This window comes from Serratia sp. 22278, from assembly GCF_052045405.1.
In the GTDB taxonomy this organism is placed as follows: domain Bacteria; phylum Pseudomonadota; class Gammaproteobacteria; order Enterobacterales; family Enterobacteriaceae; genus Serratia; species Serratia marcescens.
The window spans coordinates 56,248-111,983 of the sequence record NZ_JBQEOW010000010.1 but is presented as its reverse complement, the minus strand read 5'-3'; the positions used below and the strand labels follow the sequence as shown (position 1 = coordinate 111,983).

The following is a 55,736-nucleotide window of genomic DNA, read 5'->3' as shown; positions in this document are numbered from 1 at the left end:
ACCAGCCCGGAATATCACATGAAGCGCCTGCTGGCGGCGGGCAGCGGCCCGATCTACCAAATGGGGCGCAGCTTCCGCAATGAAGAGGCCGGGCAGCACCATAACCCCGAATTCACCATGCTGGAGTGGTACCGTCCGCACTACGACATGTACCGCCTGATGAATGAGGTGGACGATCTGCTGCAACAGGTGCTGGACTGCGAGAGCGCGGAGACCCTGTCCTATCAGCAAGCGTTCCTGCGCCATCTGGACATCGATCCGCTGTCGGCGGAGAAGGCGCAGCTGCGCGAAGCGGCGGCCAAACTCGATCTGAGCAACATCGCCGATACCGAAGAAGATCGCGATACGCTGCTGCAGCTGCTGTTCACCGTGGGCGTGGAACCGCATATCGGCCGTGAAAAGCCGGCGTTCGTTTACCACTTCCCGGCCAGCCAGGCGGCGTTGGCGGAGATCAGCACCGAAGACCACCGCGTGGCGGAGCGCTTCGAGGTGTATTTCAAGGGCATTGAGCTGGCGAACGGTTTCCGCGAGCTGACCGACGGCCGTGAACAACAGCAGCGCTTCGAGCAGGACAACCGCAAACGCGCGGAGCGCGGTCTGCCGCAGCAACCGATCGACTACAACCTGTTGGCGGCATTGCAGCACGGCATGCCGGAATGTTCCGGCGTAGCGCTGGGCGTGGATCGTCTGGTGATGCTGGCGCTGGGCGCCGAGAGCCTGAGTGACGTGTTGGCCTTCCCGGTCGGGATCGCCTGACGTTTCAGGCGGTGAAAAAAGCAAAAAGGGTCGGCAAATGCCGACCCTTTTTTTATCGCGAGAAGCGCTTACAGCCCCCCGGCGTCGCGCTTGGTGTTCGGCGCCGGCGTAGACGGCGGCGTACGGCCGTTGTTGGTCAACCGCGACAGCGTCTCGGTGCGCACCTGGAACGGCGGGTACGGCAGCGTGATGCCGTGCTCGCGATAGCCCGCCAGGATCAGCTGGTGGATCTCGTGGCGCAGCGGCATGCGGTGGCCCATCTCGGCGGCGTAAATACGCATCTCGAAGATCTGGATGCCCTGTTGCAGATCGACCAGGTAAACCTCCGGCGCCGGATTATCCAGCACCAGCGAACAGCGCTCGGCGGCGTTCATCAGGATCTTGGTCACCTCCTCGCTGTTGGCTTCGCCCGGCGCCGGTACGGTCAGCACCACACGGGTCAGGGTGTCCGACAGCGACCAGTTGACGAACTGTTCGGTGATGAACGCTTTGTTCGGCACGATGATCTCTTTGCGATCCCAGTCCGAAATGGTGGTGGCGCGGGTATTGATCTTGGTGACGGTGCCGGTCAGGTTGCGGATCGTCACGGTGTCGCCGATGCGGATCGGTTTCTCGAACAGGATGATCAGGCCGGAGATGAAGTTGGAGAAGATCTCCTGCATGCCGAAGCCCAACCCCAGACTGAGCGCGGTAACCACCCACTGCAGTTTTGACCATTCGATGCCGATCCAGGCGAAGCTGAGCACCGCGCCGAACAGCAGCAGCAAGTACTTGGTGATGGTGGTGATGGCGTAGCCGGTGCCCGGCGACAGATCCAGGTGCTGCAGCACCGCCAGCTCCAGCAGCGCCGGCAGGTTGCGCACCAGCTGCATGGTGATGATCAGCACCAGAATGGCGATCAGCACCGCGCCGAGAGTGATCGGATGGGCGGTCTCCACACCGTTGACCGTCGAAGTCACGTCCCACAGCGAGATGTTTTCCAGGAAGGCGAACGCGGAGTGGATCTCGGACCACAGCACGATCACCGACACCAGCGCGATCAGCGTCAGGATCGACCGCACCAGCCGCAGCGACTGGGCGCTGATGGTGTCCAGATCGAAGTCCGAATCGTCCGGATCGATGGCGCCTTCGGTGCTGTTTGGGGTGTGCGAGGTCTCGTCTTCGCCGCGGGCGCGCTGGGCCAGGATATCGGCGCGGCGCTGTTTGGCGCGATCGAAGGCGATGCGCCGCCGTTGGATCAGCATCCAGCGGCGGATGATGTGGTAGATGACCAGCAGCAGGAACCAGATCGCCACCGAGGTTTCCAGGCGCGCCAACAGCGCCTGCGCGGTGGTGAGGTAACCGACGGTCGACGCCAGCGCCGCCAGCAGCGGCGCCGACAGCAGCAGCCCCCAGAAGGCGCTGTTGAGCATGTTGTCGCCGGAGCCGTTTTTATCCAGATACAGCGGAATGCCGGCGCGTTTCAGGCTGTGGGTGACCAGCGCCAGCGCCAGACACAGCAGGATAAAGCACAGCCGCCCCAGGGTGTTGGCGAACTCGCGTTCTTTCAGGCTATCGAAGGTGATCAGCGCCATGATCAGCGGCACGATCAGCCAGATCGACATCTTGTAGTAGCGCATGGCGCGCGAAACCTGCTTCGCCGGCCAGCGGAAGTGCACGATGAACAGCCCCTGCGGGTGGGCGAAGGCGGCGCAGATCATGCAGATCCACAGGATCGGCAGCGTGGCGGTCACCCCTTTGCCGATCGCTTCCGCCACCGGGTAGTTCCAGGCGCTCTGCAGGCCGTAACCGAGCGCGGCCCACAGCACCGGCAGCGGCATCGCCACCAGAATCGACCAGAACACGGTGCGCACCGTCAGGAAGAATTCGTCCTGCGTCACCTTGCCGACGCGGCTGCTGGCGCGCTCGAGGAAGGCGTGATAGTGCTTGCGCGAACTGATGCTGAAAATCACCAGCAGCAGGGCGCCGAAGATCGGGATCAGCGTTTCGCGGCTGGTCACCATCATCATGAAGGCGCCGCCGAGCTGCGACAGCGTGTCCAGCGACAGGACGCGGGTCAGATCGTGCGCCACGTTGAGCGGATAAGAGAAGTTGATCGGATTGACGTCCGGCACCCAGAACAGATAGCGGTGGGTGGCGTCGCGGATCTCGTTCAACGCTTCGATCAACTGGGTGTTGGCCACCTTCAGCTTGGTCAGCTCAAGGATTTGGGTGTCGCAACCGGACAACAACGAGTTGAGCAGCTCGCGCTGGGTGCGCAGCTGGGCATCGACGATGCGCTGCTCCTGGTTGGTCAGCGCGCTGCCGTCGTCGCGCTTGAATTCGCGCTGCGACAGTTTTTCCAGCTGGTTTTCAAACTGCAGGCGCTGCACGCGCAGCTGGGCCATGTCGCCGTCCAGCTGTTGCGGCTTGGGCATTTCCGGCAGCGTCGCCACCTGGGCGCGCAGGGTTTCCCCCAGCGCCGACGACGAGCCGAGCCATTGGGCCTGTTCGATGATGGTGCTCAGCGCCTGGCGCACCTGCAGCGTCTGCGCCGCCGCCTGCCGCTGCTGCGACGAAATCAGATCCATGCGCTGCGCCTGGCTGTTCAGCGCGGCGGACAGTTCGCGGTTGATCTGCAGCTGTTGGCTGATGCTTCTTGGCAAATCGCCGTTCTGCTCGGCCAACTGCTCGGTTTTTTCCAGCGCCAGTTCCGCTTCGCGTTGGCGCTGGGCGTTGAGGTTGTTGCGCAGCGCCTGCAGCTGAACGTCTATTTTCTCGTGGCGCTTTTTATAGACCTCGGCGCGCATGCGCGCCAGCTCCTGCCGGTTGTTGGCCGACAGCTGCGCCAGCTCCAGCTCGTCCACTTTGGCTTTGCGCGCCGCCGCTTCGGTCTGCAGCAGGGCCAGGGCGGCCTGCGCGTACGGCGTGGTCGGGTTGGCGGGCTGCGCCTGCAGGCGGCGCTGCACTTCCGTCAGCGCACGGCGAGCGTCGGTCTGCTGCTGCGGCAACTGGCCGAGCGAATCGCTGATTTCCCGCGTGCGATCCTGCTCTTGCTGCAGCAGGCGCGCCTGTTCCAGCAGCAGGCTGCTGGTTTGCAGGATCTGCTGTTCCAGCTCGGCGGCCGGCAGATCGTCGCCGTTCGGCAGGATCTTGTTGCTTTCCAGCACCAACTGACGGCGCAGTTCCTGCGTCATCTTCGGGAAATCGTCGATCACTCTCTGATACTGCTCGGAGCGAGTCTGCGACTCTTTGCGCTCCGTCAGCCAGTTGAGGGCGCTTTGCAGCGCCTCGGTGGTTTCCGCCTGATTCGGCGCGTTTTTGCTGCTTTCCGCCTGCTTCAGCTCCTGTTTGAGCTGGGTCTCGGTCGGCACGGGGGCGGCCAGCGCCGGTTGCCACAGCAGGCAACCGAGCAAAAGCGTGATGATCAGGCGCACGGCGTCGATTCCTTTAGATCGGGGTCTGTGGTGTTTCAGCGGCGGCCGGGATTTCGGCGAAGGCTTCACCCATGCGGGTGACGGTGCCGTTATGCAGCTGCGGCGCGAACTGCACGCTGCCTGCGGTAAACAGGTTGATCACCGTGGAGCCGAGTTTGAAACGGCCCATCTCGGCGCCTTTTTCCAGCGCGATGGCGCCTTCTTCGCCGGCGGCCGGGTAGGTCCAGCGTTTGATGATGCCTTCGCGCGGCGGCGTGACGGTGCCGGCCCAGACGGTTTCGATACTGCCGACGATGGTGGCGCCGACCAGGATTTGCACCATCGGCCCGATGTCTGTGTCGAAGACGCAGATCACGCGCTCGTTGCGTGCGAACAGGTTAGGCACGTTGGCGGCGGTGAGCGGGTTGACCGAGAACAGATCGCCCGGCACATAGATCATTTCGCGCAGTACGCCGGCGCACGGCATGTGTACGCGGTGATAGTCGCGCGGCGCCAGGTAGGTGGTGGCGAACAGGCCGTTGCGGAACGGCTCGGCCAACAGGTAGTTGCCGGCCAGCAGCGCTTCCAGGCTGTAGTGGTGGCCTTTGGCCTGGAAGATTTGGTCCTCGCGGATCGGGCCGAGCTGGCTGATGGCGCCATCGGCGGGCAGCGCCAGCCAGTTGGCGTCGGCGATGATCGGGCGCGCGCCATCGCGCAGCGGGCGCACGAAGAAGTCGTTGAAGGTGGCGTAAGACGCCAGGTCCGGGTTTTGCGCTTCCTGCATGTCCACGCGGTAGTAGCGGGCGAAGGTTTTGACCACCAGTTGGGTCAGCCAGCCGGCACGTTTGTCGGCGCCCCAGCCCGCCAGGCGGGTCAGCGCCAGCTTAGGCAGCCAATATTGCAGTTTAATCTTGATGCTATCCAGCACGTTAACCTCGTGAATCAGGGTAAAGGGCGCGCATTGTAACGAGGGCTCCGCCGTCGTCAATACCCGCCCGTCAGTGTCAGTCTGCGGCGTCCGTGAAGTTCTTGCGAACCTTCACCTGCGCCATGCTTTCCAGAATGCGGTGGTAGTTGTCGAAACGCTCTTGCGCGATATCGCCTTTCTCCATCGCCGCGCGGATAGCGCAGCCGGGATCGGTATCGTGGCGGCAGTCGCGGAATTTGCAACCGCCTAAATAATCACGGAATTCGACAAAGCCGCGGGTAATTTGTTCCGGCTCCAGGTGCCACAGGCCAAACTCGCGCACTCCGGGGGAGTCGATCACGTCGCCGCCGTGCTGGAAGTGGTACAGCCGCGCGGCGGTGGTGGTATGTTGCCCGAGGCCCGAGACGTCGGAAACCTGATTTACCAGAATTTGCTCTTCAGACGGCGGCAGCAGCGCGTTCAGCAGGCTGGATTTGCCGACCCCCGACTGGCCGGCGAAGATGCTGATGCGCCCGGCCAGCGCCTGTTCGAACTCCGCCATGCCTTCCCGCGTTTGGCTGGAGACTTCCAGCATCCGGTAGCCAATCTTGCGATAGATATCCATCATGCCGTCGACCAGCTTGCGCGCTTCGGCGTCCAGCAGGTCAATTTTGTTGAGCACGATCAGCGGCTCGACTTCGAGCGTTTCGCAGGCCACCAGATAGCGGTCGATGATGTTCAGCGACAGCTCGGGCAGGATCGCCGACACGATGACGATCTGATTGATATTAGCGGCGATCGGCTTCACGCCGTCATAGAAGTCCGGGCGCGTCAGCACCGAGGTGCGCTCGTGCACCGCTTCCACGATGCCCTTCACCCCTTCATGGGTGCCCAGGCCGGGGCGCCACACCACGCGATCGCCGGTGACCAGCGAACGCAGCGTGCGGCGGATGTTGCAGCGGTGCTGAGTGCCATCCGGCGCCTCAACGTCGGCGTGCATGCCGAAACGGCTGATGACGACGCCTTCCTGCGGCTCGCCCAGTTGGGAATCATCCGGTTCCGGTTTGTTATCGGCGCGCTTCAAACGGCGCTGATGGTTCGCCTGCACGCGGCGTTGCTGACCTTTGGACAGTTTGTTCTTACTCACTGCGCCTCACTTGAATCGGTTTTATACCTTTACGTATACGCACAGCCGCGGCGGGGAGTTGCCCCCGGCGCAGCCTTGAACCCGTCAGGGTATATGTCGCCCAAGGCGACCAAAAAGACTATGATACACGCTATTTTATATTAAATAACCGTTGTTAGCCGCCGGCTGCGGCGCGTCGCCACCGGCGGCGCCCGTCGTCTTGTCCGCACAGCGTTTTTCTCTCGGCTTTTAGGCAGGAAACATCATGACAGGAAACGAAAATAACCTGATTTGGATCGATTTGGAGATGACCGGGCTGGATCCCGAGCGTGACCGCATTATCGAGATCGCCACGCTGGTCACCGACGCCAACCTGAACATCCTGGCGGAAGGGCCGGTGATCGCCGTGCACCAATCCGACGAGCAGCTGGCCTTGATGGACGAGTGGAACGTGCGCACCCATACCGGCAGCGGGCTGGTGGAGCGGGTGAAAGCCAGCCGCCAGGACGATCGCGCCGCCGAGCTGGAAACCATCGCCTTCCTGCAGCAATGGGTGCCGGCCGGCAAATCGCCGATTTGCGGCAACAGCGTGGGCCAGGATCGCCGTTTCCTGTTCCGCTATATGCCCGAGCTGGAGGCCTACTTCCATTACCGCTATCTGGACGTCAGCACGCTGAAGGAACTGGCGCGCCGTTGGAAGCCGGAAATTCTCGGCGGCTTTAAGAAGCAGGGCACCCATCAGGCGCTGGATGACATCCGTGAATCGGTGGCCGAACTGGCTTATTACCGCGAACATTTCATTCAGCTTTAAGGCGATGGCGGCCCCTGCGGGGAAAAAACGTCGTTTTTAGCCGCTTAATTCGCCAATCTGGCGCTTTAATCGGCAATCAAACAAAAATCGCGTTTTTTTGCTTTCAGGGGCTTGCGGCAAAAAGGATTTCTCGTATAATGCGCACCCCGTACCGATGAAGAATTTCGTAACGTTCCACCATCGATACGCCGGGCGGGAATAGCTCAGTTGGTAGAGCACGACCTTGCCAAGGTCGGGGTCGCGAGTTCGAGTCTCGTTTCCCGCTCCAAATTCAACAATGTCGCGATGCGGCATGATGAATAAATAAAGCAGTATCAAGCAGTACCTATGCGACGCGGGAATAGCTCAGTTGGTAGAGCGCAACCTTGCCAAGGTTGAGGTCGCGAGTTCGAGCCTCGTTTCCCGCTCCAAAAATTCAAAGGTCACGCCAGTGTTTGGTGACCGGATGCCAAAAGCATCTCTATGCGGGAATAGCTCAGTTGGTAGAGCACGACCTTGCCAAGGTCGGGGTCGCGAGTTCGAGTCTCGTTTCCCGCTCCAATTTTCTCTTCGTTTCAAACTCAAGTCCAACGCCTTATCCGGCGCGGATTTTTGTCCCGTTTTACACGCCTGCTAAAAATGTTGTGAACAGAGTTATCCACAGCCTCTGCACATAAACTCGCCTGCCTGAAAAATCAACGTCATACAAATTAAATATTTATCTATTTGATTTATATGCTTATTTATTTATCCCAAAACGTTATGCCGATCACTTGCTCTTTTTGTTGCAGTTGAAAGACAACGTGTTTTTATTTTTATGCACAAATCCACAGAGTGAGTCTTCCGGCGATAAGCCCGCGCGGCGCACGCCGTCAGGCGTCCCTCGGCAAACCTTTTTCCACAGCCCGTATCAGCCGTTTTTTCTGTGCCGTCTGCACCTCGATGCCCTGCGCTTCGCGGCGGGCGAGCTGTTGCGCCAGCGCCCAGTGGATATGTTCGTCCAGCATGCTGTCCTGGCCCAAACGCGTGCGCAGCGCGAGCACGACGCCGTCCTCATAAGGCGCATTGCCCAGCGCCACGGCGATATTGCGCAGCCAGCGCAGGTGGCCGATGCGGCGTATCGCCGAGCCTTCGGTGATGCGCAGGAATTTTTCTTCTGTCCAGTTGAACAGATCGATCAGCTGCGGCGCATGCAGCGCGGCGCGCGGGCTGAAATCGTCTTCGTCGGTGAGCTGCGAAAAGCGATTCCACGGGCAGATCAGCTGGCAGTCGTCGCAGCCGTAGATGCGGTTGCCGAGCAGCGGGCGGAATTCTTCCGGGATCGCGCCTTCCAGCTCGATGGTCAGGTAGGAGATGCAGCGCCGGGCGTCGACGGTATAGGGGGCGACGATGGCGCCGGTCGGGCAAGTGGTGATGCAGGCGACGCAGCGGCCGCACTGTTCTTCCTGCGGCTGATCCACCGGCAGCGGCAGATCGATCAGCAATTCGCCGAGGAAAAACCACGATCCGGCTTCGCGGTTGAGAATTAGTGAGTGTTTACCAACCCATCCGATGCCCGCCTTGGCGGCCAGCGCGCGCTCCATCACCGGCGCAGAATCGACAAAGGGGCGGAAATTCAACTCGCCGCAGTATTCCTGGATCTGATCGCCCAGTTTTTTCAGGCGCTGGCGCAACAGCTTGTGATAGTCACGCCCCAGCGCGTAGCGGCTGACGTAGCCCAACTGCGAATCTTGCAAGGTGCTGGCGAACGCCGCCTTGGCCGGCAGGTAGTTCATGCGTACGCTGATCACTCGCAGCGTGCCCGGCAACAGTTCGTGAGGGCGTGCGCGCAACATGCCGTGGCGCGCCATCCATTCCATCTCGCCGTGGTACTGCTTGTCGAGCCAGGCCTGCAGCTTCGGCTCTTCAAGGCTCAGATCGGTATCGCAGATGCCAACCTGCTGGAATCCTAGCGATTGCCCCCATTGCTTGATATGTTGGGCGAGTTGATGAAGATCGAGGGGGTGCGTCATGACGGGCCACAGTGAAAAAGCATACGCTGACAGTTTACCACACTCTGTCTGGCCTGCGGATTGGATCCGTCGCTCGGAACCCGCGGCGGCGGCCTCGCTCGGTATTTCTCTTTACGATTTGATGCAGCGCGCCGGTCAGGCGGCCTACGCGCTGGCGCGCAACGCGTACCCTTCCCGCGACCACTGGCTGGTGCTGTGTGGCCACGGCAACAACGGTGGCGACGGTTATGTGGTGGCGCGTCTGGCGAAGGCGGCGGGCGTGCAGGTGACGCTGATCGCCTGCGAAGGCGCACGTCCTTTGCCACCGGAAGCCGCAGCGGCTCGCGAGGCCTGGCAAGCAGCAGGCGGCGACATTCTGCCGGCGAACAGCCGCTGGCCGGCGTCTGTTTCGCTCATCATCGACGGCCTGCTGGGCACTGGTCTGGGCAGCGCGCCGCGTGCGCCTTACGACGCGCTGATCGAGGCCGCCAACCGCCATTCGGCGCCGGTGGTGGCGCTCGATATTCCGTCCGGCCTGCTGGCGGAAAGCGGCGCGGCGCCAGGCGCGGTGGTGCGTGCCGCCCACACCGTCACGTTCATCGGCCTCAAACCGGGGTTGCTGACCGGCCAGGCGCGTGACTGGGTCGGGCAACTTCATCAGAATGCGCTAGGCTTATCGGGTTGGTTGGCGAAGCAACCGGAGCAGATTCAGCGGCTTACCGCCGAGGTGTTGCCGCGCTGGCTGCATCCGCGCCGTCCTTGCGCTCATAAGGGCGAGCATGGCCGCCTGCTGTTGGTGGGCGGCGATAGCGGTTTCGGTGGCGCCATTCGCATGGCGGCGGAGGCGGCGCTGCGCAGCGGGGCTGGATTGGTGCGAGTGCTTACTCACATTGATCATGTTACGCCGCTGCTGACGGCCAGGCCGGAGCTGATGGCGCAGGCGCTGGACGAGGCGACGCTGCGGCAGGCGATGCAATGGGCGGATGTGCTGGTGATTGGCCCGGGGCTGGGCCAGGCTGAGTGGGGCAAAAACGCCTTGAGCGTGCTGCAAACCAGCGATAAACCAGCCTTGTGGGACGCCGATGCGCTGAACTTGCTGGCATTAAATCCCGAGAAACGGCAGAATCGCGTGATGACTCCGCATCCTGGAGAGGCGGCGCGGCTGTTGAGCTGCAGCACTGCTGACATCGAGAGTGATCGCTTACTTGCCGTGCGCAAGCTGACGGCGCGCTACGGCGGCGTGGCGGTGCTGAAAGGCGCCGGTACGCTGATCGCCGATGAGCAGGGGCAGATGGCGATCGCCGACGTCGGCAACGCCGGCATGGCCTCCGGCGGCATGGGCGATGTGCTGTCGGGCATCATCGGCGGTTTGCTGGCGCAAAAGCTCCCGCTGTATGATGCCGCCTGTGCGGGCTGCGTCGTGCATGGCGCGGCCGGCGATCGCGTAGCGGAAAGACAAGGAACAAGAGGCATGTTGGCGACCGATTTACTGCCGGACATCCTTCATTTCGTTAATCCTGAGTGGGCAAAATAGACTTTATCGAATGAAAGAACTCGTTTTACCTCTGCCGGACGAGGCAGCGACTGTCGCTTTGGGCACCACTTTGGCCAAGGCCTGCGATCGCGCCAGCGTCATCTATCTCTACGGCGACCTGGGCGCCGGTAAAACCACCTTCAGCCGTGGCTTCCTGCAGGCGTTGGGGCATCAGGGCAACGTCAAAAGCCCGACTTATACGCTGGTAGAGCCCTATGCCTTGCAGCCGTTGGCGGTGTATCACTTCGATCTGTATCGCTTGGCCGATCCGGAAGAGCTTGAATTCATGGGCATTCGCGATTACTTCGCGCAAGACGCCATCTGCCTGGTCGAATGGCCGCAGCAGGGCACCGGCGTGCTGCCGGAGCCGGATCTGGCGCTGCACCTCAGCTATCAGGGCGAGGGGCGAGAGGCGAAGATTGAGGCGATTTCCGCATACGGCAGCCAGTTGTTAGACCGCATTCATGGATCACAGGGATGATGCTGCAATGACGCAGGTGTTGAAAAAATTTGCGGTCATCATGCTGATCGCCGTGCTGGGGCCGCTCGGCGCGTTGAACGCGCTGGCGGCGTCCTCGCTGTCCGATATCAAAGTGTCGAACGCCCAACGCGAAGCGACGGTGTCGGTGAGCTTCAATGGTCCGCCGGACTATGCGTTTTTCCCGCTGCACGGCCCGGAGCGGGTGGTGCTGGACGTTAATCAGAAGGGCAAGGTCGGCGGTCTTCCGCTCAATTTCAGCGGGCAAAACCTGGTGAAAAGCATTCGCTCCAGCGCGCCGAAAGACGCTCAGAGCGTGCGCCTGGTGTTTGATCTGACCCAGCGCGCCAAAACCCGCGTTTCCACTCGCCAGAACGGCGGCGTGCATACCGTGGTGTTCACCATTTCGGCCGAAGGCGGCGCCAATATCGTGGCGCGTAAAGCGCCGGTGCAAACGCCTCCGCCGGTCGCCGTCAGTCAACCGCCGCGTCAGGCGCCGGTCGCGGTGCGTGAAGCGCCGGAGCCGCCGCTGCGCAAAGCGCCGACGGGATCGAATCCCTTTACCCAAAAACAGACCGTGGTCGCAGGCACCGCCACTGAGGTCACGCCGCGCAGCAGCCGCGTTTCCGCCGGTTCCGGCGATCGGGTGGTGGTGGCGATCGACGCCGGCCACGGCGGCCAGGATCCGGGGGCCATCGGCCCGAGCGGGTTGAAAGAAAAGAATGTCACCATCGCCATCGCGCGTCGCCTGCAGGCGATGCTGGACGCCGACCCGCAGTTCAAACCGGTGCTGACGCGTAACGGTGATTATTTCATCTCGGTGATGGGGCGTTCCGACGTTGCGCGTAAACAGGGCGCCAACGTGCTGGTCTCCATCCATGCGGACGCCGCGCCAAACCGCAGCGCCAGCGGCGCTTCCGTTTGGGTGCTGTCCAACCGCCGCGCCAACAGCGAAATGGCCGGTTGGCTCGAACAGCATGAGAAGCAGTCTGAGCTGCTCGGCGGCGCCGGCGATTTGCTGGCCAATAGCCAGGCCGACCCTTATCTGAGCCAGGCGGTGCTGGATCTGCAGTTCGGTCACTCGCAGCGCGTCGGGTACGACGTGGCGGTGAAAGTGCTGCAGCAGCTGCAGAGCGTCGGATCGTTGCATAAACGCCGGCCGGAACACGCCAGCCTGGGCGTGCTGCGTTCGCCGGATATTCCATCGCTGCTGGTGGAAACCGGATTTATCAGTAATAGCACGGAGGAGCGGCTGCTGGGCAGTAGCGCGTATCAGGAGAAGATTGCCAAGGCCATTCATAACGGCCTGCGCAGCTACTTCTTGGCGCATCCGCTGCAAGCCGACCCAAAGGTGGAAAACCGACCGCTGGACGTCGCAGCGGCGGTTAACACCTCAACACCAGACGTGCGTCAGCCGGAGCCTATCGTCAGCCCGGCCGGCGCGAGCCGCAGCGTTAGCGGCAAGACCCAGATCCACGTGGTGAAACGGGCGGAGACGCTGTCCGGCATCGCCGACAGCTACGGCACCACCATGGCGGCGCTGCGGGATCTGAACAAACTGAAGAAAGATGGCGTGTGGGTCGGGCAACGCCTGAAGGTGCCGGCGGGGAAAACCGCCGCTGTCACCGCCGTCGCCAAAGCGAAAACGCCGGCGAAAAGGCCGTCTAAACATAAAGTGGCCCGCGGAGATACGCTGTCCTCCATCGCTTCCCGCTACGGGGTCAGCGTCGGCGATCTGAAACGGGTCAATAATCTGAAGTCGGACGTCGCGCCGCTGGATCGGACGCTGACCATTCCGCAGGCCTAGCGCCACCGCTACAGGAGTCAGCATGCCTATCCAGGTGTTACCGCCACAGCTCGCCAACCAGATCGCCGCCGGAGAGGTGGTTGAGCGCCCCGCGTCGGTCGTCAAAGAGCTGGTGGAAAACAGCCTGGACGCCGGGGCGACGCGCATCGATATCGATATCGAACGCGGCGGCGCCAAGCTGATCCGCATTCGCGACAACGGTTGCGGCATCGGCAAGGACGATCTGGCGCTGGCGCTGGCGCGGCACGCCACCAGTAAAATCAGCACGCTCGACGACCTGGAGGCGATCGTCAGCCTCGGCTTTCGCGGCGAAGCGCTGGCCAGCATCAGTTCGGTGTCCCGTTTGACTCTGACGTCGCGCACCGCCGACCAGAGCGAAGCGTGGCAAGCCTATGCCGAAGGGCGCGAGCAGGCGGTGACGGTCAAACCCGCTGCGCACCCGGTCGGCAGCACGCTGGAAGTGCTGGATCTGTTTTACAACACCCCGGCGCGCCGCAAGTTCATGCGCACCGAGAAAACCGAATTCGGCCATATCGATGAAGTGGTGCGGCGCATCGCGCTGGCGCGCTTCGATGTGGCGATCAACCTCAGCCACAACGGCAAACTGATCCGCCAATACCGGGCGGCGAAGGAAGAAAGCCAGCACGAGCGCCGTTTGGGCAGCATCTGCGGCCCGGCGTTTTTGCAGCATGCGCTGAACATCGACTGGCAGCACGGCGATCTGAGCATCCGCGGTTGGGTGGCGGATCCGGCCGGGGCGCGCCAGCTGGGTGAAATGCAGTATTGTTACGTCAACTGCCGCATGATGCGCGATCGTTTGATCAATCACGCCATTCGTCAGGCCTATCAGGATCAGTTGAAGGACGATCAGCAGCCCGCTTACGTGCTGTATCTGGAGGTCGATCCGCACCAGGTGGACGTCAACGTGCATCCCGCCAAGCACGAGGTGCGTTTCCATCAGGCGCGGCTGGTGCACGATTTTATCTACCAGGCGGTGACCACCGTGCTGCAACAGGCCGGTCAGACACCGTCGCTGCCGCTGGCGGAAATGCCGGCCGAAGCGCCCGCGCCGGTCTGGCAGCAGGAAAACCGCGTCGCCGCCGGCGGTAACCATTTTTCTCAGCCTGCGCCGCGCCGTGAAACGCCGCCACCGGCCGGCACCGCCCGCGAGCGGCCGCCGCAGCCGAGCTGGCAAGCGGCGGGCGGTTATCAGAAACGCGAAGGCGAGCTGTACGGTAAACTGATGCAGCCCGCCGCCGAGCCGCCGGCCGAGGCCGCGCCGGAAGTCTCGATCAAGCCGCCGCTGTTCCCGCCGGCGAAAGCCGCAGCAGAAACGCCGTTGGCGGGCGGCCAGCACAGTTTTGGCCGGGTGTTGATGATCCATCCGCCGTGTTATGCGTTGATTGAACAGCGCCAGCAGCCGGCGTTGCTCAATCTTACGGTGGCCGAGCGCTGGCTGCGTCAGGCGCAGCTCAACCCGCCGACGGAAGGGCTGCGGCCGCAGCCGCTGCTGATCCCAGTCAAGCTGACGTTGGAAAAGAGCGAAGCGGCAGCCATCGCGCGGCATCAGGCGCTGCTGACGATGATGGGGCTGGATCTGCAGGCGGATCACGGCCGTGTGACGCTGCGCGCAGTGCCTTTACCATTACGCCAACAAAATTTACAAAAACTGATACCCGAACTGTTAGGCTATCTGGCCGAACATCAGGAGATGTCGCCCGCGGTGCTGGCCACCTGGCTCGCTCGCCGTCTTGGCAGCGAACATGAACAGTGGAACACCTCGCAAGCGATACAATTGCTGACCGACGTTGAACGACTTTGCCCGCAGCTGGTCAAATCGCCACCGAGCGGACTTTTACAACCCGTTGATTTACAGGCCGCACTGGCGGCCCTCAAGCATGACTGACACTGAAATGACACCACGTCCCCCGGCTATTTTCATCATGGGGCCGACCGCCTCGGGCAAGACCGCGCTGGCGATCGCGCTGCGCGAACGCCTGCCGGTGGAACTGATCAGCGTCGATTCCGCGCTGATTTACCGCGGCATGGATATCGGCACCGCCAAGCCGAGCGCCGAAGAATTGGCGCAGGCGCCGCATCGGCTGATCGATATTCGCGATCCCGCCGAAGCTTACTCGGCCGCGGAGTTCCGCGCCGATGCGCTGAAAGAGATGGCCGACATCACCGCCGCCGGCCGCATTCCGCTGTTGGTGGGCGGCACCATGTTGTATTTCAAGGCATTGCTGGAAGGATTGTCGCCGTTGCCGTCCGCCGATCCCGCGGTGCGCGAGCGCATCGAACGGCAAGCGGCGGAGCAGGGCTGGGAGGCGTTGCACCGTCAGTTACAGGCGATCGATCCGGTCGCGGCATTGAGAATTCATCCGAATGATCCGCAGAGACTGTCCAGAGCACTGGAAGTTTTTTTTATTTCGGGTAAAACTTTAACGGAACTGACTAAAATTTCGGGTGAATCGTTGCCGTATCAAGTTCACCAATTTGCGATAGCGCCGACCAGCCGTGAGTTGATCCATCAACGCATCGAGCTGCGGTACCATCAAATGTTGGCGGCGGGTTTTGAGACGGAAGCGCGTGCACTTTTCGCACGGGGTGATTTGCATACGGACTTGCCCTCCATTCGCTGTGTCGGTTACCGCCAGATGTGGTCATACTTGTCTGGTGAAATTAGTTACGATGAGATGGTTTATCGTGGTATTTGCGCAACACGTCAGTTGGCTAAACGCCAAATGACCTGGTTACGGGGTTGGGAGTCGGTCCATTGGTTGGACAGTGAAAAGCCGGGAGAGGCTTTGGACTCGGTGACACAGGTTGTTAGTGCATAGGTTGGGTGATTGTGTACAATTGCTGAGTATTCAGCGCGCAAATTTTTTACGTCGTTTATTTTAGAGCCGACAGGTTCTTAGTTACAAACAACAAGCAAATAAGGAAAAGATAGAATGGCTAAGGGGCAATCTTTGCAAGATCCGTTCCTGAACGCATTGCGTCGTGAACGTGTTCCGGTTTCTATTTATTTGGTGAATGGTATTAAGCTGCAAGGCCAGATTGAGTCTTTTGACCAGTTTGTCATCCTGTTGAAGAACACGGTTAGCCAGATGGTGTACAAGCACGCTATCTCTACCGTTGTCCCGTCACGTCCGGTTTCGCATCACAGCAACAACCCGAGCGGCGGTTCAAGCAACTATCACCATGGCAACAATCCGTCTGCGCAGCAACAGCCGCAGCAGGAAAGCGATGACGCTGAATAAAGCGCGTTGCAAGTCAACCATGACGGGGAGCATAAGCAGCCGCGGGCTGTTTATGTCCCCCAAACTCACGGTGAGTGTCCGTTTGAGAGGTTGCACGCTTGTTTGACCGTTATGAAGCCGGTGAGCAGGCCGTACTGGTTCATATCTATTTCTCGCAAGACAAAGATACGGAAGACCTCAACGAGTTCGAATCGCTGGTCTCCTCAGCCGGTGTCGAAGCTTTGCAAGTGGTGACTGGTAGCCGCAAAGCCCCGCATCCGAAGTACTTTGTCGGCGAAGGAAAGGCCGAAGAAATTGCAGATGCGGTGAAAGCCAGCGGCGCGTCTGTTGTCCTGTTTGATCATTCCCTTTCCCCGGCGCAGGAAAGAAACCTCGAGCGCCTGTGCGAATGCCGGGTGATCGATCGCACCGGGCTGATTTTAGACATCTTCGCCCAGCGTGCCCGCACCCATGAAGGTAAGCTGCAGGTGGAGCTGGCGCAGTTGCGTCACATCGCCACGCGTCTGGTACGCGGCTGGACGCACCTGGAGCGGCAAAAAGGGGGGATTGGCCTGCGCGGGCCGGGGGAAACCCAGCTTGAGACCGACCGTCGCCTGTTGCGCGATCGCATCAGCTTGATTCTGCGCCGCCTGGAGCGGGTAGAAAAGCAGCGTGAACAAGGCCGACGCGCGCGGACCCGTGCCGATGTGCCGACCGTATCGCTGGTGGGCTACACCAACGCCGGCAAATCCACCCTGTTTAACCGAATAACGTCTGCCGAGGTGTATGCGGCGGACCAGCTATTTGCCACCCTGGATCCTACGTTGCGGCGCATTGACGTGCCGGACGTGGGGGATACCGTGTTGGCGGATACCGTAGGCTTCATCCGGCACCTGCCGCACGATCTGGTGGCCGCCTTCAAGGCGACGCTGCAGGAAACGCGCCAGGCATCTCTGCTGCTGCACGTCATCGATGCCGCAGATCCGCGCGTCGATGAGAACATCGAAGCGGTGAACACCGTGCTGGCGGAGATAGACTCGGATGAAATTCCTACACTGTTAGTGATGAACAAAATAGATATGCTGGACGATTTTGTGCCGCGTATCGACCGCAACGACGAAAACCTGCCGATCCGGGTGTGGCTGTCCGCCGCCAGCGGAGAGGGTATTCCGTTGCTGTATCAGGCGTTGACGGAGCGCTTATCGGGGGAGATCGCGCATTACGAATTGCGCTTACCGCCACGGGCAGGCCGTCTTCGCAGCCGTTTTTACCAGCTTCAGGCGATTGAAAAAGAGTGGAACGAAGAAGACGGCAGCATTGGCGTGGTGGTGCGAATGCCGATCGTCGAATGGCGTCGTCTCTGCAAGCAAGAACAGGACCTGATTGACTTTATCGTATGATCATATCCTGTTACATTTATGCTTCGCGAAAGCCTGAAGTACCCAATCACAGAATATGGAGCTAAAACATGGCGTGGAATCAGCCCGGTAATAACGGACAGGACCGCGACCCGTGGGGGAGCAGCAATAATAATGGCGGCAACTCTGGCGGTAACAACAAAGGCGGTCGTGATCAAGGGCCACCTGATTTGGACGATATCTTCCGCAAACTGAGCAAGAAATTGAGCGGTTTCGGCGGGGGCAAAGGCTCCAACAGCAATAGCGGCGGCACCGGCACCTCTGGCCCGGGCTTCAGCGGCCGCATTATCGGCATCGCGGCGGTCGCCGTGGTGGTGATCTGGGCCGCCAGCGGCTTCTACACCATCAAGGAAGCCGAGCGCGGCGTCGTGACGCGTTTCGGCAAGTTCAGCCATCTGGTGCAGCCGGGCCTGAACTGGAAGCCGACCTTCATCGACGACGTGCGTCCGGTGAACGTGGAATCCGTGCGCGAATTGGCGGCGTCCGGCGTGATGCTGACCTCCGATGAAAACGTGGTGCGCGTGGAAATGAACGTGCAGTACCGCGTGACCAACCCGGAAGCGTACCTGTTCAGCGTCGTCAATGCCGACGACAGCCTGAGCCAGGCGACCGACAGCGCCCTGCGCGGCGTGATCGGCAAGTACTCGATGGATCGCATCCTGACCGAAGGCCGTACCGTGGTGCGTAACGATACGCAGCGCATGCTGGAAGAGACCATCCGTCCTTACAACATGGGCATCACGCTGCTGGACGTCAACTTCCAGGCGGCGCGTCCGCCGGAAGAGGTGAAGGCGTCGTTCGACGATGCGATCGCCGCGCGTGAGAACGAGCAGCAATACATCCGTGAAGCGGAAGCTTACGCCAACGAAGTTCAGCCGCGTGCGAACGGCCAGGCGCAGCGTCTGCTGGAAGACTCCAAGGCTTATAAGGACCGCACCGTCCTGGAAGCTCAGGGTGAGGTGGCGCGCTTTGCCAAGCTGTTGCCGGAATACAAGTCCGCACCGCAGATCACCCGCGAGCGTCTGTATATCGAAACCATGGAAAAAGTGCTGGGCCATACCCGTAAGGTGTTGGTGAGCGATAAAGGCAACAACCTGATGGTGCTGCCGCTGGATCAGATGCTGCGCGGCCAAGGCGCGGCGGCGGAGAGCGGCAACAAGGATACCAGCCTGATTCGCCTCAATCCGAATCCTGCGCCGGCTGCCAACAGCAGCACTCCGCGCACCAGCGGCGGATCGGTTATGGATCAGCGCCGGGCGAATGCGCAGCGTGACGACACCACTCGCGTAGGGAGAGAGTAATCAATGCGTAAGTCTTTTGTAGTTATTGTCCTCGCGGTGCTGGTGGTGCTGTACGCTTCGCTGTTCGTGGTGCAGGAAGGCCAGCGCGGCATCGTGTTGCGCTTCGGCAAGGTTCTGCGCGACGGCGAAAACAAGCCGCTGGTGTATGCGCCGGGTCTGCACCTCAAGATCCCGTTCATTGAGACCGTGAAGAACCTGGATGCGCGCATCCAGACCATGGACAACCAGGCCGATCGCTTCGTGACCAGCGAGAAGAAAGACCTGATCGTCGACTCCTATCTGAAGTGGCGCATCAGCGACTTCAGCCGTTACTACCTGGCGACCGGGGGCGGCGACGTCTCCCAGGCCGAAGTGCTGCTGAAACGCAAGTTCAGCGACCGTCTGCGTTCCGAAATTGGCCGTCTGGACGTGAAAGACATCGTGACCGACTCGCGCGGCAAGCTGATGTCTGACGTGCGTGACGCGCTGAACACCGGCACCGTGGGTGACGGCGAAGAGGTGGCGACCACCGAAGCCGATGACGCTATCGCCTCTGCGGCGGCGCGCGTTGAGCGGGAAACCACCGGCAAACAGCCGCAGGTGAACCCGAACAGCATGGCGGCGTTGGGCATCGAAGTGATCGACGTGCGTATCAAGCAGATCAACCTGCCGGCCGAAGTGTCCGACGCCATCTACCAGCGTATGCGCGCCGAGCGTGAAGCGGTAGCCCGTCGTCTGCGCTCGCAGGGCCAGGAAGAAGCCGAGAAGCTGCGCGCCAGCGCGGATTACGAAGTGACCCGTACCCTGGCGGAAGCCGAGCGTCAGGCGCGTATCACCCGCGGTGAAGGCGATGCCGAAGCGGCCAAGCTGTTCGCCAACGCGTTCAGCCAGGATCCGGATTTCTATGCCTTTATCCGCAGCCTGCGCGCCTATGAAGCCAGCTTCAAGGACAACCAGGACGTGCTGGTACTGAGCCCGGACAGCGATTTCTTCCGCTACATGAAGTCGCCTGATACCCTGCGCAAATAAGCGCGGCAGGCAATCTGATCGAGGGCCCGTATACGCGGGCCCTTTCTTGTTTTTGGGGGATGCATGAACTCAACGATTTGGCTGGCGCTCGGGCTGGTTCTGGTGCTGGAAGGATTGGGGCCGATGCTGTTTCCGCAGGCCTGGCGCAAAATGATTGTGGCGATGTCGCAGCTGCCGGACGCGACGCTGCGGCGATTTGGCGGTGGAATAGTGGTTGCGGGCTGCGTGATCTACTACATGTTGAGCGGCCGCACGGGTCTTTAAAGTCTAGCCCAAAATTTATGCAATCGTATGCTAAAAGTGCTGAAAATCGAAAATTACGGTGGTAGAATCCATTTTTAAGCAATCGGTGATTTTGAAAAATGGGTAAGAACGTCGTCGTACTGGGCACCCAATGGGGTGACGAAGGTAAAGGCAAGGTTGTAGACCTGCTGACTGAACGGGCTCAATATGTTGTGCGCTACCAAGGTGGCCATAACGCTGGCCACACTCTGGTAATCAACGGTGAAAAAACCGTCCTTCATTTAATTCCTTCAGGTATTCTGCGTGAAAACGTCACCAGCATCATCGGCAACGGTGTTGTTCTGGCGCCGGACGCGTTGATGAAAGAAATGGGTGAACTCGAAGCGCGTGGCATCCCGGTACGCGAACGTCTGTTACTCTCTGAAGCTTGCCCGTTGATCCTGCCTTACCACGTTGCGTTGGATAACGCGCGTGAGAAAGCGCGCGGCGCGAAAGCGATCGGCACCACCGGTCGCGGCATCGGCCCGGCTTACGAAGATAAAGTGGCTCGTCGCGGCCTGCGCGTCGGCGACCTGTTCAACAAAGAAACCTTCGCCGTTAAGCTGAAAGAGATCGTCGATTACCACAACTTCCAGCTGGTCAACTACTACAAAGTTGACGCCGTCGATTATCAGGCGACGCTGGACTACGTGCTGTCTATCGCCGACATCCTGACCGCCATGGTGGTTGACGTTTCCGAACTGCTGGACGGCGCGCGCAAGCGTGGCGACCTGATCATGTTCGAGGGCGCTCAGGGTACCCTGCTGGATATCGACCACGGTACTTATCCGTACGTGACCTCTTCCAACACCACCGCCGGCGGCGTGGCTACCGGTTCCGGCATCGGCCCGCGTTATGTGGATTACGTGCTGGGCATCGTGAAAGCCTATTCCACTCGCGTGGGTGCAGGTCCGTTCCCAACTGAACTGTTCGATGAAACCGGCGAATACCTGTGCAAGCAGGGTAACGAGTTCGGTGCCACCACCGGCCGTCGTCGTCGTACCGGTTGGCTGGACGCGGTAGCGGTGCGCCGCGCCGTGCAGATCAACTCCCTGTCCGGCTTCTGCCTGACCAAACTGGACGTCCTGGACGGCCTGAAAGAAGTGAAGATCTGCGTGGGCTACCGCATGCCGGACGGCCGCGAAGTGGACACCACTCCGCTGGCGGCTGAAGGCTGGGAAGGCATTGAGCCTATCTACGAAACCATGCCGGGCTGGAGCGAAACCACCTTTGGCGTGAAAGAGCACAGCAAGCTGCCTCAGGCTGCGCTGAACTACATCAAGCGCATCGAAGAAGTGACCGGCGTACCGGTAGACATCATCTCTACCGGCCCGGATCGCAGCGAAACCATGATCCTGCGCGACCCGTTCGACGCATAATCAGGCTTTGCGGCATTAAACAAACCGGGCGCGTCCCGGTTTGTTTTTATCCTGACTCCCTCCGATTGCGGTTTCACGTCAAAAAATCCTTTCATAAACCCGCCTTAGGGCGCGGGATTCGCTAAATAATTAGCGACGAACTCTCCGGCTGGTTTATTATCCAATGAGTAATCTTTTGAATAGCGCCGAAAAGCGGCGTATCAGACGGGTAAAGTGATACCCAGAGGTAAGATGTGCAGTTAACAAGTTTTACTGATTATGGCCTGCGGGCGTTGATCTACATGGCCTCGTTGCCGCAGGACAAGATGACCAGCATCTCGGAAGTGACTGAGGTTTATGGCGTGTCTCGCAACCATATGGTGAAGATCATCAATCAGTTGAGCCGGGTAGGTTTTGTCACGGCGGTGCGCGGCAAGCATGGCGGCATACGTTTGGGCAAACCGGCCGAGAGCATTCGCCTCGGTGACGTGGTGCGGGCGCTGGAGCCGCTCGCGCTGGTTAACTGCAGCAGTGAGTTTTGCCACATTACCCCTGCCTGCCGCTTGAAGCAGGTGCTCCACCAGGGCGTACAGAATTTCCTTGAAGAGCTGGATAAGCATACGTTGGCCGACATGGTCGAAGACAATCCGCCGCTCTACAAGCTATTGCTTGTCGAATAAAACGACGTTGAGAAGACAAGGCTCAACGTCATCCTGCTGATGACAACGGAGGAACCGCAATGTCACAAGATCCATTCCTGGAACGAGAAGCAGAAAAATACGAATCCCCTATCCCCAGCCGTGAATATATCCTGGCCCATTTGGCGAAAAGAGAAACGCCGGCCAGCCGCGAAGAACTGGGCAACGAATTGGGCCTCAGCGGCGAAGAACAGCTGGAAGCGCTGCGCCGCCGCCTGCGCGCCATGGAGCGCGATGGCCAGTTAGTGTTTACCCGCCGCCAGTGCTACGCGCTGCCGGAACGTTTGGATCTGCTGCGCGGCACGGTGATCGGCCACCGCGACGGCTACGGCTTCCTGCGCGTTGAAGGCAGCAAAGACGATCTGTACCTGTCTGCCGAACAGATGAAAATGGCGATCCACGGTGACGTGGTGCTGGCGCAGGCCTTGGGCGCGGATCGCAAAGGGCGCCGCGAAGCGCGCATCGTGCGCGTGCTGGTGCCGAAAACCAGCCAGATTGTCGGCCGCTTCTTCATGGACGCCGGTACCGGCTTCGTGGTGCCGGACGACAGCCGTCTGAGCTTCGATATTCTGATCCCGGCGGACAGCGTCAGCGGCGCGCGCATGGGCTTTATGGTGGTAGTGGAGCTGACTCAGCGCCCGACCCGCCGCACCAAGGCGGTCGGCAAGATCGTCGAGATCCTCGGCGACAAGATGGGCACCAGCATGGCGGTGGACATCGCGCTGCGCACCCATGAGATCCCGCATACCTGGCCGCCGCAGGTGGAAAAACAGGTAGCCGATCTCAGCGAGCAGGTGCCGGAAGCGGCCAAGAAGGGCCGCGTCGATCTGCGCAAGCTGCCGTTGGTCACCATCGACGGTGAAGACGCGCGCGACTTCGATGACGCCGTGTACTGCGAGAAAAAACGCGGCGGCGGCTGGCGCCTGTGGGTGGCGATCGCCGACGTCAGTTACTACGTGCGCCCGCGCACCGCGCTGGACGATGAAGCGCGCAGCCGCGGCAACTCGGTGTACTTCCCGTCGCAGGTGATCCCGATGCTGCCGGAAGTGCTGTCCAACGGGCTGTGCTCCCTGAACCCGCAGGTCGATCGTCTGTGCATGGTGTGCGAAATGACCATCTCCGCCCAGGGGCGCCTGTCGACGGCCAAGTTCTACGAGGCGGTAATGAGCTCTCACGCCCGCCTGACCTACAACAAGGTGTGGCACATTCTGCAGGGCGATCAGGAGCTGCGCGAGCATTACCATCCGCTGGTCAAGCACCTGGAAGAGCTGCACGCCATGTACAAGGTGCTGGATAAGGCGCGCGCCGAGCGCGGCGGCATCGCGTTCGAAACCGAAGAAGCCAAATTCATCTTCAACGCCGAGCGTCGCATCGAGCGCGTGGAGCCGACGGTGCGCAATGACGCCCACAAGCTGATCGAAGAGTGCATGATCATGGCCAACGTGGCGGCCGCGCGCTTCGTCGAGAAACGCAACGAGCCGGCGCTTTACCGCGTGCACGATCGTCCGAGCGACGACCACATCTCCGCGCTGCGCAGCGTGCTGAGCGAGCTGGGGCTGACGTTGGGCGGCGGCAACAAGCCGCAGCCGAAGGACTATGCGGTGCTGATGGATGAAGTGTCCGAGCGCCCTGACCACGAAATGCTGCAAACCATGTTGCTGCGTTCGATGAAACAGGCGATTTACGATCCGGAAAACCGCGGCCACTTCGGCCTGGCGCTGGCGTCTTATGGCCACTTCACCTCGCCGATCCGCCGTTATCCGGATCTGGCGCTGCACCGCGCGATCAAATATCAGTTGGCCAAAGAACACGGCGAGCAGAAAGAGCGCTGGACGCCGACCGGCGGCTGGCACAGCGAATTCGAAGAGATGCTGCAGCTGGGCGAACACTGCTCGATGACCGAGCGCCGCGCGGACGAAGCGACGCGCAACGTCGCCGACTGGCTGAAGTGCGACTTCATGCAGGATCACGTCGGTGAAGTGTTCAGCGGCATCATCTCCAGCGTGACCGGCTTCGGCTTCTTCGTGCGCCTGAACGATCTGTTCATCGACGGGCTGGTGCACGTATCAACGCTGGATAATGATTACTATCGCTACGATAATATCGGCCAGCGCCTGATCGGAGAATCTTCCGGCACGGTCTATCGCCTGGGGGATACGGTGGAGATCCGCGTGGACGCGGTACACATGGACGAGCGCAAGATCGATTTCGCACTGGTATCCAGCACCCGCAAAGCGCGCGGTGAAGGCAAAACCGAACGCGATCGCGCCAAGAAGGGCGGCCAGCGCACGCTGCGCGACAACGGTAGCGCGGGGCGCGGCAAGCGCCGCGGCGGCAAACCGCCGGCCAACTTCGAGCCGGACAGCGCCTTCCGCAAGCAGGATGACGCCAAGCCCGCGGACAACGTGAAGAAGGCGAAGAAGAAAGCCAAGAAAGCGTCCGACAAAACGCGGAAAATCGCGGCGGCGACCAAAGCCAAGCGCGCAGCCAAGAAGAAAGGTGCCGAGCAGGCCTAACCTGCCGCACATCGTTATCATCGGCCGGTTATCGCCGGCCGCACGAATTTAAAAGAGCATCATGAGCGAAATTATTTACGGCATCCATGCCGTCAAAGCCCTGTTAGAGCGCGACCCGCAACGCTTCCTGGAAGTGTTTATTCTGAAAGGCCGCGAAGATCGCCGTCTGCAACCGCTGATCGCCGAGCTGGAAGCGACCGGCATCGTGATCCAGGTGGCGAACCGTCAATGGCTGGATGACAAGGTTGAAGGCGCGGTGCACCAGGGGATCATCGCCCGGGTGCGCGAAGGGCGCCAGTATCAGGAGAACGATCTGCCGGGCCTGCTGGAAAGCGTGGAGACGCCGTTCCTGCTGGTGCTGGACGGCGTGACCGACCCGCACAACCTCGGCGCCTGCCTGCGCAGCGCCGACGCGGCCGGCGTGCACGCGGTGATCGTGCCCCGTGACCGTTCCGCCCAGTTGAACGCCACCGCCAAGAAAGTGGCCTGCGGCGCCGCCGAAAACGTGCCGTTGATCCGCGTGACCAACCTGGCGCGCACGCTGCGTCTGCTGCAAGAGATGAACGTCTGGGTGGTGGGCACCGCCGGCGAAGCCGATCATACGCTGTATCAAAGCAAAATGACCGGCCCGATGGCGCTGGTGATGGGCGCGGAAGGCGAAGGCATGCGTCGCCTGACCCGCGAACACTGCGACGAACTGATCAGCATCCCGATGGCCGGCACCGTCTCTTCGCTGAACGTGTCGGTCGCCACCGGCATCTGCCTGTTCGAAGCGGTGCGTCAGCGCGGCTGATTCTCCTGACGGGGGCGCTCTGCCCCCGTTAATTCCCTCTCTTGTGATCCCGCCTGCGGCAGAAATCTCTGCGCCGACCATACTTATCCCTGACGCTTTTTTCAGGGAGCACTCTCATGGTCTGGACTACGCACACCGTTTTTAACCAACCCAAGCCGCTGGGCAACAGCAACCTGTTTCTCTCCGATACGCCGCTGCGCGAAGCGTTGCAGCGCGAGCAAGGCGGTTGGGACGCCGAGGTATTGGCTTCGCTGGGCCAGCAGCTCGGCACGCAAGAGTCGCTGGAGCTGGGGCGCCTGGCCAACGCCAACCCGCCGGAGCTGCTGCGCTATGACGCCACCGGCCAGCGGTTGGACGACGTTCGCTTTCACCCTGCCTGGCATATTCTGATGCAGGGGCTGATCGCCAATCGGGTGCACAACCTGCCCTGGCAGGAGGATGCGCGCATCGGTTCCTTCGTGGCGCGCGCCGCGCGCTTTATGCTGCATGCGCAGGTCGAGGCCGGCACGCTGTGCCCGGTGACCATGACCTTCGGCGCCACGCCGCTGTTGCTGCAGGCGTTACCGGCGGAATTCCGTTCCTGGCTGACCCCGTTGCTGTCGGATCGTTATGACGCTCACCTGCTGCCTGGCGGGCAAAAGCGCGGTCTGCTGATCGGCATGGGTATGACAGAGAAGCAGGGCGGCTCCGATGTCTTGAGCAATACCACCACCGCCGCGCCGCTCGGCGCGCGTGGGCCGGGCGAAGCCTACCGGCTGGTGGGGCACAAGTGGTTCTTCTCGGTGCCGCAGAGCGATGCGCACCTGGTACTGGCGCAGGCCGAAGGCGGGCTGTCCTGCTTCTTCCTGCCGCGCATTTTGCCGGACGGCAGCCGCAACGCCATTCGCCTGGAGCGGCTGAAAGACAAACTGGGCAACCGCTCCAACGCCAGCAGCGAGGTGGAGTTTCAGGACGCCGCGGCCTGGCTGCTGGGCGATGAGGGCGACGGCGTGCGGCATATCCTGAAAATGGGCGGCCTGACCCGTTTCGACTGCTCGCTGGGCAGCCACGGCCTGATGCGCCGCGGGCTGTCGGTGGCGCTGTATCATGCGCTGCAGCGGCAGGCATTCGGTAAGCTGTTGATCGAACAACCGCTGATGCGTCAGGTTCTGGCGCGCATGGCGCTGCGGCTGGAAGGGCATACCGCGTTGCTGTTCCGGCTGGCTCGCGCCTGGGAAAGCCGCAGCAATGAGGGCGAGCTGATCTACAGCCGCCTGCTGACCCCGGCGGCCAAATACAGCATCTGCCGCCAGGGCATGCCGTTCATCGCCGAGGCGATGGAGGTGCTGGGCGGCATCGGTTACTGTGAGGAGAGCGAACTGCCGCGCCTGTATCGCGAGATGCCGGTGAACAGCATCTGGGAAGGTTCCGGCAACATCATGTGCCTGGACGTGTTGCGCAGTCTGCATAAACTGCCGGGCGCGCTCGAGATGTTGCAGTTCGAGCTGCAGCCGGTGCGCGGCCAGAATCGGTTGTTCGATCGCGCCTGGCGGCAGTGGCAGCAGCGCGCCCGGCAACCGAGTGAGGAGATGGGGCGGCTGCTCACTCAACAGCTGTTCGACCTGTGCTGCGCCGCACAGCTGCTGCAGCACGCCAGCCCGCAGATCGCCGATGCCTGGTGTCATCTGACGCTGGATCATCGCGGCGAGAGCCTGCTGTCGGCCGAGGTGTGCGAACTGCTGCTGAACCGCGCCATCGGCGGTTAGGGAAAAGGGTGGCGCGCGGCGGCGAAAACCTTTTTAATTCAGCCTCACTCTGACAGGAAAATGCACATGGATATTCTCAGCGCGTTGGCGGCGTTCGCCTCTTACTTCTTCAGCGGTTTCGCCATGATTTTGGTGTTTCTGTTCGTCTATACTCGCATCACCCCGCACGACGAATGGGCGTTGATCAAGGCTGATAATCAATCCGCCGCCTTTGCTTTTATCGGCGCCTGCCTGGGGTATGTGATCCCGCTGGCCAGCGCGGCGATCAACTCGATCAGCCTGCTGGATTACCTGCTGTGGGGCGTAGTGGCGCTGGTGGTGCAACTGCTGCTGTTCGCTGCCGTGAAGATCTACATGCCGCGCATCAGCGAAAAGATCGAAGCGAATCACCTGGCCGCCGGGATTTTCCTGGGGGGCGTCTCCGTTAGCGGCGGCGTGTTGAATGCGGCTTGCATGAGCTACTAAAGGTATAAGATGGCGGAGGCGCGCCAGCCAAGCGGGTGCGCCTGCTCTTCCATCCGCAGGATGCGGTAATAGCTGGCGCCGTGTTGGTCGGCGGTGCGGGCGATGGCCAGTTCTGCTTCCTGCGGCGAGCCGGGCAGATCGCTGAAGGTGATCTCGGCGATTTCACTGAGCGGCGTCACGCGATCGGCGGGCGCCAGCTCGGCGGACTGTGCGCCGGTGCTGAGCAATCCCATGGAAAGCAGGAGGGAGGTGAGTGCGGTGGAGCGTTTCATGGCGTTCCCCTTCGTCAGATCCTGAATCGACACCCGCAACATGCGGCATGCTGTCCCTCAGTGTGCAACACCCTTCTTCAGCCAGTGCAAAGCCAGTGTAAATCTGCTTAAACAATCCCCGCCTTAACGATACAGGAGCGCCTGGGAATACCATTGGCCCGGCACGACGGTTTCGCTGTTCATGATGATCACGTAATAACGGGCGCCGGCGGCGGTGGCCTTGCGCTGGATCTCCGCTTCCACGTCCATCGGGCTGCCGCGCACTACGGCGGTGACGGTGCCGATTTTCACCAGTTTGGCGGTCTGCGCGCGGACGATCTCCTGCGCCTGTGCGGTGGGCGGCGGCGGCGGTTTCGGCGTGGTGGTCATGATGCCGCAGGCGGAAAGCTGTGCGGCCAGCGTCAGGGCGATGAGTGTGCGGACAAATGTCATGGGAACCTCGAAAGAGCCGGTGCGATGGCTTCAGTGTAACGCAATATAAGCTGGAACAGATTGAGCTAACGCTGGCTGGCGCAAGTTTGTCATGATGAATGCCAATAGGTGAGTTGAGGATGAGCGGATGATTGAAATTCATGACGAGCGGGTGGGCGATATTGCGGTGATCCATGCGGTGCCGGCGGGGCAGTATCATCGGCCGCTGCCGACGGTGTTCTTCTGCCATGGTTATACCTCATCGAAAGAGGTGTACGCCTACTTCGCCTATGCGCTGGCGCGCGCCGGTTTTCGGGCGGTGCTGCCGGATGCCGATCGGCACGGCGAGCGGTTCGACGGCGATGAGACGCGGCGCCTGGCGTCGTTCTGGGAGATCCTGCGCAGCAATATCGACGAACTGCCGCAGATCAAGGCGCATTTTGAGCGGCTTGGCCTGATAGCCGACGGACGCATCGGCGTCGCCGGCGCCTCAATGGGCGGCATGACCGCGCTCGGCGCCTTCGCGCGCTTCCCGTGGATCCGGGCGGCCGCCAGCCTGATGGGCTCAGGTTATTACCGTTCGCTGGCGCAAACGCTGTATCCGCCGTTGGACGAAGAGGGCGAGGCACTCTCGCCAGCGGCGTTTGCGGCGCGCACCGCCGTGCTGGCGGAATATGAGCTGGAGGGGCATTTGGAGACGATTGCCGGGCGGCCACTGCTGCTGTGGCACGGCGAGACGGACGACGTGGTGCCGGCGGCTGACAGCCAGCGTTTGGCGGCTGAACTGCGGCGGCAAGGCGCGGACGGTCGTTTGACATCGCTCATCGAATCGGGGGTGAAGCACCGCATCACGCCGCTGGCGCTGTCCGCCACGGCCGACTTTTTCCGCCGCGAACTGTGATGCGCCGACGGGCACGATGCATGGAATTGCGCCGCTCTGTGCGGGCTGTTTCGGGCATTGTTTCATGCATGTCGGAGGAGAATGTCAGCGTGAGTTCTTTCAGGGGCAGCAAGGAGCGGAGAGCATGATAAAGGGTATCAGCAATACGGCCGAGACAGCGCGCGGGCTGGCGGGAACGATGAAAGCGCGCGCCGAGCTTAACTCAGCGGCCTTCAGCGAGATGCTGGGGGCAGCCGACGGCAAGGCGCGGCAAAACAAGGCGCATCCGCTGTCGCGCATCACCGCGCAGACGGTGCAAAACATGACGGCGCTGTTCGCCTCCGCGCCGAAAGCGGCGGCCACGCAAACCGCGAAGGCCGGCTCGCTCTCCTTCGAGCAGCGGGCGACGCTGGAGGAAAGCGCCGAACTGCTGCAGGCACGGACAGACTATCTGCGGATGGCGCTGCAATTGCACAATCCGGGCAAGGCGTTCAGTGCGCCGACGTTGCTCAAACTGTGATGGGTGAGGAAGTGGAGCGCCCGACAGGCGGCGCTCCGGTGCGGACTGAACGGGCTTTCTGATGAAGCCCTGGGATTTCCCTGGCGTGGCGCGTCTCTTTAGCGGTACAGCTCGGCGCTGACGTGCATCGTGCTGTTGTCGCCCGGTTCGTGCAGGGCGATGATGCGATAAGAGCTTGCGCCGCGTTGATCGGCGATTTTACTGACCTGGCTGCTGGCGTCGTCCGGCGAAACCACATTCTGGTTCAGGGTGACGAAGCCGACGCTTTGGCGTTGGTCGGCCTGGTGCGAGGTGATCTCCGTCGCGGCCATCACGTTGGCGGAGAACAGGGCGGCCAGCGCCGTCGCGAGAATAATGCGTTTCATAGTGCCTCTCTTACTTTTTGCCGTTACGGCCTGACAGCGAGTGTCGCTGCGGCAAAAAGTCATTTATCTGCATTGAATAACCTGGGATCTTTTTCGTCGCGCTGTCTGCGGCGGATATGGTTAATTTTAGTCCGTTGCCGGCGATTAAAAAGCGGGGTGTTTTGAAGGCATCTTTCAAAAAAAATGAAATAGATTTGTGACTCAGCGCTGATTTCATTGAAAGATTTTTGAAACTGATGGATCGGCGTACATAGGTTCACTCACGAGCAAATCGTGCTATTTCCCATAGCGCCTCGCATTAACGCGAATAAAACCCACGCAGTCCTTGAGTTTCCCGCCCTGCGTCAGTATGATTACGCGTCATTTTTCAGCCGCACACTAAACACGTTCCTTGCTTCCATGGGCCGCGGTTGACCCTGACAGGAGGCTGAATAATCCGTAAGGAGCAATTCGATGCGTCATTACGAAATCGTTTTTATGGTCCATCCTGACCAAAGCGAACAGGTTCCGGGCATGATCGAGCGTTACAGTGCTACCATCACTAACGCGCAAGGTCAGATTCACCGTCTGGAAGACTGGGGCCGCCGTCAGCTGGCTTATCCGATCAACAAACTGCACAAAGCTCACTACGTTCTGCTGAACGTTGAAGCGCCGCAGGAAGCGATCGATGAGCTGGAAACTAACTTCCGCTTCAACGACGCCGTTATCCGCAGCATGGTTATGCGCGTTAAGCACGCGGTAACTGAAGCATCTCCGATGGTTAAAGCGAAAGACGAACGTCGTGGCGATCGCCGCGAAGACTTCGCTAACGAAACCGCAGATGATGCAGATGCTGGGGATTCTGAAGAGTAATTGCCGCCGTGACGGCTAATCGTCTGGTTTTGTCGGGCACTGTGTGCAAGGCGCCGGTTCGAAAAGTGAGTCCTTCCGGGATACCGCACTGCCAATTTGTGCTAGAGCACCGTTCGCAGCAGATGGAAGCCGGATTCAGCAGACAAGCATGGTGCCGAATGCCCGTGGTTGTCAGTGGACAACAGTCACAAGCACTAACTCAAAGATTAACGGTCGGCAGTCAGATTACCGTGCAAGGCTTTGTAAGCTGCCATCAAGGGCGCAACGGGCTGAGCAAATTGGTTCTGCATGCCGAGCAGATTGAATTGATAGATTCTGGAGACTAGCCAAATGGCACGTTATTTCCGTCGTCGCAAGTTCTGCCGTTTCACCGCGGAAGGCGTTCAAGAGATTGACTATAAAGACATCGCTACGCTGAAAAACTACATCACCGAAAGTGGTAAAATTGTACCGAGCCGTATCACCGGTACTCGTGCAAAATATCAGCGCCAGCTGGCCCGTGCTATCAAGCGCGCGCGCTACCTGTCTTTGTTGCCGTACACTGATCGTCATCAGTAATCGGCCACTGTCCATTAACGACTTTGAGAGGATAAGGTAATGCAAGTTATTCTGCTTGATAAAGTAGCAAACCTGGGCAGCCTGGGTGATCAAGTTAACGTTAAAGCGGGCTACGCTCGTAACTTCCTGGTACCACAGGGCAAAGCTGTTCCTGCTACCAAGAAAAACGTTGAGTTCTTCGAAGCACGCCGTGCTGAACTGGAAGCCAAACTGGCTGACGTTCTGGCTGCTGCTGAAGCTCGCGCAACCAAGATCAACGAACTGGGTTCAGTCACCATCGCTTCCAAATCTGGCGACGAAGGTAAACTGTTCGGCTCTATCGGCACCCGCGACATCGCTGACGCAGTGACTGCGGCAGGCGTTGAAGTTGCCAAGAGCGAAGTTCGTCTGCCGAACGGCGTTCTGCGTACCACTGGCGAGCACGAAGTGCACTTCCAGGTACACAGCGACGTGTTCGCACAGCTGAATGTAGTTGTGGTTGCAGAAGCGTAATTTACGCTGCTGTTAACCCGGTTAAAACGCCAGCCTCGCGCTGGCGTTTTGCTTTTCTGCGCCTGGCAAAACGCGCTACGCTTGAAGACGGGATGAAAAGGAGAGCGTGCGATGGCAACGATTACGCTACAGCGGGTTTACGATTTCAGCGCGCCGGCGCCGGAACATTGTTATCTGATAGACCGGCTATGGCCGCGCGGCATCAGCAAAGAGCGGTTGACGGGCGTGCAGTGGTTGAAACAGGTGGCGCCGGATGACGAGCTGCGCAAGTGGTTCCATCAGCATACCGACCAGTGGGAAGCCTTTGAGACGCGATACCGCCAACAGCTGGCGGCCAACGACGCCTGGCAGCCGCTGGTGGCGCTGTTACGGCAGGGGCAAGCGCTGACGCTGCTGTATGGCAGTAAAGATACCGAGCACAACCAGGGCGTGGTGCTGCGCGAGTTTCTGCTGGCGCAGCTGTAGAGATTAGCGTTCCCGGCGGTAGCTGCCGTCGGCCTGGCGGCGGAACAGCGCCTGGCTATTGTCTGCCGTGGTGACCGACAGCGCGCTAATCACGCCGTTGGCGTCGCGTTCAATGCGCACTTCCTGGCCGGCTTTCATGTTGCTCAGCGGCTTGTCGCCGCCTTCCACCTGCGCCATGGCGAACACTTCATTCACCGGCAGATTGTTGTCGCGAAACAGTTGGGCCAGGGTCTGGCCGGGCTGGATCTGATAACGCTGCCAGTTGCCCGCCGGCGTCGGTTCGTTGGCCGGCGTGGCGGCGCCACCGCCGTTTTGCAGCTCAGCCTGCAGCGGCACGCTGGTTTCCTGCTGAGAGACCGGGAACGGTTGTCTTTCGGGCGAGTAGGGCCACAGCAACGCCAGCAGCAGAATGATGCCGAAGATCAGCACCCAGCGGCGGTGAAAGTAGGGCAGTGGTTCCATCCAATGGAAACCGTCCGGCAGATGCCAGATTTTGGCCAGCAGCGCTTTGACCCGCTGCATCTTGTCGTTGGCCGACGGCGGTTCCGATGGCGACTCCGCGTCTTCCTGCGTGGGTGCGGCGCCCGGTTTCAGGCGCTGGCTGATGTTCAGCCAGGTGCGCAGCAGCGGCTGGTAGATGCGGGTGGTTTTCCTTCTCCTGGGCGCGATTCTGCCCATGGTGACCTCTCTTCGACGGCGTAATAATCAGTGCGGCGCGTTAAACGCGTCGCCTGCCCGATATCCTGCCTTCAGTATAGTCCGCTAACTGATTGAAGTGAAAGGCGGCTGAGCGGCAGAGCCGGGGTTTGCGGCTGCGGGCGTTAACAGAAGGTTATTGTTTCTTTTTCTACGACAAAAGTCATCATTCTCCACACAAGATTTTACCCGGCATTGACGCGCTGTTATGCTGCGCTTTCGACTTTTTACAGACTTAAGGAAAACCCCATGACAACCCCTTCTTTTGACAGCGTTGAAGCGCAAGCAAGTTACGGGATTGGTTTACAGGTAGGCCAGCAGCTGCAAGAGTCCGGGCTGGAAGGTTTGCAACCGGAAGCTTTGCTGGCGGGTTTGCGTGACGCGCTGGAAGGGAATGCCCCGGCGGTTCCGGTAGACGTGGTGCACCGTGCGCTGCGTGAAATCCACGAGCGTGCTGACGCGGTGCGCCGCGAGCGCCAGCAGGCGATGGCGGTTGAAGGCCAGAAATTCCTGGACGACAACGCCAAGCGCGACGACGTGACGCTGACCGAGTCTGGCCTGCAGTTCTCCGTGCTGGAGCAGGGCAACGGCCCAATTCCGTCCCGTCAGGATCGCGTGCGGGTGCACTACACCGGTCGCTTGATCAACGGCGACGTGTTCGACAGCTCGGTTGAGCGCGGCCAGCCGGCGGAATTCCCGGTCAGCGGCGTGATCCCTGGCTGGATCGAAGCGCTGACCCTGATGCCGGTCGGTTCCAAATGGCAGCTGTATATCCCGCACAACCTGGCCTACGGCGAGCGTGGCGCAGGCGCGTCCATTCCGCCGTTCAGCGCGCTGGTGTTCGACGTCGAGCTGCTGGAAATCCTGTAATCCCACCGAGGATTGTTCTGGGCGCCTTCGTGGCGCCCTTATTTTATGCGCCGCGCTGGCGAGCGATGAATGGCCGGGCGCGCCGGCCATAAACCGCGTCACTTACCGCTTAAATCGATGCGATAAACCGCGAAGCCGATGCTGTCGCTGCCTGCGGCGCTCATCGGATATTGGGCGTGCGCTTTGACAAACCTTGTCGCTTTGTCCGAAGGCGAGGTCTCGAAGCGGATATCCAGCGGTTGCTGGCTGCTGAAGTTCGCCAAACGCCAGTTGTTGTCCGCCTGCGGGCGCACCGCGCCATGCCGCTGAGTTTCGGCGCTGATGTAGGCCGCCAGCACCGAGCGGTTTTCATCCGGCGAAGCGAAGGCGATATGTTTGTCGCCGGTGCCGGCAAACTTGCCGCCGTAGGCGCGGTAGTTGTTGGTGGCGACCAGGAAGGTGGCGTTCGGATCGATCGGCTTACCGTTGAAGGTCAGCCGCTTGATACGCTCCGCCTTGTCGTTGATCAGTTGGCATTCGCCGTCGTAGCGCGCCGGTTGACTGACGTCGATCTGGTAGTTGACGCCGTCGATCACGTCGAAGTTATAGGTGCGGAAGCCGTCCCAGTTGATCAAGCCCTGCGGCTTGGCGCTGTTGACGTCGATCTGGTTGAACTGGCCGGCGGAGCACTCCAGCCACTCTTTCACCTCTTTGCCGCTCGCCTTCACCACCACCAACGTATTGGGGTAGAGATAGAGATCGGCGGCGTTGCGGAAGGTGAGCTGGCCTTTTTCCACTTCGACGAAGCTGGCGGGATCGTTCTTGCGGCCGCCGACCTTGAACGGCGCCGCCGCCGACAGCACCGGCAGATCGGCTAGATCCGGATCGCCCTGGATGTAATGTTCGACGTAGGCTTTCTGTGCATTGTTGACGATTTGCACCGTCGGATCGTCCTGCACCAGCGCCAGGTAGCTGTACATGTTGCCGTCGGATTTACCGATCGGCTGGCTGACGAACTCGCGCGTGCCTTTGTGATCGTCCGCCAATACCTTCACCAGCGCGGCATCTTCCGCCGCCAGCGATTTCTTGTTTTCTTTGTCGTAGATCGGCCGCGCTTCCGCGTTGGCGGCGGTCACTTTCCAGCTGCCGCCATCGTTGTTGAGCTGCAGGTCGACCACGCCGAGATGATCGCCCCATTGTCCCGGCATCACCGCCGGCACACCGTTCAGCAGACCTTTGTCGATATCCGCGCCTTTTATGTTGGCAAAGTCCTTGCTCGGGAACACCGCATGAGCGTGGCCGAACATGATGGCGTCGATGCCCGGCACCTGGCTGAGGTAATAGACTGAGTTTTCCGCCATCGCCTTGTAAGGCTCGCTGGACAGCCCGGAATGCGGGATCGCCACCACCAGATCGGCGCCCTCTTTACGCATCTGCGGCACGTAGCGCTTGGCGGTGGCGGTGATGTCGTCCACCGTCACTTTGCCCTGCAGGTTGGCCTTGTCCCACACCAGGATCTGCGGCGGCACGAAGCCGATGTAGCCGATGCGCAGCGTATGCGCCTTGCCGTCGCGGTCTTTCACCGGCGTATCGACGATGATGTACGGCGTGAACAGCGGTTTTTGCGTTTTGGCGTCGATGACGTTGGCGTTGATATACGGGAATTTGGCGCCGGCGATGGCGTTCTTCAGGTAGTCCAGCCCATAGTTGAACTCATGGTTGCCGATGTTGCCGACGACGTAGTCCAGCGTGTTCATCGCCTTATAGACCGGGTGCACGTCGCCCGGTTTCAGCCCCTTGGCCGCCATGTAGTCGCCGAGCGGGCTGCCCTGAATGATGTCGCCGTTGTCCACCAACACCGCGTTGGCGGCCTGCTGGCGCGCCTGTTGGATCAGGCTGGCGGTGCGCACCAGGCCGAACTTGTCGGTCGGCGTGTCCTTGTAGTAATCGAAGTCCATCATATTGCTGTGCAGATCGGTGGTTTCCAGCACGCGCAGATCGACGGTGGCCGCTTGCGCGGAGGCGCACACCAGCAGCGCAAGCGCGGACAGCGTCAGTGGATGCTTCATCATTTGGGGTTCTCTCCATTCCATTATTCGAGTGTTATCGCAGAGGGAAATGTAATTAACATTGCTTGCCACAGCAAACTGTGAAGTGTGGCAGAAAACGGCGGCGGGTAACGCGGGGAAGTTCACAGTTGTGCCCAACAAGAACTGAGGAATTCCCGGGGCTTAGGCGGTTGAGATGGATATTCGGCGTAAAAAAAACTAGTCTGCTAGCAGAGACAGGGGGAAATTTCCCACGGAGATGCGGAGTTGAGGTGCATGATGTTAGAGCGAATTTGCCAACTGTCCCGCGAGGCGGGGGCGGCGATCATGGCGGTGTACGACGGTGAACAACCGCTTGATGTCGCACAGAAAAAAGATGATTCACCGGTGACGGCGGCCGATCTGGCGGCGCATCACATCATCAAGCGCGGCCTGGCGGCGCTGACGCCCGAGGTGCCGCTGCTGTCGGAAGAGGATCCGCCGGCGTGGGAAGAGCGCCGCAGCTGGACGCGTTACTGGCTGGTCGATCCGCTGGACGGCACCAAAGAGTTTTTGCACCGCAACGGCGAGTTCACGGTCAATATCGCCCTGATTGAAGACGGGCAGGCGGTGATGGGGGTGGTGTACGCCCCGGCGATCGACGTGTTGTATCTGGCGGAGCGCGGCAAGGCCTGGAAAGAAGAGAAGGGCGTGCGGCAGGCGATCGGCGTCAGCAACGCGCATCCGCCGCTGGTGGTGGTGAGCCGCTCGCATATCGACGACGAACTGAAAGATTATTTGCAGCAGCTGGGCGAGCACCAGACCGTGTCAGTCGGTTCCTCGCTGAAGTTCTGTCTGGTGGCGGAAGGCAAGGCGCAGCTATATCCGCGCTTCGGGCCGACCAACATTTGGGATACCGCCGCAGGGCATGCGGTGGCGGTGGCCGCCGGGGCGCAAATTCACGATTGGCAGGGTAAGCCATTGCTCTATACCCCGCGTGAATCTTTCCTCAACCCCGGCTTCCGGGTGTCGCTGTTCTGAGTTAGTTCGCCAACAACTGGTGCAGTTTGGACATCACCTGCTGCACCTCTTCCGGCGTCAGCGCGCCGTCTTTGGCGAACTGGATGCGCCCTTGCTTATCCAGCACCACGATGGCGGAGCCTTTCGGCTGCAGATCCCAGGCTTTGCGCACGTTACCGTCGCTGTCGACGATAAACTGCGACCATGGGAACTCCTTCTTGCTGTCTTCAATGCTGCTGCGCACGAACATCGCCGTGCCCATCAGGGCATCGTCGGTGTTGACGATTGTCGTCGTTTGGTAACGATCGTGTGGTAGCTTCGCTTTCTTGATCGCTTCAATCAGTGGGTCGTTCATGTCTTTGGCGGAGCTGCGGCCGGCAATATGTTGTATCACTCGCACTTTTCCACTGAGCTGCGCGCTGTTCCAGTTTTGGTAGCTAAAATTACCGTCAGCGTAATTGAGCTCTCCTTTGTCGCTGACGCCGACCGGCGCCACGCGCTGCTGGAGCTGGAAGTTGTGCGCGGAAGCGAAAAGCGGGGCGAGCAGCAGGGATACCATCAGCATGCGACTTGTTTTCATGCTTTCTCCTTGTAATGGGGGGAATTTGTGCGACAGCACTTCGACAGCCTAAAGCATAGGATGTGATAAGAGGTCTGTCCTGTTAACCGGATCGCAGATTTTCCCTTGGTTCGCTAATCATCAGATTTTGAAGGGATATCCTGAAAACGTTATAAATTATCATATACAATTCTGTCAAAAAGTGTAAATCCAGCGTAGAAATCCGGGCGGAAGTGAACGTTCTGGTCTTTACTGGGTCTACTACATGCAATCAAGTTGCGTTCTGAATTTCGAGGCTGCCACCTTTGGCGGCTCGCTGAGCGCATGGATCAACGGGAGGAGCGTAAAAGAATGAGAATCTTCCAGCGTTATAACCCTTTGAAAGTGGCAAAGTACGTTAAGACCCTGTTTCGCGGAAGGCTGTATATCAAGGACGTGGGCGCATTTGAATTCGACGAGGGGAAAATCCTGCCGCCGAAGATTCGCGACAAGCGCCATTTCAGCGTGATGTCTGAAGTGAACCGTCAGGTGCTGCTGTTGCAGACCGAGATGGGGTGAACACCTCGCTGACAGCGGTAAAAAAATGCGGCCCCGATGGGGCCGCTGATGTTTTTGTCTTACCGCCGTCAGGCCGCAGGCGCGTCGTCCGGCGCTTTCGGCAGCACCGCCGCCGGTTTGTCGCTCAGCCGGGTGACCAGCAGCTGGTCTATCTTGTAGCTGTCGATATCCACCACTTCGAACTTGTAGCCGGCGTATTTGACGAAGTCGGTGCGTTTCGGGATCTTGCGCAGCATATACATCATAAAGCCGCCGATGGTTTCGTAGTTGCCCGCCTGAGGGAACTCATCGATGTCCAGCACGCGCATCACGTCGTCGATCGGCGTGCCGCCTTCAATCAGCCATGAGCTTTCGTCGCGCGCCACGATCTGCTCTTCCTGGCCCTGGCCGACCAGATCGCCCATCAGCGTGGTCATCACGTCGTTAAGCGTGATGATGCCCACCACCAACGCATATTCATTGAGGATCACCGCGAAGTCTTCGCCGGCGGTTTTGAAGCTTTCCAGCGCTTCGGACAGCGTCAGCGTATCCGGCACGATCAGCGCCGAGCGGATCTGCACGCCGCTGCTCAGCACCAGGCTCTGGTTGCCCAGCACGCGGTTCAGCAGGTCTTTGGAATCGACGTACCCCACCACCTGATCGATATGGCCGTCGCACACCAGGAACTTGGAGTGCGGATGGGTCGAGACCTTCTCCTTGATGCTCTCTTCGCTTTCGCGCAGATCGAAGTACACCACGCTTTCGCGCGAGGTCATCGAAGACGGCACGGTGCGCGATTCCAGTTCGAACACGTTTTCAATCAGCTCGTGCTCCTGCTTGCGCAGCACGCCCGCCAGGGCGCCGGCTTCCACCACCGCGTAGATGTCATCGGAGGTGATGTCGTCCTTACGCACCATCGGCAGCTTGAACATGCGGAAGATCAGGTTGGCCATGCCGTTGAAGAACCACACCAGCGGGCGGAAGATCATGATGGAGAAACGCATCGGGTTGATGATCCGGACGGCGACCGTCTCTGGTGCAATCATACCGATGCGCTTCGGGGTCAAATCGGCGAACAGGATAAACAGGCTGGTCACCAGCACGAAAGAGCAGATGAAGCTGACCTGTTCCGCCAATTCGGGCGACAGGAAACGATCGAACAACACCTTGAAGGTGGGAGAGAAAGCCGCGTCGCCCACGATACCGCCGAGGATGGCCACGGCGTTCAGGCCGATCTGCACCACGGTGAAGAAGATGCCAGGGGTTTCTTGCAGCTTGAGCACTCTGGCGGCGTTGACGTTACCTTCGTCAGCCATCAGCTTCAGTTTGATCTTGCGCGAGGCGGCCAGAGAGATTTCCGACAGTGAGAAGAACGCACTCACCGCGATCAGAAAAAGAATCAGTAAAATACTGTTTAACATAATCTATCCATACGTGCCGACGGGATGACGGCGCTCTTGAGGAAGGGTAGTACATAGTAAAAAAAGCAGCGATAACAACCAGAAGGGAAGCTATCGGGCCGCAGAAGCGGCCCGCATAGTATAGCAGTTGCCCCACAGGGGCCGCCAGCGGTTAAAAAAGTGCCGCCGGCCGGCATCAAATCAGCCCTGCGGCGGCAGGCAAACGCCGATGCCGCCCAGCCCGCAGTAGCCTTCCGGGTTCTTGTACAGGTACTGTTGGTGATCGTCTTCCGCGTAATAGAACGGCAGCGCCGGCGCGATCTCGGTGGTGATGACGCGCTTGTCGCCCGCCGCGTCCATCGCCTGCTGGAAGCGTTGCAGGCTGCTTTCCGCCTCGGCCTGCTGCTCAGGGCTCAGCGTATAAATCGCCGAGCGGTACTGCGTGCCGACGTCGCCGCCCTGGCGCATGCCCTGCGCCGGATCGTGATTTTCCCAGAACAGCTGCAGCAGCTGTTTGTAGCTGACGATCTGCGGATCGAACACCACGCGCACCACTTCGGCGTGGCCGGTCTGGCCGCTGCACACTTCGCGGTAGGTCGGGTTCGGCGTATAGCCGCCGCTGTAGCCGGCGGCGGTGCTGTAGACGCCCGGCTGTTGCCAGAACAGACGCTCAACGCCCCAGAAACAGCCCATGGCGAAGATCGCCACGTCCATGCCTGCCGGCACCTGGGTCATCGAGTGCTCGGTGACCACGTTGAGCGTTGCGACAGGCATTGGCGTGGTGCGGCCAGGCAGCGCGCTTGCCTTATCGACGGTTTGTGATTTATCAAAAAATGGCACCACGGTTGACTCCTGTTGTCACAGTAAGAATTGACCCTACATGGCGGTGGTTCGGTTGTATCTCACCGCGTCTTTGCCCACAATAAGCGGCAAGTTGGATTTTGTATAAGCTTAACGCAGTATTTTGAGCGCCAAAAGTGAAGAATTCGCCTGTTGCGCGGCGGTGGCAAAGCGCGGCGGGCGGCGTCCGGAATAAGGTTGAAGAGGGCTGCCGTCATGATAGCGCGGAGTCTGCCCTGGCCCCGGAGCGAACACCATAACAGGACAGTAAAATCAATAAGGAGAACACGTGCCAAAGTACCCGGTCATGTGCTTGATATCTGTGTTGCTTGCGGCACCTGCAGCCTATGCGGCCAACGTGCGGCTGCAGGTGGAGGGGTTAAGCGGAGAGTTGGAAAAAAACGTCCGGGTGCGGCTGTCGTCGATCACGCCTGAAGAGGTTGGCACCGACGGCCGCTTCCGCGCGCGGGTGGATGAGGCGGTGCGCCAGGGGCTGCGCGCGCTCGGCTATTACCAGCCGACCATCGAGTTTACGCTGGACGATCGGCCGGGGATGTCGCGCCCGGTGCTGCACGCCAAGGTCAATCCGGGCGAGCCGGTGCGCATCGCCGGCGCCAACATCGTGCTGGAGGGCGGCGCAAAGACCGATGAGGACTACCTGACGCTGGTAAAGAAGGGGCGGCCGACCATCGGCGAGATCCTCAACCACGGCAAGTATGACAGTTTCAAAGGCTCGCTGACCGGCCTGGCGCTGCGCAAAGGCTACTTCGACGCCGATATGACCAAAAGCCAGCTCGGCGTGGCCGAAGATCTGCACAAGGCGTTTTGGGATATCGATTTCAACAGCGGCGAACGTTACCGCTTCGGCAAGGTGAAATTCACCGGTTCGCAAATTCGCGAAGACTATCTGCAAAATCTGGTGCCCTTTCATCAGGGGGATTACTACAGTTCGGAGGATTTGGCCGAGCTGAATCGCCGTTTGTCCGCCACCAACTGGTTTAACTCGGTGGTGGTGTCCCCTGATTTCAACGATGCCAAAGAGAACAAGATTTTGCCGTTGGACGCGCTGGTGACGCCGCGCACGCGCAACACCGTCGAAACCGGTATCGGTTATTCCACCGACGTCGGCCCGCGGGTGAAAGGCACCTGGAAAAAGCCCTGGCTCAACGATCGCGGGCATAGCCTGGAAACCAGCGCCAGCGTGTCGGCGCCGGAGCAGCAGCTGGATCTGACCTATAAGATCCCGTTGCTGAAGAATCCGCTGGAGCAGTATTACCTGCTGCAGGGCGGGCTCAAGAACGTCGATCTTAACGACACCAAATCCGTGACCTCCAAAGTGGTGGCCTCGCGCAACTGGGATCTCTCCAGCGGCTGGCAGCGGGCGATCAACCTGACCTGGCGCTGGGATAACTTTACCCAGGGCAACGTCAGCAATACCACTATGCTGCTGTACCCCGGCGTCAGCTTCAACCGCACCCGTTCGCGCGGCGGGCTGATGCCGACCTGGGGCGACAGCCAGCGCTATTCCATCGACGTGTCCGACACCTCCTGGGGCTCCGGCGTGGACTTCGCGCTGATGCAGGCGCAGAACGTCTGGATCCGCACTCTGGCCGACAAGCACCGTTTTGTGGCGCGCGGGCAGGTGGGCTGGATCGAAACCAACGACTTCGACAAGGTGCCGCCGGATCTGCGTTTCTTCGCCGGCGGTGACCGCAGCATTCGCGGCTACAAGTACAAAGACATTTCGCCGCGCGGCGACGACGGCAAGCTGACCGGCGCCTCCAAGATGCTGACCGGCTCGCTGGAGTACCAATACAACGTGACCGGCAAATGGTGGGGGGCGATGTTCGTCGATTCCGGTGAAGCGGTGAACGATATCAAGCAGAGCAACTTCAAGACCGGCGCCGGCGTAGGCGTGCGCTGGCAGTCGCCGGTGGGGCCGGTGAAGCTGGATATCGCCGCGCCCGTGGGGGACAAGGACACCCACGGGATGCAGTTCTACATCGGTTTGGGGCCTGAACTATGAGCCTGATTAAAAAGATTTGCCTTGGATTTCTGGTCGTCCTGCTGTTGCTGATCGGCGGCCTGGCCTTCCTGGTGGGGACCACCACCGGTTTGCATATGGTCATCAACGGCGCGGCGCGCTGGGTGCCGGGGCTGGAGATCGCCGGCGTCAGCGGCGGCTGGCGCGATCTGACGCTGAAGGGCGTGAAGTATCAGATGCCGGGCGTGACGGTCAACGCCGGGCAATTCCATCTGTCCCTCGATCTCTCCTGCTTTAAACGCAGCTCGCTGTGCGTTAACGCCTTGACCGCTCAGGACGTGGACGTGGCGGTGAACACCAAAGAGATGGCGCCCTCCGCGCCGGTGGAGGAGAGCAGTGAGCCGACCACCAATCTCAGTACGCCTTATCCGATCACCCTGCGCCTGCTGGCGCTGAACAACGTCAAGGTCACCGTCGACGACACCGCCATTTCTCTGGCCGAGTTCCGCACCGGCGCGCAGTGGCAAGAGCGCGCGCTGACGCTGATGCCGACCAAGATCGGCTCGTTGCTGATCGCCTTGCCGAAAACGCCGCAAAATCCGTTGCCGGAAGCGGTGCAACCGGCGGTCGAGGTGGCGAAAAAGGTCGGTGAGCAGGTTACCGACGCGGCGAAACCGGCGCCGCAGCCGGAGGAGAAGCCGCTCGGCGAAACGCTGAAGGAACTGTTCGCCAAACCGCTGTTGCCGGATCTGCCGGACATCCGCCTGCCGCTGGATATCACCGTGAAAGAGATCAGCGGCGAACAGCTGCGCTTGACCGGCGATACCGACGTGCTGATCACGAGCCTGTTGCTGCAGGCCAGCACGCAGGATCAGCATATCCAGCTGGACAATTTCGACGTGAAGTCGCCGCAGGGCACGCTGTCGGTGCAGGGGCAGGCGACCCTGACCGGCGACTGGCCGGTGGCGCTGACCGCCAACAGCGCGTTGAACATTGACCCGCTGAAGGGCGAGAAGGTGAAACTGAACATCGGCGGCGGGTTGCGCGACGAGCTGAAGGTCGCGCTGAACCTGTCCGGCCCGGTCGGCGCCCAGCTCGATGTGCAAACTCGGCTGGCCGAAGCCGGCCTGCCGCTGGCGCTGACGCTGCAGAGCAAACAGCTGAAATGGCCGCTGAGCGGCGTGGCGCAGTACCAGGTCAACGATTTCCGCCTGCGCTTTAACGGCAAGGCGACCGATTACGCGCTGTCGACGCGCGCCAATCTGAAAGGCCAGGATCTGCCGCCGGCGGTGCTGACGCTGGACGGCAAGGGCAACGTCGAGCAGTTCAAGCTGGAGCGCCTGCGGCTGGCGGCGCTGCAGGGCAATACCGATCTCACCGCGCTGGTGGACTGGAGCAAGGCCATCAGCTGGACCTCGCAATTGACGCTGAGCGGCATCAATACCGCCAAGCAGTGGCCGGAATGGCCGGCGAAGCTGGATGGCAAGATCACCACGCGCGGCAGCCTGCACGGCGGCAGCTGGCAGCTGCAGGTGCCGGTGCTGCAGCTGGACGGCAATGTGAAGCAGAATAAGGTCACGGCGCGCGGCACGCTGAGCGGCAATGCCGCCGGGCAGTGGAAAATCCCCGGCATCGATCTGACGCTGGGGCGCAACCAGCTGAACGTCAAAGGGCAGCTGGACGAGAAGAGCTGGAACCTGGACGCCAACATCGACGCGCCGCGTCTGGACGGCGCGCTGCCGGGCCTCGGCGGCACCGCCAAAGGGCTGTTGAAACTGCGCGGCAATCTGCAGGCGCCGCAGCTGCTGGCGGATTTGACCGCTTCCGGCTTGCAGTGGCAGGCGCTGCGCATCAACCGCGTGAAGATCGACGGCGACGTGCGCTCGACGGATCAGATTCAGGGGCAGTTGGCGGTACGTGTCGAGCAGCTGAAGCAGGACGCGCTGGAGGTCAGCCTGCTGACCCTCGACGCCAAGGGCAGCGAGAAGCAGCACCAACTGCAGTTGAAGATCGACGGCAAACCGGTCTCCGGCCAGCTGGCGCTGCAGGGCAGCTTCGATCGTCAGCAGCAGCGCTGGCGCGGCAATTTGAACAATACCCGCTTCGATACGCCGGTAGGGGAGTGGCGCCTGACGCGCGCCATCGCGCTGGACTACCTGAACGCCGAGCAGAAAATCAGCGTCGGGCCGCACTGTTGGCAGAACCCGAACGCCGAGCTGTGCGTGCCAAAGACCATTGAAGCCGGCCAGAGCGGCCAGGCCAGCGTGGTGCTCAACCGGTTCGATCTGGCGATGATCAAGCCGTTCCTTGGCCCGGAAACCGCCCTGAGCGGCGTGTTCACCGGCCGGGCCGACGTCAGCTGGAAGCCGGGCGGCGCGCTGCCGGAGGCGAAAGTCACGCTCGCCGGCAACGGCGTCAAAGTGGTGCAGCAGGTGCAGGGCAATGCGCTGCCGATCGCCTTCGATACGCTGACCCTCAACGCCGGCCTGAACAACGGCCGCGCGCAGGCCGACTGGCGGATCAAACTGACCAACAACGGCCAGTTCGACGGCAATATCCAGGTGGCGGATCCGCAGGTGCGGCGCACCATCAGCGGCAATGTCAATATCACCAACATTTCGCTGGCGCTGATCAACCCGGCGCTGATGAAGGGCGAAAGCGCGGCGGGCATGCTGAACGCCAACCTGCGTCTGGGCGGCAGCGCGCAGAAGCCGCTGGTGTTCGGGCGTCTGGCGTTGGATCGGGCGAAGGTGCAGGGGCACTGGATGCCGTTCGATATGACCGACGCGCGGCTGGCGGTGAATTTCAACGGCATGACCTCGACGCTGGAAGGGCTGCTCAGCACCACGCGCGGCCAGCTGAATCTGGCGGGCGATGCCGACTGGCGTGACATCAACGCCTGGCGCGCGCGCATTGCCGCCAAGGGTGACAAGCTGCGGGTGACGGTGCCGCCGATGATCCGCATCGACGTCTCGCCGGATCTGGTGTTCGAAGCCACGCCGCAGCTGTTCTCGCTCAACGGCAAGGTCGACATTCCCTGGGCGCGCATCACGGTGCAGGAGCTGCCGGAAAGCGCGGTGGGCGTCTCTTCCGACGAAGTCATGCTGGACGATCAGCTGAAGCCGATTCAACCGAAGACCGCCTCGATCCCGATCAACAGCAACCTGATGATCCACGTCGGCAACGACGTGCGGCTGGACGCCTTTGGCCTGAAAGCCCGCTTGAAGGGCGATTTGAAAGTGGTACAGGACAAGAAAGGGCTGGGCCTCAACGGCCAGATTGACATCCCTTCCGGTCGCTTCCATGCTTATGGTCAGGATTTGATCGTGCGTAAAGGGCAACTGATGTTCTCCGGCCCGCCGGATCAGCCGCTGCTCAATATCGAAGCGATCCGCAACCCGGAATCCACCGAGGACGACGTGACCGCCGGCGTGCGCGTGACCGGCCTGGCGGATGCGCCGAAGCTGGAAGTGTTCTCCGATCCGGCCAAATCGCAACAGGAAGCCCTGTCTTATCTGCTGCGCGGCCAGGGCTTGAACAGCTCCGGCGCCGACGGCAACGCCATGACGTCGATGTTAATCGGCATGGGGGTTGCACAAAGTGGTCAACTTGTGGGTAAAATCGGCGAGGCATTCGGCGTGAGTAATTTGGCTCTGGACACCCAAGGGGTTGGCGACAATTCCCAGGTTGTCGTGAGCGGCTATGTCCTCCCAGGCTTACAAGTAAAATATGGGGTGGGCATTTTCGACTCGCTGGCCACGCTGACGTTGCGTTATCGCCTGATGCCTAAGTTGTATCTTGAAGCGGTGTCTGGTCTCGACCAGGCATTAGATTTGCTCTATCAGTTTGAGTTTTAGCGATGCGAATAATTGTCTACGGCAGTTTACGGCGCAAACAGGGAAACAGCCATTGGATGACCAACGCCCAATGGCTCGGCGAGCACGAGCTCGAAGGCTATCAGATTTATAATCTGGGCCATTACCCGGCGGCGATCCCTGGAGAGGGCACGATACATTGCGAAGTGTATCGTATTAACTCATCGATTCTGGCAGAGCTGGACGAACTGAAAAGCAACACCAAGGACTATAAGCGCGAGCTGATTCAGACGCCTTATGGGAGTGCGTGGATCTACCTGTATAAACACAGCGTGGACGGTTACCCGCGAATTACCAGCGGTGACTGGCTGAAACGCCTCGAAGATCAGTAATAAAAAAACACCGCTCAATGAGCGGTGTTTTTTCATCGGACGGCGGCGAAAATTACTTCTTGGCAGCGCGTTCGAAGGAGGCGATGATTTCCGCTTTAGCCGCAGCAGCGTCTGCCCAGCCTTCCACTTTCACCCATTTGCCTTTTTCCAGATCTTTGTAGTGCTCGAAGAAGTGAGCGATCTGGGCTTTCAGCAGTTCCGGCAGGTCGTTCACGTCTTTCACGTGATCGTACTCTTTGGTCAGCTTGCTGTGCGGTACCGCAACCAGCTTGGCGTCTTCACCGGCTTCGTCGGTCATCTTCAGCACGCCAACCGGACGGCAGCGGATCACGGAGCCCGGCTGCAGCGGGTATGGGGTTGGAACCAGCACGTCAACCGGATCACCGTCCAGAGACAGAGTGTGGTTGATGTAGCCGTAGTTGCACGGGTAGAACATCGCGGTGGACATGAAACGGTCAACGAACAGCGCGCCGGTTTCTTTGTCGATTTCGTATTTGATTGGATCGGCGTTGGCCGGGATTTCGATTACTACGTAGATGTCTTCCGGCAGGTCTTTGCCAGCAGGGACCAGATTCAAGCTCATGTCGGTTTCCTTTAATCATCAAACCAGAAATGGAGTGGCGGCTATTATAGCGGACTCTTTTGCGATTTCCTGCCCTTTTCATCGTCGAAAACCCCGCGTGCCGGCGCAGGGATAATTTCCAGATAAATCCCGCCACGGCATGAAGTTTTGTCTCCGCCTGCCGATAACTTCAACAAACAATAATGAGCCAGCAAAGCTGGCTCCGCGTTTTGCCACCCCTACTACGTCTGATCTCACTATTCTGAAGCCGGGAAGAACTCATGCTAAAAAAGATTACTGTGAAGGCTGGGCTGATCGCCCTGCTGAGCCTGATGACCATGCTGCTGATCATGGTCAGCGTTATTGGCGTCAACGCGATTAACGAAGGATCGCGCTCGATCCATACCTTAAACCAGATCCTCGGCGAAGAGCTGGGCTCGCTGGCCAACAGCTCCAACCTGACGCTGCGCGCTCGCACCGCCGCCTCGCTGGCGGTGCGCCAACGGGAGATCGGCCAGATCGATGTCGCTGACGCCACCGTGGGCCGCATTTACGGCTACCTCGAGCAGTCGAACAAGGAAATGGCGCGCTTTGTCGGCGTCGGCACCGTGACCGAGCGCGGCCGTGAACTCTCCAATCGTCTGCAAAACAGCTATCGCGCCTACCTCGAGCAGGGCGTGAAGCCGATGGCCGCCGCCATCAAGGCCGGTAAAATCGATGAGTATTACCATATTCAGGAGACCCGCATCTCTGCGTTGAGCATCGCGTTTGAAAAGGATCTCAGCGATTTCCGCAGCTTCGCCATGAAGCTCGGCGAAAAGCAGGTGTATGACGCGGAAAACAACGCCAGCACCAAGATCTCGCTGATCGTGGTGGCGGGCCTGCTCAGCGTGCTGCTGGCGGTGCTGGCCTGGTTCGCGCTGCGCGTGATCATTTTGCGCCCGTTGGACGAGTCCATCGCGCAGTTGGAACACATCGCCGGCGGCGATCTGACCCATGAGATCCGTGGTGAGGGCGATACCGAGATGGGCCGCCTGGTGCGGGCGATGCAGCGCATGCAGCAGGCGTTGGCCAGTTCGGTCAGTAAAGTGCGTGACGCCAGCAGCCAGATCGACACCGGTTCGCGCGAACTGGCGGCCGGCAACCTGCATCTGGCGCAGCGTACCGAAGAGTCGGCCGCGTCGCTGGAAGAGACCGCCGCCAGCATGGAACAGCTGACTTCGACGGTGAAAATGAACGCCGAGAACTGCGAGCAGGCCAATCAGCTGGCGCTGAGCGTGTCCGATATCGCCAACCAGGGCAGCGACGTGGTCAGTCAGGTCATGAGCAAGATGCAGGCGATCACCGACAGCTCGCGCCGCATCGCCGACATCATCAGCGTGATGGACGGCATCGCCTTCCAGACCAATATCCTGGCGCTGAACGCAGCGGTGGAAGCGGCGCGCGCCGGCGAACAGGGCCGCGGTTTCGCGGTGGTGGCCGGCGAAGTGCGCAATCTGGCGCAGCGCAGCGCCCAGTCGGCGAAAGAGATCAAAGGGTTGATCGAAGCGTCGCAGAACCGGGTGCAGGAAGGCGAGCAGATGGTGGAGTCGGCGGCGCAGACCATGAGCGGTATCACCGGTGAAGTGGGCCGGGTGACGGCGTTGATGCGTGAGATCTCGGCGGCGACGCGCGAACAAAGCAGCGGTATCGAACAGGTGAACCTGGCGGTGGCGCAGATGGATCAGGTGGCGCAACAGAATGCGGCGCTGGTGGAGGAGTCTGCGGCGGCGACGCGCTCGCTGGAAGATCAGGCTCAGCTGCTGGCGCAGAGCATGGCGGCGTTCAAGCTGTAAGGCGATAAGGGTTCGGCGTGGCGCCGAACCCTTGCCAGAAACGCGTTACTCGTCCGGGTTTTCGGCGATGAAGCGTTCTGCGTCTTCTACCATCGACTTGGTGCCGACGAAGAATGGCGCGCGCTGGTGCAGTTTCACCGGCGTGATGTCCAGAATGCGATTTTTGCCGTCGCTGGCCTTGCCGCCGGCCTGTTCGGCCAGGAACGCCATCGGGTTGCATTCGTACAGCAGGCGCAGCTTGCCTTGCGGGTGGCTGGCGGTGCTTGGGTAGATGTAGATGCCGCCTTTCAGCAGGTTGCGGTGGAAGTCCGCCACCAGAGAACCGATGTAGCGCGAGGTGTAAGGGCGCTGCGTCGCTTCATCCTGCTCCTGGCAGTATTTGATGTATTTCTTCACGCCGAGAGGGAACTTGATGTAGTTGCCTTCGTTGATGGAATACATGTTGCCGCTCGCCGGGAAGCGCACTTTCTCGTGAGAGAGACAGAACACGCCCAGAGACGGATCGTACGTGAAGGCGTGGACGCCGTAACCGGTGGTGTACACCAGCATGGTGGACGAGCCGTAAACCACGTAACCCGCTGCGACCTGGGCGCTGCCCGGCTGCAGGAAGTCTTCTTCGGTCACCGGCGTGCCGACCGGCGTGATGCGACGATAGATAGAGAAAATCGTACCGACCGAGACGTTGACATCGATGTTGGACGAACCGTCCAACGGATCCATCAATACGACATACTTGGCATTTTCAGCTCGCTCGCCGTCGAATATCACGATTTCATCTTCTTCTTCGGAAGCGATACCCGCAACTTCACCACGCGCTTTCAACGCCGCTTTCAGTTTTTCGTTCGCGTACAGGTCCAGTTTCATCTGAACTTCGCCCTGTACGTTGGACACCCCGCTGGTCCCCAGAATATCAACCAGGCCGGCCTTGTTGATGTCGCGGTGGATGATTTTGGCGCCCAGTTTAATGGCAGAAAGTAACGCAGTCAGCTCGCCGGTGGCGTGCGAGAAGTCGTGCTGTTTCTCGACGATAAATTCGCCTAACGTTTTCATGACACAATCCCTGAATCTACGGATGGATAGCGGCCTGTTAACAAACCGCCAACGTTTTCGCGAGCAGTGTAGCCCAAAGATGCGCGCCATTCATAGGCAAATCCATTTCTTCTGGACGATTCTGAGCGTTAGAATATGCCGACATTCGATGCACTCACATGAGAAACCTATGCGCATTCACATTCTTGGGATCTGTGGCACCTTTATGGGCGGGCTAGCGATGCTGGCGCGCTCACTGGGGCATGACGTCACCGGTTCGGACGCCAACGTCTATCCGCCGATGAGCACGCTGCTGGAGAACCAGGGGATCGATCTGATTCAGGGTTATGATCCCGCCCAGCTGGATCCGGCGCCGGATCTGGTGATCATCGGCAACGCCATGACGCGCGGTAACCCGTGCGTGGAGGCGGTGCTGGAGCGCGGTATCCCTTACGTTTCCGGCCCGCAGTGGCTGCACGATGCCGTGTTGCGCGATCGCTGGGTACTGGCGGTCGCCGGCACCCACGGCAAAACCACCACCGCCGGCATGGCGACCTGGATCCTCGAAGCCTGCGGCTACCAGCCCGGCTTCGTCATCGGCGGCGTGCCGGGCAACTTCGACGTCTCGGCCCGCCTCGGCGGCAGCCCGTTCTTCGTGATCGAGGCCGACGAGTATGACTGCGCGTTCTTCGACAAACGCTCCAAGTTCGTGCACTACAGCCCGCGCACGCTGATCATGAACAACCTGGAGTTCGACCACGCCGATATCTTCGACGATCTGAAAGCCATCCAGAAACAGTTCCACCACCTGGTGCGCCTGGTGCCGGGCAAAGGCAAGATCATCCTGCCGGACAACGACAGCCACCTGAAGCAGGTGATGGCGATGGGCTGCTGGAGCGAACAGGAGCTGGTGGGCGAAGAGGGCGCCTGGCGCGCGCAGAAGCTGACGCCGGACGCCAGCCATTACGCGGTGTTCCTCGACGGCGAGCAGGTCGGCGAAGTGAACTGGGCGCTGGTGGGCGAGCACAACATGCATAACGGCCTGATGGCCATCGCCGCGACCCGTCACGTCGGCGTGCAGCCGGCGGACGCCTGCCGCGCGTTGGGCGATTTCATCAACGCCCGCCGCCGCCTGGAGCTGCGTGGCGAAGCCAACGGCGTCACGGTTTACGACGATTTCGCGCACCACCCGACGGCGATCCTGGCCACTCTGGCCGCGCTGCGCGGCAAGGTCGGCGGCACGGCGCGCATTCTGGCGGTGCTGGAGCCGCGATCCAACACCATGAAAATGGGCATCAGCAAAAACGATCTGGCGCCTTCGCTCGGCCGCGCCGACGAAGTGTTCCTGTTCCAGCCGCACCACATTCCGTGGCAGGTCGCGGAAGTGGCGGATGCCTGCGTGCAGCCGGCGCATTGGAGCGCGGATCTCGATACGCTGGTGGAGATGGTGGTGAAAACTGCGCAGCCGGGCGACCACATTCTGGTGATGAGCAACGGCGGTTTCGGCGGCATTCACGATCGCTTGCTGGACGCGTTGGCGAAAAAGCAGGAACCGAAGGTGACCTACTGATCGTTCAGCCGCATAAACCAATCTAAGGGCCGCATTCGCGGCCTTTTTTACGCCCATAAAAAAGCCCTCGCGAGCGAGGGCAACGGGGTTCGTCGGATAGGACGACGAGAGGGTCTCTGGGAAATCGGCGTTTGCGTCAGAACTCGGCAGTGGCAGTGACGAGGGTAATCAGCTCTGCAAAGCCGTTCCCAGAGTTGTTATTTGTAAATCTCGGCGGTGGCGTGGTAGTTGCCTTCGTTACGGGCTTCGATCACGCGGTAGGCGGTCGCGCCTTTCGCGTCGGCTTTCTCCGACAACGCCTGGCGAATATCGGTCGGCGCGCCGTCGATACCGCTGACGGTAATGGTGCCGATAGATTGCAGATTGGCGGTCTGATCGTTAGTCACCAACTGGGCGGCAGATGCGCCGAAGGAGATGACGGACAGCAAACCGAGTGCAGCAAGAGTAGTTTTCATGTTCATGATAGCGATCCTTGTTCATAACAGCCTGGAAGGGCTTGGCAGCGATTTTTATTCTTGAAGGCCGTTATGACAGCGTTTGATTCCAGAGAGGTATTGCCCGTTGCCGGGTAATGCCGTTACTTATTTGTAGATTTCAGCGGTCGCGTGGAAGTTGCCGTCGTTGCGCGCTTCGATTACGCGGTAAGCGGTCGCCCCTTTGGCGTCAGCTTTGTCGGACAGCGCCTGGCGAATGTCGGAAGGCGCAGCGGCGACGCCGCTCACGGTGATCACACCGGCGGGCTGCAGTTTTGCGGCCTGGGTAGCATCAACAGATTGTGCTGCGAATGCACCAAAGGAAAGCATGGACAGAACGCTCAGGGTTGCAACGGTAGCTTTAATTTTCATCATCTCACCTCATCGTATTCTTTTATCAGTTCCAACGAACTGTGATTCAGTTCACGAAAATGAGTATACAGCTAGTAACGCGAAAAATTAATAGTTCGCTAACAGTTGCTAGTGAAACTTTAACCTCATGATCCTTATTTTTTATAACCGTAAGGAATAAAAAACGCTCATAAAACGATCTTTTGATGTTAAATTTATGTAATTTCAATAAGGTAAGTGATTTTGACTAAAAGTGCGGAAGATCACAGTGGGTACTGCTGGTTACATGGATATGTCATGGAAATGTGTTGTTACGGGATAAAAAAGCAGTGTTAAACGCGGTTGAAGGCTGGGAAGGTAACGCGAGGGTTAAAGAAGCGCTAACAAAATGCGGTTTACAGCCGCACTTTGTTAGCGCCAGGTTTCACAGCTCTTGCTCGAACACGCCCAGGATCGCTTCATGCAGCTTCTGAGCGGTAAAGCCGCTGGACGGGGTGACGAAAATCGTGTCGTCGCCGGCAATTGTGCCGAGGATACCCTGGGATTTACCCAGTGAGTCGAGCAGGCGGGCGATCAGCTGCGCGGCGCCCGGGCTGGTGTGGATCACCACGACGGCATCGTTATGGTCGACGTCGAGCACCAGATTCTTCAACGGGCTGGTGGTGGTCGGCACGCCGAGTTCGGCAGGAAGGCAATACACCATTTCCATTTTGGCATTGCGCGTACGTACCGCGCCGAACTTGGTCAGCATGCGCGATACTTTGGATTGGTTAATGTTTTCGAAGCCTTCTTCTTGCAGCGCCAAAACGATCTCGCCTTGAGAACTGAATTTTTCTTCTTTCAATAACGCTTTGAACGTCTTGATCAGATCTTCCTGTTTTGCGGGATTACGCATTTTGCACCGTGGAATGTTGATAGTGGAAGTCATGATTATGCATATAGATGAATTTTTATGCAACAAAGGCCGCCCCAAAGAAAATAAAAATGACCGGACGGCGAGGAAAGGGCGGCATTTTAACAAAATCCGGCCGCGATGAATATGCCCTTTTGACGACGGAAAATCGGCCTGCAGTGGTAAATAAAATGTTATTAAAATGATGTTGTTCTGATGTTGCGTAAGGGTGTAATGTAACGGCCGGTTAACTTGCTCGTGAATAACCTCGCACTATTTTTGATTAGTGTGCGCTATGCCCTTCATGCGTAAGCGATTTAATCTAAAATGGGCGCGACAGCGGCCGTTTTATTACACCTGCAGGCAAGAATTGGCTAATTTATTGTTTTGAAAGGTGTAATAACTTAAGGTCCGTAACCAACACATTCACGGCGCTTTATATATTTAAGATAATAAAGGAGTATAGGATGAAAGTTGCAGTTCTCGGTGCTGCTGGCGGTATCGGCCAGGCCCTCGCCCTTCTACTCAAAACCCAGCTTCCTTCAGGTTCTGAACTCTCTCTCTACGACATTGCCCCCGTTACCCCAGGCGTTGCCGTCGACTTAAGCCACATCCCAACCGCAGTTAAAATCAAAGGCTTCAGCGGCGAAGACGCGACTCCGGCTCTGCACGGCGCGGACGTGGTGCTGATTTCCGCCGGCGTGGCCCGTAAGCCTGGCATGGATCGCTCTGACCTGTTCAACGTTAACGCCGGCATCGTGCGTAATCTGATTGAGCAAGTGGCGAAAACCTGCCCGAAAGCCTGCATCGGCATCATCACCAACCCGGTTAACACCACGGTCGCCATCGCGGCGGAAGTGCTGAAAAAAGCCGGCGTTTACGACAAGAACAAACTGTTCGGCGTGACTTCGCTGGATATCATCCGTTCCAACACCTTCGTGGCCGAGCTGAAAGGCAAGCAGCCGGAAGAATTGAACGTGCCGGTGATCGGCGGCCACTCTGGCGTGACCATCCTGCCTCTGCTGTCGCAGATCCCTGGCGTGAGCTTCACCGAGCAGGAAGTGGCGGATCTGACCAAACGCATTCAGAATGCCGGTACCGAAGTGGTGGAAGCCAAAGCCGGCGGCGGATCTGCAACGCTGTCCATGGGGCAGGCGGCCGCCCGTTTCGGTCTGTCTCTGGTGCGTGCGCTGCAGGGCGAGAAAGGCGTTGTGGAATGCGCTTACGTTGAAGGCGACGGCAAATACGCTCGCTTCTTCGCGCAGCCGCTGGTGCTGGGCAAAAACGGCGTTGAAGAACGCAAAGATATCGGCACCCTGAGCGCCTTCGAGCAGAAAGCGCTGAACGAGATGCTGGACGTGCTGCATAAAGATATCGAACTGGGCGAGAAGTTCATCAATAACTGATCGACACCGATAGTCAGCCGATAAACGCCGCCGGACGCTGTTCCGGCGGTTTTTTTTGCTCCGCGTTCACGATTTGATACGTGCTTTGCGATCCAGCAGGCAATCGTTGTGCGGATCGTAATAGCGGCTTGGCCAGATCTCCGAAGGGTGGATGCCTATCGCTTCGGCGATCAGCCATTCCCCCTTCGGCCACGGGCGCGACAGCGCATTGGCCAGCGTCGATGAGCTTAATCCGGCCTTGCGCGACACTGCCGCCAGCGTGGTGCCCTGCTTGCGTAGCGCCGCGATGATATCTGCCGGATGCCAATCTGGGTTCCTTGAATTCATGTTTACATTCCTTTTCTGATTAGCCAAAGTTGCGTTAGTGGTATAACTAACGGGTCATGGTTAAGCGTTTGAACAACGTGAAACGCTTATTCGGAAATAAGAATACCATTAAATTTCCTAAAAAATACCCAGGTAATTTCCAAAAAACGACATTGCCCACTATTGCCCAGAGATGATGGCTATGAAAAACGAGTGGTTTGCCGCCAAGGAACTGACAGGCATCGCAGGATTACCCTCCTCACCACAGGGAATCAATCTGATGGCCCGACGCGAAGGCTGGATCAGCCGCAGGCGTAAAGGCGTGCAGGGAAAAGCGTTGGAGTACCATATCGACAGCCTGCCTCCAGGCGTGCGTAACCTGCTGGCTCTGAAGGAAGACGGGGCGGCATATGACGTAGAACGCCAGGATCCGTTGGCGGTCTGGATCGAGTATTACTACCATTTGACGGAGAGCGAGCGCGAGAGAATGGTGGCTTTCCTGATGCGGGAAGGGATCGGCGGCCTGCTGGCGCGTATCGACGAAGAGAGCAATACCTAAGCAGGCCCGCGTGGGCGGGCCTGATGAATGCATTTAGAAATCACGATTTCTTAAAAGTCGCGTTGTACCGCCAAATGGGCCAGGCCTTCCAGCGCTGTTCGGTGCTCTGATGCCGGCAATACCTGCAGCGCGGCGATCGCCTTGTCGGCTTCTTCCTCGGCGCGTTTGCGGGTGTATTCCAGCGAACCGCATTGCTGCATCGCCTGCAG

The 55,736-nt window shown here is 60.0% G+C and carries 55 protein-coding genes and 3 tRNA genes (2 of these 58 only partly in view); 38 read left to right on the top strand and 20 right to left on the bottom strand.

Going from position 1 to position 55,736, the window contains the following annotated elements:
• Positions 1–756 carry the 3' portion of an elongation factor P--(R)-beta-lysine ligase gene (gene epmA, locus ACTJJ6_RS18035; RefSeq protein ID WP_440802936.1) on the top strand. It extends 222 nt beyond the left edge of the window, so the window shows 756 of its 978 coding nt (coding positions 223–978); its start codon lies beyond the left edge, outside the window; its stop codon occupies positions 754–756.
• A gap of 68 nt (positions 757–824) precedes the next feature.
• Here the strand turns inward: epmA and mscM are convergent, their stop codons facing one another.
• From mscM to rsgA, 3 genes are all read right to left on the bottom strand, one after another.
• The gene (gene mscM, locus ACTJJ6_RS18030) at positions 825–4,172 is read right to left on the bottom strand and encodes a miniconductance mechanosensitive channel MscM (protein WP_016929370.1); all 3,348 of its coding nucleotides are present in this window, start codon (positions 4,170–4,172) and stop codon (positions 825–827) included.
• 13 nt (positions 4,173–4,185) lie between these two features.
• Entirely contained in the window at positions 4,186–5,079 is an 894-nt protein-coding gene (asd, locus tag ACTJJ6_RS18025; protein WP_028127565.1) for an archaetidylserine decarboxylase, read from the bottom strand.
• Between the two features lie 76 nt (positions 5,080–5,155).
• Positions 5,156–6,205: a small ribosomal subunit biogenesis GTPase RsgA gene (gene rsgA / locus ACTJJ6_RS18020; protein ID WP_440802932.1), complete on the bottom strand. Its 1,050-nt coding sequence runs from the start codon at positions 6,203–6,205 to the stop codon at positions 5,156–5,158.
• 244 nt (positions 6,206–6,449) lie between these two features.
• On the opposite strand from rsgA, the gene orn reads away from it, so the two are divergent.
• From orn to ACTJJ6_RS18000, 4 genes are all read left to right on the top strand, one after another.
• Positions 6,450–6,995 (top strand): oligoribonuclease, encoded by a 546-nt coding sequence (gene orn / locus ACTJJ6_RS18015; protein WP_004929689.1) that lies wholly within the window; start codon positions 6,450–6,452, stop codon positions 6,993–6,995.
• A gap of 192 nt (positions 6,996–7,187) precedes the next feature.
• Positions 7,188–7,263, top strand: a tRNA-Gly gene (locus ACTJJ6_RS18010).
• Between the two features lie 66 nt (positions 7,264–7,329).
• Positions 7,330–7,405 (top strand) — tRNA-Gly (locus ACTJJ6_RS18005).
• 54 nt (positions 7,406–7,459) lie between these two features.
• A tRNA-Gly gene (locus ACTJJ6_RS18000) sits at positions 7,460–7,535 on the top strand.
• Positions 7,536–7,846: 311 nt separating this feature from the next.
• Here ACTJJ6_RS18000 and queG read toward each other — a convergent pair.
• Positions 7,847–8,986: a tRNA epoxyqueuosine(34) reductase QueG gene (gene queG / locus ACTJJ6_RS17995; RefSeq protein WP_016929367.1), complete on the bottom strand. Its 1,140-nt coding sequence runs from the start codon at positions 8,984–8,986 to the stop codon at positions 7,847–7,849.
• Between queG and nnr the strand changes: the two genes are divergently transcribed.
• From nnr to ACTJJ6_RS17915, 16 genes are all read left to right on the top strand, one after another.
• A complete protein-coding gene (gene nnr, locus ACTJJ6_RS17990) occupies positions 8,985–10,499 on the top strand; it encodes a bifunctional ADP-dependent NAD(P)H-hydrate dehydratase/NAD(P)H-hydrate epimerase (protein ID WP_110146627.1) in 1,515 nt (504 codons plus the stop codon). The two genes, queG and nnr, sit on opposite strands and share 2 nt — an antisense overlap.
• A 10-nt stretch (positions 10,500–10,509) precedes the next feature.
• The gene (gene tsaE, locus ACTJJ6_RS17985) at positions 10,510–10,980 is read left to right on the top strand and encodes a tRNA (adenosine(37)-N6)-threonylcarbamoyltransferase complex ATPase subunit type 1 TsaE (protein ID WP_025305017.1); all 471 of its coding nucleotides are present in this window, start codon (positions 10,510–10,512) and stop codon (positions 10,978–10,980) included.
• Between the two features lie 7 nt (positions 10,981–10,987).
• Positions 10,988–12,784: an N-acetylmuramoyl-L-alanine amidase AmiB gene (gene amiB / locus ACTJJ6_RS17980; RefSeq protein ID WP_033638922.1), complete on the top strand. Its 1,797-nt coding sequence runs from the start codon at positions 10,988–10,990 to the stop codon at positions 12,782–12,784.
• A 22-nt stretch (positions 12,785–12,806) separates the two neighbouring features.
• Positions 12,807–14,690, top strand: a complete 1,884-nt coding sequence (gene mutL / locus ACTJJ6_RS17975; protein WP_079449993.1) for a DNA mismatch repair endonuclease MutL — start codon at positions 12,807–12,809, stop codon at positions 14,688–14,690.
• Positions 14,683–15,624, top strand: a complete 942-nt coding sequence (gene miaA, locus ACTJJ6_RS17970; RefSeq protein WP_004933679.1) for a tRNA (adenosine(37)-N6)-dimethylallyltransferase MiaA — start codon at positions 14,683–14,685, stop codon at positions 15,622–15,624. Before mutL ends, miaA begins: the two co-directional genes overlap by 8 nt.
• A gap of 114 nt (positions 15,625–15,738) precedes the next feature.
• Entirely contained in the window at positions 15,739–16,047 is a 309-nt protein-coding gene (gene hfq / locus ACTJJ6_RS17965) for an RNA chaperone Hfq (protein ID WP_004933678.1), read from the top strand.
• 98 nt (positions 16,048–16,145) lie between these two features.
• Positions 16,146–17,426 (top strand): ribosome rescue GTPase HflX, encoded by a 1,281-nt coding sequence (hflX, locus tag ACTJJ6_RS17960; protein WP_004933675.1) that lies wholly within the window; start codon positions 16,146–16,148, stop codon positions 17,424–17,426.
• Positions 17,427–17,494: 68 nt separating this feature from the next.
• Positions 17,495–18,745, top strand: a complete 1,251-nt coding sequence (gene hflK, locus ACTJJ6_RS17955) for an FtsH protease activity modulator HflK (protein ID WP_004933672.1) — start codon at positions 17,495–17,497, stop codon at positions 18,743–18,745.
• Positions 18,746–18,748: 3 nt separating this feature from the next.
• Entirely contained in the window at positions 18,749–19,753 is a 1,005-nt protein-coding gene (gene hflC, locus ACTJJ6_RS17950) for a protease modulator HflC (protein ID WP_004933669.1), read from the top strand.
• Between the two features lie 63 nt (positions 19,754–19,816).
• Entirely contained in the window at positions 19,817–20,017 is a 201-nt protein-coding gene (locus ACTJJ6_RS17945; protein ID WP_004933666.1) for a DUF2065 domain-containing protein, read from the top strand.
• Between the two features lie 98 nt (positions 20,018–20,115).
• Positions 20,116–21,414 (top strand): adenylosuccinate synthase, encoded by a 1,299-nt coding sequence (locus ACTJJ6_RS17940; RefSeq protein WP_004933663.1) that lies wholly within the window; start codon positions 20,116–20,118, stop codon positions 21,412–21,414.
• A 233-nt stretch (positions 21,415–21,647) separates the two neighbouring features.
• Entirely contained in the window at positions 21,648–22,073 is a 426-nt protein-coding gene (nsrR, locus tag ACTJJ6_RS17935; protein ID WP_004933660.1) for a nitric oxide-sensing transcriptional repressor NsrR, read from the top strand.
• Between the two features lie 59 nt (positions 22,074–22,132).
• Complete coding sequence (rnr, locus tag ACTJJ6_RS17930) at positions 22,133–24,607, top strand: ribonuclease R (RefSeq protein WP_033638918.1); 2,475 nt, start codon at positions 22,133–22,135, stop codon at positions 24,605–24,607.
• A gap of 61 nt (positions 24,608–24,668) precedes the next feature.
• Positions 24,669–25,400, top strand: coding sequence for a 23S rRNA (guanosine(2251)-2'-O)-methyltransferase RlmB (rlmB, locus tag ACTJJ6_RS17925; protein ID WP_004933653.1), 732 nt, complete (start codon positions 24,669–24,671; stop codon positions 25,398–25,400).
• Positions 25,401–25,516: 116 nt separating this feature from the next.
• A complete protein-coding gene (locus tag ACTJJ6_RS17920; RefSeq protein WP_016929355.1) occupies positions 25,517–27,145 on the top strand; it encodes an isovaleryl-CoA dehydrogenase in 1,629 nt (542 codons plus the stop codon).
• A gap of 66 nt (positions 27,146–27,211) precedes the next feature.
• Complete coding sequence (locus ACTJJ6_RS17915) at positions 27,212–27,610, top strand: DUF350 domain-containing protein (protein ID WP_016929354.1); 399 nt, start codon at positions 27,212–27,214, stop codon at positions 27,608–27,610.
• Here ACTJJ6_RS17915 and ACTJJ6_RS17910 read toward each other — a convergent pair.
• Positions 27,607–27,882, bottom strand: coding sequence for a DUF1471 domain-containing protein (locus ACTJJ6_RS17910; RefSeq protein ID WP_028127568.1), 276 nt, complete (start codon positions 27,880–27,882; stop codon positions 27,607–27,609). The two genes, ACTJJ6_RS17915 and ACTJJ6_RS17910, sit on opposite strands and share 4 nt — an antisense overlap.
• Before the next feature lie 123 nt (positions 27,883–28,005).
• Positions 28,006–28,314 (bottom strand): biofilm peroxide resistance protein BsmA, encoded by a 309-nt coding sequence (gene bsmA, locus ACTJJ6_RS17905; protein WP_016929352.1) that lies wholly within the window; start codon positions 28,312–28,314, stop codon positions 28,006–28,008.
• 127 nt (positions 28,315–28,441) lie between these two features.
• Here bsmA and yjfP point away from each other — a divergent pair, with 127 nt between their 5' ends.
• The gene (gene yjfP, locus ACTJJ6_RS17900) at positions 28,442–29,194 is read left to right on the top strand and encodes an esterase (protein ID WP_016929351.1); all 753 of its coding nucleotides are present in this window, start codon (positions 28,442–28,444) and stop codon (positions 29,192–29,194) included.
• A gap of 124 nt (positions 29,195–29,318) precedes the next feature.
• Complete coding sequence (locus tag ACTJJ6_RS17895; RefSeq protein WP_016929350.1) at positions 29,319–29,693, top strand: hypothetical protein; 375 nt, start codon at positions 29,319–29,321, stop codon at positions 29,691–29,693.
• Between the two features lie 98 nt (positions 29,694–29,791).
• Here ACTJJ6_RS17895 and ACTJJ6_RS17890 read toward each other — a convergent pair whose 3' ends face one another.
• Both ACTJJ6_RS17890 and ACTJJ6_RS17885 read right to left on the bottom strand, forming a co-directional pair.
• Positions 29,792–30,058: a DUF1471 domain-containing protein gene (locus tag ACTJJ6_RS17890; RefSeq protein WP_004933636.1), complete on the bottom strand. Its 267-nt coding sequence runs from the start codon at positions 30,056–30,058 to the stop codon at positions 29,792–29,794.
• Between the two features lie 10 nt (positions 30,059–30,068).
• Entirely contained in the window at positions 30,069–30,275 is a 207-nt protein-coding gene (locus ACTJJ6_RS17885; protein ID WP_126186680.1) for a hypothetical protein, read from the bottom strand.
• Between the two features lie 236 nt (positions 30,276–30,511).
• On the opposite strand from ACTJJ6_RS17885, the gene rpsF reads away from it, so the two are divergent.
• The 5 genes from rpsF to ACTJJ6_RS17860 all read left to right on the top strand — a co-directional run bounded on the left by rpsF (position 30,512) and on the right by ACTJJ6_RS17860 (position 32,425).
• Positions 30,512–30,910, top strand: a complete 399-nt coding sequence (gene rpsF / locus ACTJJ6_RS17880) for a 30S ribosomal protein S6 (protein WP_004933634.1) — start codon at positions 30,512–30,514, stop codon at positions 30,908–30,910.
• A gap of 8 nt (positions 30,911–30,918) precedes the next feature.
• Complete coding sequence (gene priB / locus ACTJJ6_RS17875; RefSeq protein WP_049233092.1) at positions 30,919–31,236, top strand: primosomal replication protein N; 318 nt, start codon at positions 30,919–30,921, stop codon at positions 31,234–31,236.
• A gap of 4 nt (positions 31,237–31,240) precedes the next feature.
• Positions 31,241–31,468, top strand: coding sequence for a 30S ribosomal protein S18 (rpsR, locus tag ACTJJ6_RS17870; protein ID WP_000135199.1), 228 nt, complete (start codon positions 31,241–31,243; stop codon positions 31,466–31,468).
• A 39-nt stretch (positions 31,469–31,507) separates the two neighbouring features.
• Positions 31,508–31,960, top strand: coding sequence for a 50S ribosomal protein L9 (rplI, locus tag ACTJJ6_RS17865; RefSeq protein ID WP_004933629.1), 453 nt, complete (start codon positions 31,508–31,510; stop codon positions 31,958–31,960).
• Positions 31,961–32,071: 111 nt separating this feature from the next.
• On the top strand, positions 32,072–32,425 hold the full coding sequence (locus ACTJJ6_RS17860; protein ID WP_016929349.1) for a DUF488 domain-containing protein: 354 nt from the start codon (positions 32,072–32,074) through the stop codon (positions 32,423–32,425).
• Positions 32,426–32,428: 3 nt separating this feature from the next.
• Here ACTJJ6_RS17860 and ACTJJ6_RS17855 read toward each other — a convergent pair whose 3' ends face one another.
• On the bottom strand, positions 32,429–33,103 hold the full coding sequence (locus ACTJJ6_RS17855) for an OapA family protein (protein WP_049300852.1): 675 nt from the start codon (positions 33,101–33,103) through the stop codon (positions 32,429–32,431).
• Positions 33,104–33,370: 267 nt separating this feature from the next.
• Between ACTJJ6_RS17855 and fklB the strand changes: the two genes are divergently transcribed.
• A complete protein-coding gene (gene fklB, locus ACTJJ6_RS17850; RefSeq protein ID WP_004933618.1) occupies positions 33,371–33,991 on the top strand; it encodes an FKBP-type peptidyl-prolyl cis-trans isomerase in 621 nt (206 codons plus the stop codon).
• 98 nt (positions 33,992–34,089) lie between these two features.
• On the opposite strand, the gene ACTJJ6_RS17845 is transcribed toward fklB, so the two are convergent.
• Positions 34,090–36,042, bottom strand: a complete 1,953-nt coding sequence (locus tag ACTJJ6_RS17845) for a bifunctional 2',3'-cyclic-nucleotide 2'-phosphodiesterase/3'-nucleotidase (protein ID WP_337055640.1) — start codon at positions 36,040–36,042, stop codon at positions 34,090–34,092.
• 255 nt (positions 36,043–36,297) lie between these two features.
• On the opposite strand from ACTJJ6_RS17845, the gene cysQ reads away from it, so the two are divergent.
• Entirely contained in the window at positions 36,298–37,038 is a 741-nt protein-coding gene (cysQ, locus tag ACTJJ6_RS17840; RefSeq protein WP_004933611.1) for a 3'(2'),5'-bisphosphate nucleotidase CysQ, read from the top strand.
• 1 nt (position 37,039) lies between these two features.
• Here cysQ and ACTJJ6_RS17835 read toward each other — a convergent pair whose 3' ends face one another.
• The gene (locus tag ACTJJ6_RS17835; RefSeq protein WP_025159587.1) at positions 37,040–37,597 is read right to left on the bottom strand and encodes a YtfJ family protein; all 558 of its coding nucleotides are present in this window, start codon (positions 37,595–37,597) and stop codon (positions 37,040–37,042) included.
• Positions 37,598–37,927: 330 nt separating this feature from the next.
• On the opposite strand from ACTJJ6_RS17835, the gene ACTJJ6_RS17830 reads away from it, so the two are divergent.
• Complete coding sequence (locus ACTJJ6_RS17830) at positions 37,928–38,134, top strand: DUF1107 domain-containing protein (protein ID WP_004933604.1); 207 nt, start codon at positions 37,928–37,930, stop codon at positions 38,132–38,134.
• Between the two features lie 68 nt (positions 38,135–38,202).
• Here ACTJJ6_RS17830 and ACTJJ6_RS17825 read toward each other — a convergent pair whose 3' ends face one another.
• Both ACTJJ6_RS17825 and msrA read right to left on the bottom strand, forming a co-directional pair.
• Entirely contained in the window at positions 38,203–39,534 is a 1,332-nt protein-coding gene (locus ACTJJ6_RS17825; protein ID WP_016929344.1) for a hemolysin family protein, read from the bottom strand.
• Positions 39,535–39,714: 180 nt separating this feature from the next.
• Entirely contained in the window at positions 39,715–40,353 is a 639-nt protein-coding gene (gene msrA, locus ACTJJ6_RS17820) for a peptide-methionine (S)-S-oxide reductase MsrA (protein WP_086013601.1), read from the bottom strand.
• A 307-nt stretch (positions 40,354–40,660) separates the two neighbouring features.
• On the opposite strand from msrA, the gene tamA reads away from it, so the two are divergent.
• Genes tamA through ACTJJ6_RS17805 form a run of 3 tightly spaced genes read left to right on the top strand, consistent with a single transcriptional unit; the run spans position 40,661 to position 46,544 of the window.
• On the top strand, positions 40,661–42,379 hold the full coding sequence (tamA, locus tag ACTJJ6_RS17815; protein WP_249339672.1) for an autotransporter assembly complex protein TamA: 1,719 nt from the start codon (positions 40,661–40,663) through the stop codon (positions 42,377–42,379).
• The gene (gene tamB / locus ACTJJ6_RS17810; protein ID WP_306376555.1) at positions 42,376–46,194 is read left to right on the top strand and encodes an autotransporter assembly complex protein TamB; all 3,819 of its coding nucleotides are present in this window, start codon (positions 42,376–42,378) and stop codon (positions 46,192–46,194) included. The genes tamA and tamB overlap by 4 nt, the downstream gene beginning before the upstream one ends.
• A 2-nt stretch (positions 46,195–46,196) precedes the next feature.
• Positions 46,197–46,544 carry a gamma-glutamylcyclotransferase family protein gene (locus ACTJJ6_RS17805; protein WP_004933596.1) on the top strand — a complete coding sequence of 116 codons (348 nt, stop codon included), beginning with the start codon at positions 46,197–46,199 and terminating at the stop codon, positions 46,542–46,544.
• Positions 46,545–46,596: 52 nt separating this feature from the next.
• On the opposite strand, the gene ppa is transcribed toward ACTJJ6_RS17805, so the two are convergent.
• Positions 46,597–47,127: an inorganic diphosphatase gene (gene ppa / locus ACTJJ6_RS17800; RefSeq protein WP_004933594.1), complete on the bottom strand. Its 531-nt coding sequence runs from the start codon at positions 47,125–47,127 to the stop codon at positions 46,597–46,599.
• A gap of 260 nt (positions 47,128–47,387) precedes the next feature.
• Here ppa and ACTJJ6_RS17795 point away from each other — a divergent pair, with 260 nt between their 5' ends.
• Positions 47,388–48,941, top strand: coding sequence for a methyl-accepting chemotaxis protein (locus ACTJJ6_RS17795; protein WP_016929339.1), 1,554 nt, complete (start codon positions 47,388–47,390; stop codon positions 48,939–48,941).
• A 45-nt stretch (positions 48,942–48,986) separates the two neighbouring features.
• On the opposite strand, the gene fbp is transcribed toward ACTJJ6_RS17795, so the two are convergent.
• Positions 48,987–49,991 (bottom strand): class 1 fructose-bisphosphatase, encoded by a 1,005-nt coding sequence (fbp, locus tag ACTJJ6_RS17790; protein ID WP_004933587.1) that lies wholly within the window; start codon positions 49,989–49,991, stop codon positions 48,987–48,989.
• A gap of 169 nt (positions 49,992–50,160) precedes the next feature.
• On the opposite strand from fbp, the gene mpl reads away from it, so the two are divergent.
• Positions 50,161–51,540 carry a UDP-N-acetylmuramate:L-alanyl-gamma-D-glutamyl-meso-diaminopimelate ligase gene (gene mpl / locus ACTJJ6_RS17785; protein ID WP_016929338.1) on the top strand — a complete coding sequence of 460 codons (1,380 nt, stop codon included), beginning with the start codon at positions 50,161–50,163 and terminating at the stop codon, positions 51,538–51,540.
• A gap of 197 nt (positions 51,541–51,737) precedes the next feature.
• Here the strand turns inward: mpl and yhcN (ACTJJ6_RS17780) are convergent, their stop codons facing one another.
• The 3 genes from yhcN (ACTJJ6_RS17780) to argR form a co-directional block, all read right to left on the bottom strand.
• Positions 51,738–52,001 carry a peroxide/acid stress response protein YhcN gene (gene yhcN, locus ACTJJ6_RS17780; protein ID WP_025305042.1) on the bottom strand — a complete coding sequence of 88 codons (264 nt, stop codon included), beginning with the start codon at positions 51,999–52,001 and terminating at the stop codon, positions 51,738–51,740.
• 120 nt (positions 52,002–52,121) lie between these two features.
• A complete protein-coding gene (gene yhcN, locus ACTJJ6_RS17775; protein ID WP_004933574.1) occupies positions 52,122–52,385 on the bottom strand; it encodes a peroxide/acid stress response protein YhcN in 264 nt (87 codons plus the stop codon).
• A 403-nt stretch (positions 52,386–52,788) separates the two neighbouring features.
• Complete coding sequence (gene argR, locus ACTJJ6_RS17770) at positions 52,789–53,259, bottom strand: transcriptional regulator ArgR (protein ID WP_016929335.1); 471 nt, start codon at positions 53,257–53,259, stop codon at positions 52,789–52,791.
• 464 nt (positions 53,260–53,723) lie between these two features.
• On the opposite strand from argR, the gene mdh reads away from it, so the two are divergent.
• Complete coding sequence (gene mdh, locus ACTJJ6_RS17765; RefSeq protein WP_028127571.1) at positions 53,724–54,662, top strand: malate dehydrogenase; 939 nt, start codon at positions 53,724–53,726, stop codon at positions 54,660–54,662.
• A 66-nt stretch (positions 54,663–54,728) separates the two neighbouring features.
• On the opposite strand, the gene ACTJJ6_RS17760 is transcribed toward mdh, so the two are convergent.
• Positions 54,729–54,989, bottom strand: coding sequence for a helix-turn-helix domain-containing protein (locus ACTJJ6_RS17760; protein WP_016929333.1), 261 nt, complete (start codon positions 54,987–54,989; stop codon positions 54,729–54,731).
• 181 nt (positions 54,990–55,170) lie between these two features.
• Between ACTJJ6_RS17760 and ACTJJ6_RS17755 the strand changes: the two genes are divergently transcribed.
• On the top strand, positions 55,171–55,527 hold the full coding sequence (locus ACTJJ6_RS17755) for a DNA-binding protein (protein ID WP_028127572.1): 357 nt from the start codon (positions 55,171–55,173) through the stop codon (positions 55,525–55,527).
• Between the two features lie 50 nt (positions 55,528–55,577).
• Here ACTJJ6_RS17755 and ispB read toward each other — a convergent pair whose 3' ends face one another.
• Positions 55,578–55,736 carry the final stretch of an octaprenyl diphosphate synthase gene (gene ispB / locus ACTJJ6_RS17750; protein ID WP_016929331.1) on the bottom strand. Its footprint extends 813 nt past the window's final position, so 159 of the gene's 972 nt are visible here — the last part of the coding sequence; the start codon falls outside the window, past its right edge — the gene reads right to left on this strand; its stop codon occupies positions 55,578–55,580.

Bases quoted from the DNA above. Each gene is read 5' to 3' on its own strand.
- orn (WP_004929689.1), top strand. From the start codon at position 6,450: ATGACAGGAAACGAAAATAACCTGATTTGGATCGATTTGGAGATGACC.
- nnr (WP_110146627.1), top strand. From the start codon at position 8,985: ATGACGGGCCACAGTGAAAAAGCATACGCTGACAGTTTACCACACTCT.
- queG (WP_016929367.1), bottom strand. From the start codon at position 8,986: ATGACGCACCCCCTCGATCTTCATCAACTCGCCCAACATATCAAGCAA.
- tsaE (WP_025305017.1), top strand. From the start codon at position 10,510: ATGAAAGAACTCGTTTTACCTCTGCCGGACGAGGCAGCGACTGTCGCT.
- amiB (WP_033638922.1), top strand. From the start codon at position 10,988: ATGACGCAGGTGTTGAAAAAATTTGCGGTCATCATGCTGATCGCCGTG.
- mutL (WP_079449993.1), top strand. From the start codon at position 12,807: ATGCCTATCCAGGTGTTACCGCCACAGCTCGCCAACCAGATCGCCGCC.
- miaA (WP_004933679.1), top strand. From the start codon at position 14,683: ATGACTGACACTGAAATGACACCACGTCCCCCGGCTATTTTCATCATG.
- hfq (WP_004933678.1), top strand. From the start codon at position 15,739: ATGGCTAAGGGGCAATCTTTGCAAGATCCGTTCCTGAACGCATTGCGT.
- hflK (WP_004933672.1), top strand. From the start codon at position 17,495: ATGGCGTGGAATCAGCCCGGTAATAACGGACAGGACCGCGACCCGTGG.
- hflC (WP_004933669.1), top strand. From the start codon at position 18,749: ATGCGTAAGTCTTTTGTAGTTATTGTCCTCGCGGTGCTGGTGGTGCTG.
- ACTJJ6_RS17945 (WP_004933666.1), top strand. From the start codon at position 19,817: ATGAACTCAACGATTTGGCTGGCGCTCGGGCTGGTTCTGGTGCTGGAA.
- ACTJJ6_RS17940 (WP_004933663.1), top strand. From the start codon at position 20,116: ATGGGTAAGAACGTCGTCGTACTGGGCACCCAATGGGGTGACGAAGGT.
- rnr (WP_033638918.1), top strand. From the start codon at position 22,133: ATGTCACAAGATCCATTCCTGGAACGAGAAGCAGAAAAATACGAATCC.
- rlmB (WP_004933653.1), top strand. From the start codon at position 24,669: ATGAGCGAAATTATTTACGGCATCCATGCCGTCAAAGCCCTGTTAGAG.
- ACTJJ6_RS17920 (WP_016929355.1), top strand. From the start codon at position 25,517: ATGGTCTGGACTACGCACACCGTTTTTAACCAACCCAAGCCGCTGGGC.
- ACTJJ6_RS17915 (WP_016929354.1), top strand. From the start codon at position 27,212: ATGGATATTCTCAGCGCGTTGGCGGCGTTCGCCTCTTACTTCTTCAGC.
- ACTJJ6_RS17910 (WP_028127568.1), bottom strand. From the start codon at position 27,882: ATGAAACGCTCCACCGCACTCACCTCCCTCCTGCTTTCCATGGGATTG.
- bsmA (WP_016929352.1), bottom strand. From the start codon at position 28,314: ATGACATTTGTCCGCACACTCATCGCCCTGACGCTGGCCGCACAGCTT.
- yjfP (WP_016929351.1), top strand. From the start codon at position 28,442: ATGATTGAAATTCATGACGAGCGGGTGGGCGATATTGCGGTGATCCAT.
- ACTJJ6_RS17895 (WP_016929350.1), top strand. From the start codon at position 29,319: ATGATAAAGGGTATCAGCAATACGGCCGAGACAGCGCGCGGGCTGGCG.
- ACTJJ6_RS17890 (WP_004933636.1), bottom strand. From the start codon at position 30,058: ATGAAACGCATTATTCTCGCGACGGCGCTGGCCGCCCTGTTCTCCGCC.
- ACTJJ6_RS17885 (WP_126186680.1), bottom strand. From the start codon at position 30,275: ATGAAATCAGCGCTGAGTCACAAATCTATTTCATTTTTTTTGAAAGAT.
- rpsF (WP_004933634.1), top strand. From the start codon at position 30,512: ATGCGTCATTACGAAATCGTTTTTATGGTCCATCCTGACCAAAGCGAA.
- rpsR (WP_000135199.1), top strand. From the start codon at position 31,241: ATGGCACGTTATTTCCGTCGTCGCAAGTTCTGCCGTTTCACCGCGGAA.
- rplI (WP_004933629.1), top strand. From the start codon at position 31,508: ATGCAAGTTATTCTGCTTGATAAAGTAGCAAACCTGGGCAGCCTGGGT.
- ACTJJ6_RS17860 (WP_016929349.1), top strand. From the start codon at position 32,072: ATGGCAACGATTACGCTACAGCGGGTTTACGATTTCAGCGCGCCGGCG.
- ACTJJ6_RS17855 (WP_049300852.1), bottom strand. From the start codon at position 33,103: ATGGGCAGAATCGCGCCCAGGAGAAGGAAAACCACCCGCATCTACCAG.
- fklB (WP_004933618.1), top strand. From the start codon at position 33,371: ATGACAACCCCTTCTTTTGACAGCGTTGAAGCGCAAGCAAGTTACGGG.
- ACTJJ6_RS17845 (WP_337055640.1), bottom strand. From the start codon at position 36,042: ATGATGAAGCATCCACTGACGCTGTCCGCGCTTGCGCTGCTGGTGTGC.
- cysQ (WP_004933611.1), top strand. From the start codon at position 36,298: ATGTTAGAGCGAATTTGCCAACTGTCCCGCGAGGCGGGGGCGGCGATC.
- ACTJJ6_RS17835 (WP_025159587.1), bottom strand. From the start codon at position 37,597: ATGAAAACAAGTCGCATGCTGATGGTATCCCTGCTGCTCGCCCCGCTT.
- ACTJJ6_RS17830 (WP_004933604.1), top strand. From the start codon at position 37,928: ATGAGAATCTTCCAGCGTTATAACCCTTTGAAAGTGGCAAAGTACGTT.
- ACTJJ6_RS17825 (WP_016929344.1), bottom strand. From the start codon at position 39,534: ATGTTAAACAGTATTTTACTGATTCTTTTTCTGATCGCGGTGAGTGCG.
- tamA (WP_249339672.1), top strand. From the start codon at position 40,661: ATGTGCTTGATATCTGTGTTGCTTGCGGCACCTGCAGCCTATGCGGCC.
- tamB (WP_306376555.1), top strand. From the start codon at position 42,376: ATGAGCCTGATTAAAAAGATTTGCCTTGGATTTCTGGTCGTCCTGCTG.
- ACTJJ6_RS17805 (WP_004933596.1), top strand. From the start codon at position 46,197: ATGCGAATAATTGTCTACGGCAGTTTACGGCGCAAACAGGGAAACAGC.
- ppa (WP_004933594.1), bottom strand. From the start codon at position 47,127: ATGAGCTTGAATCTGGTCCCTGCTGGCAAAGACCTGCCGGAAGACATC.
- ACTJJ6_RS17795 (WP_016929339.1), top strand. From the start codon at position 47,388: ATGCTAAAAAAGATTACTGTGAAGGCTGGGCTGATCGCCCTGCTGAGC.
- fbp (WP_004933587.1), bottom strand. From the start codon at position 49,991: ATGAAAACGTTAGGCGAATTTATCGTCGAGAAACAGCACGACTTCTCG.
- mpl (WP_016929338.1), top strand. From the start codon at position 50,161: ATGCGCATTCACATTCTTGGGATCTGTGGCACCTTTATGGGCGGGCTA.
- yhcN (WP_025305042.1), bottom strand. From the start codon at position 52,001: ATGAACATGAAAACTACTCTTGCTGCACTCGGTTTGCTGTCCGTCATC.
- yhcN (WP_004933574.1), bottom strand. From the start codon at position 52,385: ATGAAAATTAAAGCTACCGTTGCAACCCTGAGCGTTCTGTCCATGCTT.
- argR (WP_016929335.1), bottom strand. From the start codon at position 53,259: ATGCGTAATCCCGCAAAACAGGAAGATCTGATCAAGACGTTCAAAGCG.
- mdh (WP_028127571.1), top strand. From the start codon at position 53,724: ATGAAAGTTGCAGTTCTCGGTGCTGCTGGCGGTATCGGCCAGGCCCTC.
- ACTJJ6_RS17760 (WP_016929333.1), bottom strand. From the start codon at position 54,989: ATGAATTCAAGGAACCCAGATTGGCATCCGGCAGATATCATCGCGGCG.
- ACTJJ6_RS17755 (WP_028127572.1), top strand. From the start codon at position 55,171: ATGAAAAACGAGTGGTTTGCCGCCAAGGAACTGACAGGCATCGCAGGA.